Source organism: Staphylococcus sp. HMSC069E10 (genome assembly GCF_001809205.1).
GTDB lineage: Bacteria > Bacillota > Bacilli > Staphylococcales > Staphylococcaceae > Staphylococcus > Staphylococcus hominis.
The window spans coordinates 1-57,671 of record NZ_KV796495.1 but is presented as its reverse complement, the minus strand read 5'-3'; the positions used below and the strand labels follow the sequence as shown (position 1 = coordinate 57,671).

The 57,671-nt window shown below is 32.0% G+C and carries 53 protein-coding genes, 1 tRNA gene, 1 other RNA gene, 1 pseudogene and 1 riboswitch; of the genes and pseudogenes, 40 read left to right on the top strand and 16 right to left on the bottom strand.

Annotation, left to right across the window (positions count from 1 at the left end):
* Positions 1 to 13 precede the first annotated feature (13 nt).
* The 4 genes from HMPREF2561_RS09580 to ychF all read left to right on the top strand — a co-directional run bounded on the left by HMPREF2561_RS09580 (position 14) and on the right by ychF (position 3,180).
* Positions 14 to 838, top strand: coding sequence for a ParB/RepB/Spo0J family partition protein (locus HMPREF2561_RS09580; protein ID WP_017175669.1), 825 nt, complete (start codon positions 14 to 16; stop codon positions 836 to 838).
* Between the two features lie 130 nt (positions 839 to 968).
* Entirely contained in the window at positions 969 to 1,847 is an 879-nt protein-coding gene (locus HMPREF2561_RS09575; protein ID WP_017175670.1) for a mechanosensitive ion channel family protein, read from the top strand.
* A 20-nt stretch (positions 1,848 to 1,867) separates the two neighbouring features.
* The gene (locus tag HMPREF2561_RS09570; RefSeq protein WP_002448008.1) at positions 1,868 to 2,071 is read left to right on the top strand and encodes a DUF951 domain-containing protein; all 204 of its coding nucleotides are present in this window, start codon (positions 1,868 to 1,870) and stop codon (positions 2,069 to 2,071) included.
* A gap of 11 nt (positions 2,072 to 2,082) precedes the next feature.
* Positions 2,083 to 3,180 carry a redox-regulated ATPase YchF gene (ychF, locus tag HMPREF2561_RS09565; protein ID WP_019834710.1) on the top strand — a complete coding sequence of 366 codons (1,098 nt, stop codon included), beginning with the start codon at positions 2,083 to 2,085 and terminating at the stop codon, positions 3,178 to 3,180.
* A gap of 69 nt (positions 3,181 to 3,249) precedes the next feature.
* Here ychF and HMPREF2561_RS09560 read toward each other — a convergent pair whose 3' ends face one another.
* The gene (locus HMPREF2561_RS09560; protein WP_019834711.1) at positions 3,250 to 3,441 is read right to left on the bottom strand and encodes a hypothetical protein; all 192 of its coding nucleotides are present in this window, start codon (positions 3,439 to 3,441) and stop codon (positions 3,250 to 3,252) included.
* 247 nt (positions 3,442 to 3,688) lie between these two features.
* Here HMPREF2561_RS09560 and rpsF point away from each other — a divergent pair, with 247 nt between their 5' ends.
* The 4 genes from rpsF to HMPREF2561_RS09540 all read left to right on the top strand — a co-directional run bounded on the left by rpsF (position 3,689) and on the right by HMPREF2561_RS09540 (position 5,933).
* Complete coding sequence (gene rpsF / locus HMPREF2561_RS09555) at positions 3,689 to 3,985, top strand: 30S ribosomal protein S6 (protein ID WP_002447961.1); 297 nt, start codon at positions 3,689 to 3,691, stop codon at positions 3,983 to 3,985.
* 21 nt (positions 3,986 to 4,006) lie between these two features.
* A complete protein-coding gene (gene ssb, locus HMPREF2561_RS09550) occupies positions 4,007 to 4,522 on the top strand; it encodes a single-stranded DNA-binding protein (RefSeq protein WP_048762494.1) in 516 nt (171 codons plus the stop codon).
* Between the two features lie 41 nt (positions 4,523 to 4,563).
* The gene (gene rpsR, locus HMPREF2561_RS09545; protein ID WP_002447994.1) at positions 4,564 to 4,806 is read left to right on the top strand and encodes a 30S ribosomal protein S18; all 243 of its coding nucleotides are present in this window, start codon (positions 4,564 to 4,566) and stop codon (positions 4,804 to 4,806) included.
* Positions 4,807 to 4,988: 182 nt separating this feature from the next.
* Positions 4,989 to 5,933, top strand: a complete 945-nt coding sequence (locus HMPREF2561_RS09540) for a hypothetical protein (RefSeq protein WP_048762530.1) — start codon at positions 4,989 to 4,991, stop codon at positions 5,931 to 5,933.
* 58 nt (positions 5,934 to 5,991) lie between these two features.
* Here HMPREF2561_RS09540 and HMPREF2561_RS09535 read toward each other — a convergent pair whose 3' ends face one another.
* Positions 5,992 to 6,249: a helix-turn-helix domain-containing protein gene (locus HMPREF2561_RS09535; RefSeq protein ID WP_048762493.1), complete on the bottom strand. Its 258-nt coding sequence runs from the start codon at positions 6,247 to 6,249 to the stop codon at positions 5,992 to 5,994.
* Between the two features lie 319 nt (positions 6,250 to 6,568).
* Here HMPREF2561_RS09535 and HMPREF2561_RS09530 point away from each other — a divergent pair, with 319 nt between their 5' ends.
* Positions 6,569 to 6,817, top strand: a complete 249-nt coding sequence (locus HMPREF2561_RS09530) for a GlsB/YeaQ/YmgE family stress response membrane protein (RefSeq protein ID WP_002447983.1) — start codon at positions 6,569 to 6,571, stop codon at positions 6,815 to 6,817.
* Between the two features lie 277 nt (positions 6,818 to 7,094).
* The gene (locus HMPREF2561_RS09525) at positions 7,095 to 7,673 is read left to right on the top strand and encodes a histidine phosphatase family protein (RefSeq protein ID WP_017175677.1); all 579 of its coding nucleotides are present in this window, start codon (positions 7,095 to 7,097) and stop codon (positions 7,671 to 7,673) included.
* A gap of 96 nt (positions 7,674 to 7,769) precedes the next feature.
* Here HMPREF2561_RS09525 and HMPREF2561_RS09520 read toward each other — a convergent pair whose 3' ends face one another.
* From HMPREF2561_RS09520 to HMPREF2561_RS09505, 4 genes are all read right to left on the bottom strand, one after another.
* Positions 7,770 to 8,399 carry an NDxxF motif lipoprotein gene (locus HMPREF2561_RS09520; protein WP_049382443.1) on the bottom strand — a complete coding sequence of 210 codons (630 nt, stop codon included), beginning with the start codon at positions 8,397 to 8,399 and terminating at the stop codon, positions 7,770 to 7,772.
* Between the two features lie 248 nt (positions 8,400 to 8,647).
* Positions 8,648 to 10,171: an alkyl hydroperoxide reductase subunit F gene (ahpF, locus tag HMPREF2561_RS09515; protein ID WP_069723850.1), complete on the bottom strand. Its 1,524-nt coding sequence runs from the start codon at positions 10,169 to 10,171 to the stop codon at positions 8,648 to 8,650.
* A gap of 14 nt (positions 10,172 to 10,185) precedes the next feature.
* Positions 10,186 to 10,755: an alkyl hydroperoxide reductase subunit C gene (ahpC, locus tag HMPREF2561_RS09510; RefSeq protein WP_002447989.1), complete on the bottom strand. Its 570-nt coding sequence runs from the start codon at positions 10,753 to 10,755 to the stop codon at positions 10,186 to 10,188.
* 402 nt (positions 10,756 to 11,157) lie between these two features.
* Positions 11,158 to 11,937 (bottom strand): 2-keto-4-pentenoate hydratase, encoded by a 780-nt coding sequence (locus tag HMPREF2561_RS09505; RefSeq protein ID WP_017175680.1) that lies wholly within the window; start codon positions 11,935 to 11,937, stop codon positions 11,158 to 11,160.
* Between the two features lie 155 nt (positions 11,938 to 12,092).
* Between HMPREF2561_RS09505 and HMPREF2561_RS09500 the strand changes: the two genes are divergently transcribed.
* Positions 12,093 to 12,848, top strand: coding sequence for an NADPH-dependent oxidoreductase (locus tag HMPREF2561_RS09500; RefSeq protein ID WP_069723849.1), 756 nt, complete (start codon positions 12,093 to 12,095; stop codon positions 12,846 to 12,848).
* Between the two features lie 56 nt (positions 12,849 to 12,904).
* Here the strand turns inward: HMPREF2561_RS09500 and HMPREF2561_RS09495 are convergent, their stop codons facing one another.
* From HMPREF2561_RS09495 to HMPREF2561_RS09480, 4 genes and pseudogenes are all read right to left on the bottom strand, one after another.
* A complete protein-coding gene (locus HMPREF2561_RS09495; protein WP_049419744.1) occupies positions 12,905 to 14,296 on the bottom strand; it encodes an L-cystine transporter in 1,392 nt (463 codons plus the stop codon).
* 356 nt (positions 14,297 to 14,652) lie between these two features.
* Positions 14,653 to 15,151, bottom strand: a pseudogene (locus HMPREF2561_RS09490) (DNA-binding protein); the annotation flags it as partial.
* A 128-nt stretch (positions 15,152 to 15,279) separates the two neighbouring features.
* Positions 15,280 to 15,939: a hypothetical protein gene (locus tag HMPREF2561_RS09485; RefSeq protein WP_019834714.1), complete on the bottom strand. Its 660-nt coding sequence runs from the start codon at positions 15,937 to 15,939 to the stop codon at positions 15,280 to 15,282.
* A gap of 215 nt (positions 15,940 to 16,154) precedes the next feature.
* The gene (locus HMPREF2561_RS09480) at positions 16,155 to 16,562 is read right to left on the bottom strand and encodes a YflT domain-containing protein (RefSeq protein WP_069723788.1); all 408 of its coding nucleotides are present in this window, start codon (positions 16,560 to 16,562) and stop codon (positions 16,155 to 16,157) included.
* 213 nt (positions 16,563 to 16,775) lie between these two features.
* Positions 16,776 to 16,878, top strand: a riboswitch (purine riboswitch).
* Between the two features lie 207 nt (positions 16,879 to 17,085).
* Here HMPREF2561_RS09480 and xpt point away from each other — a divergent pair.
* From xpt to guaA, 4 genes are all read left to right on the top strand, one after another.
* Positions 17,086 to 17,667 carry a xanthine phosphoribosyltransferase gene (gene xpt / locus HMPREF2561_RS09475; RefSeq protein ID WP_069723789.1) on the top strand — a complete coding sequence of 194 codons (582 nt, stop codon included), beginning with the start codon at positions 17,086 to 17,088 and terminating at the stop codon, positions 17,665 to 17,667.
* Positions 17,664 to 18,932 (top strand): xanthine permease PbuX, encoded by a 1,269-nt coding sequence (gene pbuX, locus HMPREF2561_RS09470; protein ID WP_069723790.1) that lies wholly within the window; start codon positions 17,664 to 17,666, stop codon positions 18,930 to 18,932. Before xpt ends, pbuX begins: the two co-directional genes overlap by 4 nt.
* 38 nt (positions 18,933 to 18,970) lie before the next feature.
* Entirely contained in the window at positions 18,971 to 20,437 is a 1,467-nt protein-coding gene (gene guaB / locus HMPREF2561_RS09465; RefSeq protein WP_048681372.1) for an IMP dehydrogenase, read from the top strand.
* Between the two features lie 146 nt (positions 20,438 to 20,583).
* Positions 20,584 to 22,125 (top strand): glutamine-hydrolyzing GMP synthase, encoded by a 1,542-nt coding sequence (gene guaA / locus HMPREF2561_RS09460; RefSeq protein WP_017175183.1) that lies wholly within the window; start codon positions 20,584 to 20,586, stop codon positions 22,123 to 22,125.
* A gap of 100 nt (positions 22,126 to 22,225) precedes the next feature.
* Here the strand turns inward: guaA and HMPREF2561_RS09455 are convergent, their stop codons facing one another.
* Positions 22,226 to 22,753 (bottom strand): phosphatase PAP2 family protein, encoded by a 528-nt coding sequence (locus HMPREF2561_RS09455; RefSeq protein WP_228451900.1) that lies wholly within the window; start codon positions 22,751 to 22,753, stop codon positions 22,226 to 22,228.
* Positions 22,754 to 23,541: 788 nt separating this feature from the next.
* Here HMPREF2561_RS09455 and HMPREF2561_RS09450 point away from each other — a divergent pair.
* From HMPREF2561_RS09450 to HMPREF2561_RS09420, 7 genes are all read left to right on the top strand, one after another.
* The gene (locus tag HMPREF2561_RS09450) at positions 23,542 to 25,041 is read left to right on the top strand and encodes an NADH dehydrogenase subunit 5 (RefSeq protein WP_069723791.1); all 1,500 of its coding nucleotides are present in this window, start codon (positions 23,542 to 23,544) and stop codon (positions 25,039 to 25,041) included.
* 15 nt (positions 25,042 to 25,056) lie between these two features.
* Entirely contained in the window at positions 25,057 to 27,618 is a 2,562-nt protein-coding gene (locus tag HMPREF2561_RS09445; RefSeq protein WP_017175186.1) for a DUF2309 domain-containing protein, read from the top strand.
* Positions 27,619 to 27,686: 68 nt separating this feature from the next.
* A complete protein-coding gene (locus HMPREF2561_RS09440) occupies positions 27,687 to 28,049 on the top strand; it encodes a Na-translocating system protein MpsC family protein (RefSeq protein ID WP_002447992.1) in 363 nt (120 codons plus the stop codon).
* Positions 28,050 to 28,412: 363 nt separating this feature from the next.
* On the top strand, positions 28,413 to 29,084 hold the full coding sequence (locus tag HMPREF2561_RS09435; RefSeq protein WP_017175187.1) for a phosphatase PAP2 family protein: 672 nt from the start codon (positions 28,413 to 28,415) through the stop codon (positions 29,082 to 29,084).
* 44 nt (positions 29,085 to 29,128) lie between these two features.
* Positions 29,129 to 29,860 carry an alpha/beta hydrolase gene (locus HMPREF2561_RS09430; RefSeq protein ID WP_017175188.1) on the top strand — a complete coding sequence of 244 codons (732 nt, stop codon included), beginning with the start codon at positions 29,129 to 29,131 and terminating at the stop codon, positions 29,858 to 29,860.
* Between the two features lie 12 nt (positions 29,861 to 29,872).
* On the top strand, positions 29,873 to 30,121 hold the full coding sequence (locus tag HMPREF2561_RS09425; protein WP_017175189.1) for a hypothetical protein: 249 nt from the start codon (positions 29,873 to 29,875) through the stop codon (positions 30,119 to 30,121).
* 163 nt (positions 30,122 to 30,284) lie between these two features.
* On the top strand, positions 30,285 to 31,613 hold the full coding sequence (locus HMPREF2561_RS09420) for a sodium-dependent transporter (protein WP_070468714.1): 1,329 nt from the start codon (positions 30,285 to 30,287) through the stop codon (positions 31,611 to 31,613).
* A gap of 74 nt (positions 31,614 to 31,687) precedes the next feature.
* On the opposite strand, the gene HMPREF2561_RS09415 is transcribed toward HMPREF2561_RS09420, so the two are convergent.
* A complete protein-coding gene (locus tag HMPREF2561_RS09415; protein WP_017175191.1) occupies positions 31,688 to 32,218 on the bottom strand; it encodes a pentapeptide repeat-containing protein in 531 nt (176 codons plus the stop codon).
* Between the two features lie 255 nt (positions 32,219 to 32,473).
* Between HMPREF2561_RS09415 and HMPREF2561_RS09410 the strand changes: the two genes are divergently transcribed.
* From HMPREF2561_RS09410 to HMPREF2561_RS09385, 6 genes are all read left to right on the top strand, one after another.
* A complete protein-coding gene (locus HMPREF2561_RS09410; RefSeq protein ID WP_017175192.1) occupies positions 32,474 to 33,370 on the top strand; it encodes a PLP-dependent cysteine synthase family protein in 897 nt (298 codons plus the stop codon).
* A gap of 2 nt (positions 33,371 to 33,372) precedes the next feature.
* Entirely contained in the window at positions 33,373 to 34,521 is a 1,149-nt protein-coding gene (locus HMPREF2561_RS09405) for a bifunctional cystathionine gamma-lyase/homocysteine desulfhydrase (RefSeq protein ID WP_017175193.1), read from the top strand.
* A gap of 219 nt (positions 34,522 to 34,740) precedes the next feature.
* A complete protein-coding gene (locus tag HMPREF2561_RS09400; RefSeq protein ID WP_002447973.1) occupies positions 34,741 to 35,763 on the top strand; it encodes a methionine ABC transporter ATP-binding protein in 1,023 nt (340 codons plus the stop codon).
* Positions 35,764 to 36,423 carry a methionine ABC transporter permease gene (locus HMPREF2561_RS09395; RefSeq protein ID WP_017175194.1) on the top strand — a complete coding sequence of 220 codons (660 nt, stop codon included), beginning with the start codon at positions 35,764 to 35,766 and terminating at the stop codon, positions 36,421 to 36,423.
* A 41-nt stretch (positions 36,424 to 36,464) separates the two neighbouring features.
* A complete protein-coding gene (gene gmpC, locus HMPREF2561_RS09390; protein ID WP_002448016.1) occupies positions 36,465 to 37,307 on the top strand; it encodes a dipeptide ABC transporter glycylmethionine-binding lipoprotein in 843 nt (280 codons plus the stop codon).
* 476 nt (positions 37,308 to 37,783) lie between these two features.
* Entirely contained in the window at positions 37,784 to 38,773 is a 990-nt protein-coding gene (locus HMPREF2561_RS09385) for a LysM peptidoglycan-binding domain-containing protein (protein WP_017175195.1), read from the top strand.
* 229 nt (positions 38,774 to 39,002) lie between these two features.
* Here HMPREF2561_RS09385 and HMPREF2561_RS09380 read toward each other — a convergent pair whose 3' ends face one another.
* Entirely contained in the window at positions 39,003 to 39,281 is a 279-nt protein-coding gene (locus HMPREF2561_RS09380; protein ID WP_048762529.1) for a hypothetical protein, read from the bottom strand.
* Positions 39,282 to 39,431: 150 nt separating this feature from the next.
* On the opposite strand from HMPREF2561_RS09380, the gene HMPREF2561_RS09375 reads away from it, so the two are divergent.
* Positions 39,432 to 39,815 (top strand): NUDIX hydrolase, encoded by a 384-nt coding sequence (locus HMPREF2561_RS09375; protein ID WP_017175197.1) that lies wholly within the window; start codon positions 39,432 to 39,434, stop codon positions 39,813 to 39,815.
* 66 nt (positions 39,816 to 39,881) lie between these two features.
* On the opposite strand, the gene HMPREF2561_RS09370 is transcribed toward HMPREF2561_RS09375, so the two are convergent.
* From HMPREF2561_RS09370 to gltC, 3 genes are all read right to left on the bottom strand, one after another.
* The gene (locus tag HMPREF2561_RS09370; RefSeq protein WP_061544603.1) at positions 39,882 to 40,688 is read right to left on the bottom strand and encodes a YibE/F family protein; all 807 of its coding nucleotides are present in this window, start codon (positions 40,686 to 40,688) and stop codon (positions 39,882 to 39,884) included.
* The gene (locus HMPREF2561_RS09365) at positions 40,685 to 41,806 is read right to left on the bottom strand and encodes a YibE/F family protein (protein WP_069723793.1); all 1,122 of its coding nucleotides are present in this window, start codon (positions 41,804 to 41,806) and stop codon (positions 40,685 to 40,687) included. Before HMPREF2561_RS09365 ends, HMPREF2561_RS09370 begins: the two co-directional genes overlap by 4 nt.
* 116 nt (positions 41,807 to 41,922) lie before the next feature.
* Positions 41,923 to 42,819 carry a glutamate biosynthesis transcriptional regulator GltC gene (gltC, locus tag HMPREF2561_RS09360; RefSeq protein ID WP_017175200.1) on the bottom strand — a complete coding sequence of 299 codons (897 nt, stop codon included), beginning with the start codon at positions 42,817 to 42,819 and terminating at the stop codon, positions 41,923 to 41,925.
* Between the two features lie 150 nt (positions 42,820 to 42,969).
* Between gltC and gltB the strand changes: the two genes are divergently transcribed.
* The 11 genes from gltB (at position 42,970) to recR (ending at position 57,225) form a co-directional block, all read left to right on the top strand.
* On the top strand, positions 42,970 to 47,478 hold the full coding sequence (gene gltB / locus HMPREF2561_RS09355) for a glutamate synthase large subunit (RefSeq protein WP_070468712.1): 4,509 nt from the start codon (positions 42,970 to 42,972) through the stop codon (positions 47,476 to 47,478).
* Between the two features lie 18 nt (positions 47,479 to 47,496).
* Positions 47,497 to 48,960 (top strand): glutamate synthase subunit beta, encoded by a 1,464-nt coding sequence (locus tag HMPREF2561_RS09350; RefSeq protein WP_049382436.1) that lies wholly within the window; start codon positions 47,497 to 47,499, stop codon positions 48,958 to 48,960.
* A 58-nt stretch (positions 48,961 to 49,018) separates the two neighbouring features.
* Positions 49,019 to 49,111: transfer RNA gene (locus HMPREF2561_RS09345), tRNA-Ser, on the top strand.
* A gap of 176 nt (positions 49,112 to 49,287) precedes the next feature.
* Entirely contained in the window at positions 49,288 to 50,730 is a 1,443-nt protein-coding gene (gene treP / locus HMPREF2561_RS09340; protein ID WP_017175203.1) for a PTS system trehalose-specific EIIBC component, read from the top strand.
* Positions 50,731 to 50,808: 78 nt separating this feature from the next.
* Positions 50,809 to 52,446 carry an alpha,alpha-phosphotrehalase gene (gene treC, locus HMPREF2561_RS09335; RefSeq protein WP_017175204.1) on the top strand — a complete coding sequence of 546 codons (1,638 nt, stop codon included), beginning with the start codon at positions 50,809 to 50,811 and terminating at the stop codon, positions 52,444 to 52,446.
* A 22-nt stretch (positions 52,447 to 52,468) separates the two neighbouring features.
* Complete coding sequence (treR, locus tag HMPREF2561_RS09330) at positions 52,469 to 53,194, top strand: trehalose operon repressor (RefSeq protein WP_017175205.1); 726 nt, start codon at positions 52,469 to 52,471, stop codon at positions 53,192 to 53,194.
* A 96-nt stretch (positions 53,195 to 53,290) separates the two neighbouring features.
* Positions 53,291 to 53,560, top strand: an RNA gene (gene ffs, locus HMPREF2561_RS09325) — signal recognition particle sRNA large type.
* Positions 53,561 to 53,876: 316 nt separating this feature from the next.
* On the top strand, positions 53,877 to 54,395 hold the full coding sequence (locus tag HMPREF2561_RS09320; RefSeq protein ID WP_049415045.1) for a GNAT family N-acetyltransferase: 519 nt from the start codon (positions 53,877 to 53,879) through the stop codon (positions 54,393 to 54,395).
* 72 nt (positions 54,396 to 54,467) lie between these two features.
* On the top strand, positions 54,468 to 56,177 hold the full coding sequence (gene dnaX, locus HMPREF2561_RS09315) for a DNA polymerase III subunit gamma/tau (RefSeq protein ID WP_017175207.1): 1,710 nt from the start codon (positions 54,468 to 54,470) through the stop codon (positions 56,175 to 56,177).
* Between the two features lie 126 nt (positions 56,178 to 56,303).
* Positions 56,304 to 56,621, top strand: a complete 318-nt coding sequence (locus HMPREF2561_RS09310; RefSeq protein ID WP_002447964.1) for a YbaB/EbfC family nucleoid-associated protein — start codon at positions 56,304 to 56,306, stop codon at positions 56,619 to 56,621.
* Positions 56,622 to 56,628: 7 nt separating this feature from the next.
* The gene (gene recR, locus HMPREF2561_RS09305) at positions 56,629 to 57,225 is read left to right on the top strand and encodes a recombination mediator RecR (protein ID WP_002447967.1); all 597 of its coding nucleotides are present in this window, start codon (positions 56,629 to 56,631) and stop codon (positions 57,223 to 57,225) included.
* The last annotated feature ends 446 nt before the right edge of the window (positions 57,226 to 57,671 follow it).

The window sequence follows — 57,671 nt, the reverse complement described above, 5'->3', positions numbered from 1 at the left end:
GGGAGGACTATGAGTGGACCATATTGAAGATCAACGTATTCAATTAAATAATGATGAACACGTACAACATATTAAAATTTCAAGTATTAAAGTTAATCCCTATCAACCTAGAAAAACATTTGATGAGGAGAAACTTCAAGATTTAGCAGATTCTATAACAACTCATGGTATACTTCAACCTATTGTTTTAAGAAAAACGATCAATGGATATTATATCGTTGTAGGAGAACGACGTTTTCGAGCTTCTAAATTAGCTGGGTTAGAGGAAGTTCCTGCAATTGTAAAATCCCTTTCTGATTCTGACATGATGGAATTAGCCATTATAGAAAACTTACAAAGAGAAGATTTGAATGCAATTGAAGAAGCTGAAAGTTATCAACGATTAATGAACGATCTTGGTTTGACACAACAAAAAGTTGCTGAAAGGTTAGGAAAATCACGTCCTTACATTGCTAATATGCTAAGATTACTAAATTTACCCTCTGATATTGCTAAGCTTGTAAGAGAGCATCGCATGTCAGGTGCCCATGGACGTACTTTACTTGCATTAAAAGATGTAAATACGATGAAACGTATAGGTAAACAAGCAATCAAAGAGGGGTGGAGTGTACGTTATTTAGAGAAAGTTGTTTCTGAAATTCAAGACGGTGGGCAGTCTAAAAAAGAAAAATTAAATACTCCAAGTAAACCCAAATTCATACAGAAACAAGAACGTGCGCTTAAGGAAAAATTTGGAACTCATATAGATATATCTGTATCTAAAAATGTTGGGAAAATTGTGTTTGAGTTTAAATCCGAGGCTGAGTTTAGACGTATTATAGATAAACTTAATAAATAGTATCCTATTAATAAAATAAAAAAGAAAATGATAAATCAAAAGACTGATACAATTTTAGAAAAAATTTTGTATAATAAATAAATTGGAATATAAATTTAAGGTGGACTAAATAGAAAAGGAGGGGGCTATTATGAATCAATTGAAGAACGTGTTAACATCGCTATTTCAACCATTAACAGAACCCGAAGTATATACAAATTTAGCAACTAAATTAGCAATGGTTATTATTTATATTTTAGTAGGCTTAATTGTAATTGGAATTATTAATAAAGCGATAGAAGAAGCATTTAAATTTCAAAATAAAAGTAATAGAGGAAATAAAAAACGCTCTAAAACGCTCGTGTCCCTTATCAAAAATGTTGTAAGATACATTGTGTGGTTTATCGTGCTCACAACAGTATTAAGTAAATTTGGAATTAGCGTAAACGGAATTATCGCCAGCGCTGGTGTTGTAGGTATCGCTGTTGGTTTTGGAGCCCAGACTATAGTCAAAGATATTATTACTGGATTTTTCATTATTTTTGAAAATCAGTTTGATGTAGGTGATTATGTTAAAATTAATAGCGGTGGTACTACAGTTGCTGAAGGAACAGTAAAATCTATAGGATTGAGATCAACGCGTATTAATACCATCACTGGGGAGTTAACTATTTTACCAAATGGTAGTATGGGTGAGATTACTAACTATTCTATTACTAATGGTACGTCAATTGTAGAAATTCCAGTCTCAGTTGATGAAAATTTAGATAAAGTTGAAAAGAAATTAAATAAATTATTTACAGCAATGCGTAGTAAATACTACTTATTCATTACTGATCCAGTTGTTTTAGGAATTGATGGGTTAGATGAAACAAAAGTTATCATAAGAATATCAGCAGAAACTATTCCTGGAGAAGGTGCTTCAGGTTCTAGAATTTTACGCAAAGAAATTCAAAAAATGTTTGTACAAGAAGGTATTAAATTGCCACAACCCATGTACGTAAGAAATACCGATAAACAAGACGCTTAATAAATGTTGGGGGTAATGTTGTGACACCAAAATATGGTATAAATGATATAGTAGAAATGAAAAAACAACATGCTTGTGGAACAAATCGATTTAAAATTATTCGCATGGGTGCAGATATACGAATTAAATGTGAAAATTGTCAAAGAAGTATTATGATTCCACGACAAGTGTTTGATAAAAAAATAAAAAAAATATTAGTATCTCATCAAGATACAGAAAGTTAGGAGAATGATTCATGGCTTTAACAGCAGGTATCGTAGGTTTGCCTAATGTTGGTAAATCTACTCTATTTAATGCAATTACAAAAGCAGGTGCGCTCGCTGCGAACTATCCCTTCGCTACGATTGACCCGAATGTCGGGATTGTAGAAGTACCAGATACACGTTTGAATAAATTAACAGAAATGGTAGAACCTAAGAAAACGATTCCTACCACTTTCGAATTCACAGATATTGCAGGTATTGTTAAAGGTGCTTCAAAAGGTGAAGGTTTAGGAAATAAATTCTTATCACATATTCGTGAAGTAGACGCTATTTGTCAGGTAGTACGTGCTTTCGATGATGAAAATGTGACACACGTCGCTGGCCGTGTAAATCCATTAGATGATATTGAAGTCATTAATATGGAACTTGTTTTAGCTGATTTAGAATCAGTAGAGAAACGTTTGCCTCGAATTGAAAAAATGGCACGTCAAAAAGATAAAACAGCCGAAATGGAGTTCCGCATTTTATCTAGAATAAAAGAAGCGTTAGAAGAAGGAAATCCAGTTCGTAGTTTAGATTTTAACGAAGAAGATCAAAAATATGTAAATCAAGCTCAATTATTAACATCTAAAAAAATGTTATATATTGCAAACGTTGGCGAAGATGAAATTGGTGACGATGAAAATGATAAAGTGAAAACCATTCGTGAGTACGCAGCAAAAGAAGATTCTGAAGTTATCGTCATTAGCGCAAAAATCGAGGAAGAAATTGCAACACTTGATGATGAAGATAAAGAAATGTTTTTAGAAGACTTAGGTATTGAAGAACCAGGCCTCGATCGTCTTATCAGAACAACATATGATTTGTTAGGATTATCTACTTACTTTACAGCAGGTGTTCAAGAAGTACGTGCTTGGACATTTAGACAAGGGATGACGGCACCACAATGTGCAGGTATCATTCATACAGACTTCGAACGTGGTTTCATTCGTGCCGAAGTAACAAGTTATGACGACTATGTTGAGCATGGTGGTGAGCAAGGTGCGAAAGAAGCAGGTAAACAACGTTTAGAAGGTAAAGATTATATTATGCAAGACGGAGATATTGTTCACTTCCGATTTAATGTATAGGAATATAAAAAAGCGCGACATCTATTTATTATAGACGTCGCGCTTTAGTTATATCATTATGGTTATATCTTAAAAAAACGGTATAACTTTACTTGCTTTAACAATATCTTTGGTGCTAAAAAACTGTTTACCTTCTCCAGTATAAGCTGGCTCAAGAATCATATTGGCTTTTGCACAGTATAGCCACTCTGGAGTGATACCGCAATTTAAGATTTCTTGAAACTCTTGAAAACCTTTATTCCAATCTAAATCTAATTGCATAGTTACACCTCAAGGATATTATAGAATATCAGTTCTCTTTTGAAAAGATATGTTTAAAGTTTGAATATAAATTTATAGGCCAATACGATAAATCTTATCCACTTTCAGACAAAATATTTCAAATAATATTTATTGTAAAAAGTAATCACCTATGCTATAATTCTTGATTGTGAGTAATGAAAATTATTCCTTGCCTATTGATAGGATTCGATAGGCCGCATAGACCACAAGGAGGTGCAATTATAAAATGAGAACATATGAAATTATGTATGTCGTACGTCCTAACATTGAAGAAGATGCTAAAAAAGCAGTTGTTGAACGCTTTAACGGTATCTTAGCTTCAGAAGGATCAGAAGTTTTAGAAGAAAAAGACTGGGGTAAACGCCGTCTTGCTTACGAAATTGAAGATTTCAAAGAAGGCTTCTACTTCATCGTACGCATTAAAACAGATAATAACAGAGCTACAGACGAATTCCAACGTTTAGCTAAAATCAATGACGATATTATCCGTTATATCGTTATCCGTGAAGACCAAGATAAGTAATAATTAAATGGGGGCGTTGAAATGATAAATCGAGTTGTATTAGTAGGTCGTTTAACTAAGGATCCAGAATACAGAAGTACTCCCTCAGGCGTAAGTGTAGCGACATTTACTCTAGCAGTTAACCGTACTTTCACGAATGCTCAAGGGGAACGCGAAGCTGACTTTATTAACGTTGTTGTATTTAGAAGACAAGCAGAAAACGTAAATAACTATCTTTCAAAAGGTAGTTTAGCTGGCGTTGATGGTCGCATACAATCACGCAGTTATGAAAATCAAGAAGGTCGTCGTATATTTGTCACTGAAGTTGTAGCGGATAGTGTTCAATTCCTTGAACCTAAAAATGCACAAGGTGGACAACGTAATCAAGGAAATAATGATTTCCAAGATTATGGCCAAGGATTTGGTGGTTCACAATCAGGACAAAATACATCTTATAATAATAATAACAATCGTGCATCAAACAATAATCAATCAGATAACCCATTTGCAAATGCGAATGGTCCAATTGATATTAGTGATGATGACTTACCATTCTAACGAAAGAATGAGATTAAAAATATAAAAGGAGGTAATTAACCATGGCAGGTGGACCAAGAAGAGGCGGACGTCGTCGTAAAAAAGTATGCTATTTCACAGCAAATGGTATTACACATATTGATTATAAAGACACTGAATTATTAAAACGTTTTATCTCAGAACGCGGTAAAATTTTACCACGTCGTGTAACTGGTACTTCAGCTAAATATCAACGTATGTTGACTACAGCTATTAAACGTGCTCGTCATATGGCTTTATTACCATATGTTAAAGACGAAAACTAATATATAATTAGTGTTAAACCCCGTAAGCTCAAGGCTTGCGGGGTTATTTTTATGTCGAGTAATAAAAAATAGATAGATTATACATATTAAGTTGATTTTAAAATGTATTGGGTAATATCTTTAAGGGATGCAATATAAAATGTTATCATTAAAAGAGATATACATAAGGAGTTTTGATGATAATGAGAGGAAAATATTTATTAGCAGGTATTGTTGCATCTACTTTACTTTTGGGTGCTTGTGATTTAAATATTCATTTACCAGGCGGAAATAATGATAGTTCAGAGGATAAACAAAAAACTGAGAAGAGTGATAATAAAAACAAAACGCCTAATAATTCAAATAAAAATAATAATACTAATAATGAGAAGAATATAGATTCATCAGATACACAACAAAATGATAATGATGAAAATACTAATTATAATCAAACTGAAGATATTCAACCAAATGATAATAATAGTATTCAGTCATCCGAACAGAATACTCAAAACCAATCTGAAAACGGAATCAATGGAAATAATGAAACGACTACAAATGAAAGTCATTCAACTAGTGACAATCAATCAAACGATTCTTCGAATAAAGAACTTACACCTCAGCAAGCAGAGGATGTTGTCTATGATTGGTATAAAAATCAAGGATTTGGACATCGTTTAAGAAATGAATTTAATTACAATCCTAGTAAAAGTACTGACGATATGTATTATATAGATTATGCAGCAAGTGACGCTTATGGTACTGGTACACCTTATGTAGCTATTGTAGATAAACATACAGGTAGTATTGTTGATAATTATAATAATATGACAGATGAAGAAAAAGCTAAAAGAAAACAAATGAATGAAAGTAAATTAGAACAAAGTAACCGACAACGAAATAATGATGTACAAAATAATGAAACAAAGAATAATAATGAAACGCAACATACATCATCTAATGAAGAAAATCAAAATAGCGCGCAATCTGAAACTCAAAATGATGTCCAGACATCGAATCAATCCGAGAACAATCATTCAACTTCAACAGACGCTTCTACACAAACTAAAGAAGAACCCACAACTTCTCAAATGGATCGTAATGAACAAGCACAACCAAATCATCAAAGTACAAATACCGAAGAATAAAAACAAAGGAACAAGACATTATATTCAACATGAATATGTTTTGTTCCTTTAAAGTTGTTTATAGTCGAATATCAACATCATCAAATTGTTGTTGATATTCTTTATATTTACTTTCAACTAGAACTTGATAAGATGTATTGAAATAATCTGCCAGAATCATTGCATCTTTGAACTTTGGTTCATGTTGATGATTTTCCCATTCGTATAATTGATGTGGTTCGTAATGTGTGCCATACTTTTTGTTTAGGATTTCAGTTAATTCATTAATTTCAAGATGTCTTTTTTTTCTTAAGTTATACAGTGCATGTGAACCCATAATACATAACCTCCTAAGTATCAATTTTGTATATAAAAAAATTTTATTATATGAAAATTTATTAAGTCTTTTATATATTTTATTATAATATGCTTGTTCATAATGTTTAGCAAGTATTTTATATAAAAATAGTTGCTATTTTTAGGAGCCTTATATTTTTAATCATTAATTGAATAAATACTAATAAAATATGTGGGTGTTATTATTTAGTTGTTTTTGTTATAAAAAATAAATTATTTTAATAATGATGTTTATAAAATTGAAATAGGTGGTATGAATAAGAAGTAAATAAAATAAAACTATAAGGAGTAATCTAACTATGGGCTTTATTATTATGATAATAGTTGGTGGATTAATCGGTTGGATTGCTGGCATGATCATGGGTAAAGATATCCCTGGTGGTATCTTAGGTAATATCATTGCTGGTTTAATCGGTTCATTCATCGGAAGTAAATTGTTAGGTACTTGGGGTCCTGTTTGGGGCGGAGTACCAATCTTCCCAGCATTAATCGGTGCAATTATTCTTATTTTTATTGTTTCTTTAATTTTAAAAGCAATCAAAAAATAAGTATAGTATTTAAAGAGGACTACGTTATGTAGTGCTCTTTTTTTATTTATTAAACTAAAAAAAGAGGATGACGTCGGGTTAAGACGTCATCCAGGAGTATTATGTTCATGAATATAAAAGACTTGTAGTTATTAAATAACTACAAGTTAATAGTATCATGCAATATAAATATTGACAATCATAAAAACTTATATTATTTAAAAATATATAATTTGTATTATTAGTAGACTTCATTCAATTATTATTTAATATAATAAATTGAAATAGGAGGTAAAACATGAATTTATATCTTATTCGACATGGTGAATCACAGTCTAATTACGATAATAAGTACAATCGAGCATATTATTGTGGTCAGTTAGACGTTCCTTTAACTGAAAGGGGCATTGAAAGTGCAAAAAACTTAAAGACGTATTTTTATAATATAAAAATTGATGATGTGTATGTATCTGATTTAACAAGAACAAAAGAAACATATCAATATATCTTCCCTTACGATATCCCAACTACAGTTACCTCATTATTACGTGAACGTTCATTGGGTCTATTTGAAGGTCAATTTAAGGATAAACTTATGAAAAATAATAAGTATCATCGCTATTTTCATGATTCAAATTATAAAGATTTTCGACATAGCTTTATTCAAAAAGCGCCTGAGGGGGAAAGTTATAATGATGTTTATCATAGAGTGAAACAGTTTTTCGAAACGATCCATATTCAAGATAATCACACGATAGTCATTATTGCACATCAAGTTGTGATACGTTGTATTATGGTTTACTTTGGCTATATAAATAAAGAAGAAGCATTAACTAAAGTAATTGAAAATTGTAAGCCATATCTTATTGAGTTATAAAAAAATCTGAGACATCATTCATCGTCTCAGATTTTTTATATATTAGACGTCACCATTAATGGATTGAATAACATATTCAAACGGATACTACCTATTCTATTTATCAAAAACATCTGTTTTGATATCTTTCTTATTTAAGAAAGATTTGATTTTATTTTGTTGGTTTCCATTTACATCTCCAGCATAATGAGTAGGAACATCTACAACGTTAATTGTATTTTGAGGTTGGTAATTCAGTTGTTCGATACTTTCATCAACATTTGCAATTGTACTATTCAAAGCATGAAAGTATTTAATAATACGATTTACATGATCTTTATAGCCGTCTGGCAATGTGTTATTTTCAACATATTTTTTAAAGTGTAAGTCATTTTTAACAGCAATATTAGATAAATTACTAAGTTTTGTAGCTTGTTTATCAGTGATTTTTGTTTGTCCTGAACTTTGACGGTCGATTTGACTTTGCATTATATATTTATTATCTAAAATATCACTATTAACATCTAGATATTTTTTGATTGCTTGGTTCATTTCATCTTCAGTAAGCTTTTGATGTGATTTATTCGATGTAAAAATATCATTTTCAGTTAAGTTTTTAGCATGTTTCGGTGCATTAACACCGTTACTTTGATTATGATTGTCTTCGTTATTATCATTATTAGGTGCACAAGCACTTAATATTAATAACAATGCTAAAAAATTACTAATAATCATACTCTTTTTCATAGATTTCAATAATCTCCTTTATTAGTAAACGTTTCTATTTAAGCATAATAATAGAGTATCATTTATAGAAACAGAATTGAATGTTTAAGACTTAAAATTAATATAAATCTATGAACAAATTGTGGCAATATCAGTAAAAAAATAAATTAAAAAAGCAGAGCCATTAATAAAATGACTCTGCTTAAAATGAAGATATTTGATAGGTTAAGTTCTAAGTCTTACTTTCATGTAGAAAGTTAAACTGTAAATTAATTTCTAATAATATAATCAAATGCACTCAATGCTGCGTTAGCACCTGAACCCATTGATATAATGATTTGTTTATATTTTTGGTCAGTAACGTCACCAGCAGCAAAAATACCAGGAACGTTTGTGTTATTTTCACGATCCACAACGACTTCTCCACGGCTATTTAACTCTACTGCGTCACCAATCCATTTTGTATTTGGCACAAGGCCAATTTGTACAAAGATACCATCTAAGCTTAATTCTTTCATTTCACCAGATGACATATCTTCATAGCTTAAACCAGTAACATGATCTTCGCCTAGAACTTCGGCAGTTCTAGCATTTGTGTGAATATCAACATTAGGGAAAGAACGTAAACGTTCTTGTAACACTGTATCCGCTTTTAGTTCTGGAGCGAATTCAAATAGCGTCACATGTTTAACTATTCCTGCTAAATCGATAGCTGCTTCAACACCAGAGTTACCACCACCAATAACTGCAACGTTTTTATTTTCAAATAAAGGTCCGTCACAGTGAGGGCAGAAGGCAACACCTTTATTGATTAAGCGATCTTCACCAGGAATATTTAATTTACGCCAGCTTGCACCAGTTGAAATAATAGCAGTTTTACTTTCAAGAACTGCATCATTTTCTAAAGTTACTCGGATAGCTTTATCAGTTTTTTCAATTTTAGTTGCACGAATACCAGTCATAGCATCAATATCATACTCTTCGATATGTGCAGCTAAATTAGAAGAGAATTCTGATCCAGTGGTTTGTTTAACAGTAATAAAGTTTTCAATACCAGCTGTATCGTTAACTTGACCACCAATTCTATCTGCAACAATACCAGTGCGTAAACCTTTACGCGCAGTATAAATTGCAGCACTACCACTTGCTGGCCCACCACCGATGATTAATACATCGTATGGATCTTTATCTTCGTATTCTGAAGCATCTTGTGTACTGCCAAGTTTAGATAAAATATCAGAAATTGTCATACGACCATTACCGAATTCTTCACCATCTAAAAATACAGCAGGGACTGCCATGATATCCTTAGATTCTTCACGGAATACAGCACCATCAATCATTGTATGAGTGATATTTGGATTAATTACACTCATTAAGTTTAATGCTTGAACTACATCTGGACATTTTTGACAAGTTAAACTTACATAAGTTTCAAAATTGTAGTTACCTTCAAGACCTTTAATTTGATCAATGATTGATTGTTTTTCTTTAGGCGCACGACCACTTACTTGTAAAATGGCAAGCACAAGTGAATTAAACTCATGACCTAAAGGAATACCAGCAAATGTGATACCAGTATCTTCTTCAGGTTTACTTACTTGAAAACTTGGTGTGCGTTTTAATTCTTTTTCAACGATTGTAATATGATGTGTCATCTCAGCGATTTCATCTAATAAATCTTTTAATTCTTTAGATTTATCATCAGAGCCGATACTTGCTCTAAATTCTACATCGCCTTCCATAAGTTGTAATAATTGTTGTAATTGTTGTTTTAAATCAGCATTAAGCATACTTAAATGCCTCCTTAAATTTTACCTACTAAGTCTAATCCTGGTTGTAATGATTCAGAACCTTCTTCCCATTTTGCTGGGCAAACTTCACCTGGATGTTGACGTACGTATTGTGCAGCTTTGATTTTATTTACTAATGTACTTGCATCACGGCCAATACCATCTGCATTAATTTCTGCTGCTTGAACTACACCATCAGGGTCAACGATAAATGTACCACGTTGTGCCAAACCTGCTTCTTCATCTAATACATCGAAGTTACGAGTGATGATTTGAGAAGGGTCACCAATCATAGTGTATTGGATTTTGCTGATTGCGTCTGAATGGTCGTGCCAAGCTTTGTGTACGAAATGAGTATCAGTTGAAACTGAGAATACATTAACACCTAGATCTTGTAATTGGCTATATTGGTTTTGTAAATCTTCTAATTCAGTTGGACATACGAAAGAGAAGTCAGCTGGATAGAAGCAAACAACGCTCCAAGAACCTTTTAAATCATCTTGGCTTACTTCTTTGAATTCATCATTTTTAGGATCATATGCTTGAGCTGTGAAAGGTAAGATTTCTTTATTAATTAAAGACATAACTTAAATTCCTCCTGATTTATCGAATATTAATTAGAACTACATAATAATTATTGCTTATTTATAATAATTCTAATCTCTTGATTAATATTATTACATGTAGATTTTATTTCGTCAACATAATATACTTAAAAGTAAGAAAAACATTATAAAGCACTGATATAATAAGGTTTATATAAAAAATATTAACTTTTTTAAGATATTGTGAGGTTTATTTTTCCTAATTAAAAAATGTAAATTGTAAATACAAATACATCTTTTCGCTTAAATCTATTCTCAACTAAAGGAAAGTATTTGATAATGGAAATCAAAAATAATAGATGAAAACTCTCTTCAAGTTACGCTATGAAACATATAAATCTGAAGAGAGTATCAAGTATTTTCAATATTATTTTATTAAAATCAGTCTTTGACTTCTACTTTTACACTTCCTACTTTCTCGTATTCAGCAATATAAATACCTTTTTCTAAATGTAGTGGTGAAATAAATGTACCTGAAGAAATAAATTGACCTTTTTCTAAACGTTTTCCATGTGAATGTAATTTTTTATTTAACCATTTTATAGATTCAATAGGATTTCCTAGTACGTCACTAGAATGTCCTGTTTCAATTTCTTGATCGTTTTTAAATAACTTTAAGTTAATATCAGCAAACGATTTGTAATCAAGAGGTGTTACTCTTTTTCCAACCACAATTAAACCTGTTGCAGTATTATCTGAAATTAAATCTGATAAAGCAAAGTTAGGGAACCAATCTTTATAACGTGCGTCAGGAATTTCAATACCTGGAGCTACTTTTACACTTTCTAAGATGGTTTGAACATCTGCATTCTCTGGTAAATCTGCAGTTAATTCAAAGATAAGTTCAGGTTCAAGTAATGGATCAAATAATGTTGATAATGAGATGGAGTTACCACCTTCGACTACTTGAGTAGATAAAATAGTACCGTACGCAGGCTCATTTGTATTGGCAATGGCTTGAGTGGCGGCACTTGTCATACTTACTTTGTAACCTTTAATTTCTGATTTTTGCTTATTTTTTAATTGATTAATGAGATCATCTTGTGTGTGATAGGCTTCTAACTCATTTAGTTCAAAAGAGGAACTGATAAAATCAATCGGTTTTTTTGATGTAAAAGCTTGATATAAGGCTGTTGAAACTTCTTTGTTAGCGTGAGTCATAGTATCTCTCCTTTGATATCTGAAAATTGTCATTATTATGATAACTTTAATTAGTTTAGCATGCAAATCTTAATTTAAAATAAAGGGCAATTTGGAAGAAAAATAAAATATAAATTGTTAACATATATTCAGTAATTAAAAAAGGAGTGGACTTAATGTCAGATTATGTTTACAAATTAGCTAAAAAACATCATTCAGTTCGAAAATTTAAAGATCAACCTTTAAGTGAAGACGTTGTTAGAAAGTTAATTGAAGCTGGGCAAAGTGCTTCAACATCTAGTTATTTACAAACATATTCAATTATTGGAGTAGAAGACCCAGAAATTAAAGCAGAACTCAAAGAAGTATCAGGTCAACATTATGTGGTAGATAATGGCTATTTATTTGTATTTGTTTTAGATTATTATCGTCATAGTCTTATTAATGAAGATGTAGAACAACACATGGAGACGTCATTTGAGTCAGCTGAGGGCTTGTTAGTTGGTGCCATTGATGTTGCATTAGTATCAGAAAATATTGCTTTAGCAGCTGAAGATATGGGCTATGGCATTGTATACTTAGGTTCGCTTCGCAATGATGTCGGACGTGTACGTGAGATTTTAGACTTACCTGAATATGCCTTCCCTCTATTTGGTATGGCTGTAGGGGAGCCAGCTGAGGATGAAAATGGATCACCAAAACCACGTTTACCTTTTGAACATGTCTTCCATAAAAATGTCTATAATAGTAATAATGCACAACAAAAAGAAACATTAAACGCTTATGATCAATTGGTTAGTAAATATTATCAAGACCGTACAAATGGTGTGAGAAATGAAACCTGGTCTCAACAAGTTGCTGGATTTTTAAGTGGAAAAGCACGATTAGATATGTTAGAGCAATTAAATAAATCTGGATTAATGAAAAGATAAAATAAAACCGAAAAAAGAGAGGCAGAATTTGTTCGAAATTCTGCCTCTCTTGTTATTTATGATTCTGTGGATAATTCTCCATAATGATTAGAATTAAATTTTTCTTTATCTAAGTTACCTGTTAAACGTGCTGTACCAGTACCTGCTAATATAGAATCATTGACATTTAGAGCAGTACGACCCATATCAATAATTGGTTCGATAGAAATTAATACACCCGCTAATGCAACTGGTAAGTTTAAAGTTGATAATACAAGAATTGAAGCGAAAGTTGCACCGCCACCAACGCCAGCTACACCAAATGAACTAATAACTACAACAGCAATTAGTGTAAGAATGAATGGTATATCTATGTCAACATGAGCAACAGGAGCAACCATAATAGCAAGCATTGCTGGATAAATACCAGCACATCCATTTTGGCCAATAGACAAGCCGAATGAAGCTGAGAAGTTTGCAATACCTTCAGGTACTCCTAAACGTTGCGTTTGAGTTTGCACATTTAAAGGAAGCGCTCCTGCACTTGAACGTGATGTAAATGCAAAAATCAGTACTTCAAGTGTTTTTTTGACATAACGAATAGGGTTGATTCCCATAATCGCTAAAATAATTAAATGAATAACATACATTGTAAGTAAAGCTGCATAAGATGCAATCATGAATTTACCTAATGTCCAAATTGCTGCAAAATCACTTGTAGCAATTGTAGAAGCCATAATTGCGATAATTCCATAAGGAGTTAATCTTAAAACAAAGGTAACAATTGACATGATGAGAGCATAAACAGCATCAATACCACGTTTTAATAAGCTACCATTATCAGGTTGTTTACGTGCAACACGTAAGTATGCAAATCCTACAAAAATGGCAAATATTACTACTGCAATAGTTGAAGTTGTTCTCTGACCAGTAAAATCTAAGAACGGATTGTTTGGTAATAATTCAAGAATTTGTTGTGGTAGTGTATTCGCTGTAAGTTGCTTCGCCTCACTACTAATTTCATTTCCTCGTGCATATTCTGCACTACCTAAATCGATACTTGAAGCATCAAGGCCAAATACAATGGCATAAAAAATACCTACAACGGCTGCAATAGCGACAGTACCAATTAAAAACATAAAAATATAAGAACCTATCTTAGCAAATTTATCGCCAATTTGTATCTTACTAAATGCTGAAACAATAGAAATAAAAATAAGAGGCATAACAATCATTTGTAATAATGTCACATAGCCATCTCCAACGATGCTAAACCAATCAGTTGTAGTTTCAAGCACTTTAGAATTAACACCATAAATAAGGTGTAAAATAATACCATATACAATTCCTAATCCTAGAGCGGTAAAGACTCGTTTAGGGAATGATACATGTTTTTTAGCCATAATGAATAAGCCGATAATGAAAATCAACATTATGACAATATTAATAATTGAAAATAATGTTCCCATATAATGATTCTCCTTTTATTAGTTAAATCCGACACATTTCATAAGAATAGTATTAAATATATAATAATTCAATACTTTAAATAACATAAATTACTAAATATTTTTACAAATTAATTATAAATAGACATTAAATGAGTATTAAAACAAAAAAACAGGATCGAAATCTTTTTAATTTCAATCCTGTTTTAGTAAATAGCACTATATACAATTGTTACATTAAAGATTAAATAGTCTAGCTAAGAATCCTTTTTTCTCATTTGAAGATGAAACATAAGTTTGATGTTCTTTTAAATTATCAATCGCTTGTTGATTGTTATCATTAATTTCTTTAACTAAATTATTTTTAGTATAATCAGATTGTTCTTTTTGAGCAGTTTGAATGGCTTGTTGTGATGTTTGGATGGCAGCTAATGACTCATTATTTGCTTTCAATTTTTCAGTAATTTGACTTTGTAATTCTTTAAGTTCATTTTGCTGTTGATGAACTTGAGTAATCATCTGACCTAACATTTGACGTTCTTCACGCATTTTTTGTATTTCCGTACGTAAGTCTTCTACCAATTGTGTGACGCCTTGATCAGCTGGTAACTGTTGTTGGTCTTCTTTAACGATAACTTGTAAAAAATCTTTTTCTTTTTCTAATTCTTCGAAAGCTAAATCATAGCTATTTGTTTGTTTTACCTTTTCTGCAATATCTTGGAAAAGTTCAATATCTTCTTCTTTAAAGTCTGTAGCCTCACGACCACGATATTCAGTCTTACTAAGTTGATATCCTCGTTCTTCTAAATGTTGGACGATTTTGCGGACTTGTTTTTCACTTAGTTTGACACGTTGAGCGAATTCTTTAGTTAACATAATTTGAAGTCCTTTCGTATCTATAGAATATTGTTCATTTACACTGACGTTTGTCTTCGGTTAGTGACACGTCAGTCTAACCTCGCATATTAGTTTAACCTTTTATATCGCGCTTTTCAAGTGTTCTATCAAGGTAAACGTAAATTCATCTTTTCTAAAAGGGGGTATATAATATCTCTAGAAATTCCATTCGCAAATACATATTTGAGAATATAATTAGATTTCACACTAGCAGGATAGATGTCTTTTGTAAGTTCAATGTTAGATTTAATAAATAAGTCAGTACGTATAGGTGTTTCTTCAAACGTATAGTTAGGATGCAAATAATCAATGTCATATTGTTGTTCAAAGTCATTTTCTAATAAGGTATGATGACGTCGTTTAATTAATTGATTATCTAATATACTATTATCAAGTTTCGGGACTTCAATCATTAAAAAGTTAATATCTCTAGCATGTACTTTATTAGATAATATATTTAGGTGAGTTTCAACTTCATTTAAAGTTTGAGATATGATTTCATCATAGTTTGAATCAACTACAGCTAATAAGTGGACTAAAAAGGCTGAATTTGTTGTTGCCTCGTAGTGCGCTGTAGCCAAACTGATTATATTTTCTTTCTCAATACCAACAATAAAAACATAATCATTTTCTGTTTTATTATTCTGTAAGGACCGTTTTGTGATAATGCTGTCTTCAAAAAAATCAACATCTAATTGTTTATTATAAAACTCGACGGCTTTTTGATAATAAGCGTCTTCTAAAGAATGAATAGTGTGAAATTTCATAGCGATCTCCCCGCATCATATTTTTTTAAGTATAGCACATTTGTAAAGTAGCACATCATAATACAAAATATATTAAAAAACTTCTTTCAAAGTTATAAATGATTCACACTTTACTTTGAAAGAAGCATATATTAATTTTTGACTGTTAATTTGTAAGAAATTATATTCATTTAACAATCGACATGAATAAATACAATGAATGGTTAAACTTATTTTTAAGATTTTGGACCCTTAGACTCATTAGCGTAATGAGTGATATCAACTTCTTCATAAGCTGCGTTGTTTTTTTCAACTTCATTATGTGAAGAAGCGTCTTTTCTAGCGATTACTAAAAATTTGCCATCAAGCATATCTTTTTTATATTGTTCTGCTTGGTTATCAGATAGTTTGAAATTATTCAATACAGCTTCTTCACCATCTTCACCGGTTAATAAGCGTGACATGTGATCACTGAATGAACCACTTGTTGCTATAAGTGTTACTTGAGAATTATGTAAATCATCTAAATGTAATTTAGATTTACTGATAACAAATATCTCATTTTCTGAATATCCTTCTGCTTTTTTCTTTTCAATCACATTGTAAATTTGATTTTCATTATCTATAACTGTAATATCTGGCATATTCATCGTCCTCCATCATTTCATGCTACTTTTAAATATTTATACCCTAATGAATAGATATAAAACGTTTCTATATAATTATATAATTAAACATATGTGTTTTACAAATACAGTTTTTTTATATGATATTAAACGCTTACATTTATAAGTAGTGTGATTACAAGGATAAACTCTCCATCAGTTATTGAAAATAAGCTTAAAATTTGCTATTATCATTAAATAATTTATATTGCTCATATAATCTGAAGAATATGGCTTTAGAAGTTTCTACCGTGTTGCCATAAACAACGCGACTATGAGTTCAAGTACAAAGGTAAGGAAGTTAATGAGAAGTTTGAGGATTGGCTAAGATGTCTTGTACTATATTATCATTTGTATAATGTAAAGTATTGTTTATCATCTATAAATCTAAATTATTTACTTCTAAGTTACAAATGAATGTGTATCGTACTTGTTCACTTATAGATCCTGAAACTAGATAAAAGTTTCGGGTTTTTTTATATAAAGTTTAGGAGGTTTTGAAGTGGAAGCGCTCGAACAAAAAGTCAAGGAAGATGGCGTAGTCATTGATGAAAAAATATTAAAAGTTGATGGATTTTTAAATCATCAAATTGATGCCAAATTAATGTATGAAGTGGGTCAAACATTTTATAAACAATTTAAGGATAAAGGGATTACGAAAATTTTAACTATTGAGGCTTCCGGTATTGCTCCTGCAATCATGGCTGCATTACATTTCGATGTGCCATGCTTATTTGCGAAAAAAGCAAAGCCAAGTACTTTAAAAGATGGATTTTACAGTACTGATATCCATTCATTTACTAAAAATAAAACAAGTACAGTGATTGTATCAGAAGAATTTTTAGGGTCTGAAGATAAAGTATTAATTATTGATGATTTCTTAGCAAATGGTGATGCTTCACTTGGATTGTACGACATTGCACAACAAGCTAAAGCAGAAACAGTAGGCATAGGAATTGTTGTAGAAAAAAGTTTCCAAGATGGACGACAAAGATTGGAAGAGGTTGGTTTAACTGTTTCTTCATTATGTAAAGTTGCTTCCTTAACAGGGAATAAAGTGACTTTACTAGGTGAAGATGAATGAAAAATTTAATTTTAAGTGTACAACATTTATTATCAATGTATGCAGGTGCTATTTTAGTACCTATCATTGTAGGAACAAGTTTAAAATTCTCACCTGAAGAGATTGCTTATTTAATTACAGTAGATATTTTTATGTGTGGAGTAGCTACATTTTTACAAGCAAATAAGATTACTGGTACAGGGCTACCTATTGTTTTAGGATGTACATTTACTGCTGTAGCACCTATGATTTTAATTGGACAGACTAAAGGTTTAGACGTGTTATATGGATCATTGTTCCTATCAGGTATCTTAGTTGTGATCATTGCTCCATTCTTTTCTTATTTAGTTAAATTTTTCCCACCTGTTGTTACAGGTAGTGTAGTTACAATTATCGGAATTAACTTAATGCCCGTTGCTATGAATTATCTTGCTGGTGGTCAAGGCGCTAAAGATTATGGTAACCCTAAAAATCTAATTTTAGGTGGAGTGACACTTATTGTTATCTTACTATTACAACGATTTACAACGGGATTCTTAAAATCTATTGCAATTTTGATTGGTTTAGTTATAGGCACTATATTGGCTAGTATCTTTGGATTAGTTAATATTAGCCAAGTTGGTGACGCACATTGGCTCGGTATTCCACGACCATTCCGTTTCTCAGGATTTGGCTTTGATTTCGGTGCAACATTAGTGTTTACAATTGTAGCAATTGTAAGTCTGATTGAATCAACTGGTGTATATCATGCATTAAGTGAAATCACTGGTCGTAAACTAGAACGTAAAGATTTTCGTAAAGGTTACACTGCGGAAGGTCTAGCCATCATTTTAGGATCAATCTTTAATTCTTTCCCTTATACAGCTTATTCGCAAAATGTAGGACTTGTTTCACTTTCTGGAGCTAAGAAAAATAAAGTCATATACGGAATGGTAGTCTTACTTTTAATAAGTGGTTGTATACCTAAACTAGGTGCTCTGGCTAATATTATTCCTTTACCTGTATTAGGCGGTGCAATGATTGCTATGTTTGGTATGGTAATGGCTTATGGGGTAAGTATTTTAGGAAATATTGATTTCAAAAATCAAAATAATTTATTAATTATTGCTGTATCAGTCGGACTTGGTACAGGAATTAGTGCTGTACCTCAAGCATTTAAAGCTTTAGGAGAACAGTTCGCTTGGTTAACTCAAAATGGTATTGTTTTAGGAGCAATCTCTGCTATTATTCTTAATTTCTTTTTTAACGGTATAAAGTATAAACAAAACGACGAAAATGTGAAATAATAAGATTAACTATATAAAAAATGGAGGCTGTGTTATAAATGTGGGAAAATAAGTTTGCTAAAGAATCATTAACTTTTGACGATGTTTTGTTAATTCCAGCTGCATCAGACGTATTACCAAGTGATGTTGATTTAAGCGTAGAATTATCAGATAAAATTAAATTAAATATTCCAGTTATTTCTGCTGGTATGGATACAGTAACTGAATCTAAAATGGCTATTGCTATGGCACGTCAAGGTGGTTTAGGTGTCATCCATAAAAACATGGGCATTGAAGAGCAAGCTGATGAAGTACAAAAAGTAAAACGTTCAGAAAATGGTGTTATTACGAATCCATTCTTCTTAACACCAGATGAAAGTGTTTATGAAGCAGAAGCATTAATGGGTAAATATCGTATTTCAGGTGTGCCTATTGTAAAAGATGAAGAATCAAGAACACTCGTTGGTATTATTACAAACCGTGACTTACGTTTTATTGAAGATTTCTCAATTAAAATTTCAGATGTGATGACTAAAGAAAATTTAATTACAGCTCCAGTTGGTACAACATTAGATGAAGCAGAAGCAATCCTTCAAAAGCATAAAATTGAAAAATTACCATTAGTAGAAAATGGTCGTTTAGAAGGTCTCATCACAATTAAAGATATAGAAAAAGTACTTGAATTCCCTCATGCAGCGAAAGATGAGCATGGTCGTTTACTTGCAGCAGCAGCTATCGGTACATCTAAAGATACTGAAATTCGTGCACAAAAACTTGTAGAAGCAGGAGTAGATGCGTTAATTATTGATACAGCGCATGGACATTCTAAAGGTGTGATTGAGCAAGTCAAAAAAATGAAAGATAAATATCCTGACCTTACAATTATTGCAGGAAATGTTGCAACTGCTGAAGCGACACGCGCTTTATTTGAAGCAGGTGCAGACGTGGTTAAAGTAGGTATTGGACCAGGATCAATCTGTACAACACGTGTCGTTGCAGGTGTAGGTGTACCACAAATTACTGCAGTATATGACTGTGCTACTGAAGCACGTAAACATGGTAAAGCGATTATTGCTGACGGTGGTATTAAATTCTCTGGTGATATTATTAAAGCATTAGCGGCTGGTGGTCATGCTGTTATGTTAGGTAGCTTATTAGCTGGTACTGAAGAAAGCCCAGGCGCTACTGAAGTCTTCCAAGGTAGACAATATAAAGTATATCGTGGAATGGGTTCTCTTGGAGCCATGGAAAAAGGGTCAAATGATCGTTACTTCCAAGAAGATAAATCTCCTAGAAAATTTGTTCCAGAAGGTATTGAAGGTCGCACAGCTTATAAAGGACCATTACAAGATACCATTTATCAACTTATGGGTGGAGTAAGAGCTGGTATGGGTTATACTGGTTCACCAAACTTAAAAGTATTGCGTGAAGAAGCACAATTCACACGTATGGGCCCTGCAGGTTTAGCGGAAAGTCATCCACATAACATACAAATTACTAAAGAATCACCAAACTATTCATTTTAATGTAAGGTGAGCAAGAAGCGATTAAATTAAGAAAGTACGCTTTTCTATAAATTGTTTATAGAGGTTGAAATTATTTATTGTCTTTATAAATATGAAAAGCGTCTTTCTATTGTTTACATAAATTAATTTAAAGGAGATTTACTATTATGGAAATGGCTAAAGAACAAGAGTTAATTCTTGTCTTAGATTTCGGTAGTCAATATAACCAGTTAATTACACGTCGTATTCGTGAAATGGGCGTTTACAGTGAATTACACGATCATGAAATTTCTATAGATGAAATTAAACGTATGAATCCTAAAGGTATTATTCTTTCAGGAGGTCCAAATTCTGTTTATGAAGAAGGTTCATTTACGATTGATCCTGAAATTTATAATTTAGGTATTCCAGTGTTAGGTATTTGTTACGGTATGCAACTTACAACCAAACTATTAGGCGGTAAAGTTGAACGTGCAAATGAACGTGAATATGGTAAAGCAATTATTAAAGCAAAATCTGATGAGTTATTCTTTGGTTTACCAGAAGAACAAACAGTGTGGATGAGTCATTCAGATAAAGTCATTGAAATTCCTGAAGGTTTTGAAGTTATTGCTGATAGCCCAAGTACAAATTATGCTGCTATCGAAGATAAAAAACGTCGTATTTATGGTGTGCAATTCCACCCAGAAGTACGTCATACAGAATACGGTAATGATTTACTAAGAAATTTTGTCCGTCGTGTATGTAATTGTACAGGTGAATGGACAATGGAAAACTTCATTGAAATTGAAATCGAAAAAATTCGTGAACGTGTAGGCAATCGTAAAGTATTATGTGCCATGAGCGGTGGTGTAGATTCATCAGTTGTTGCAGTATTATTGCATAAGGCCATTGGTGATCAATTAACATGTATTTTTGTAGACCATGGTTTACTTCGTAAAGGCGAAGGCGATATGGTAATGGAACAATTCGGTGAAGGCTTTGATATGAATATTATTCGTGTAAATGCCAAAGAACGTTTTATGGAAAAACTAAAAGGCGTTTCTGATCCAGAAAAAAAACGTAAAATCATTGGTAATGAATTTGTATATGTGTTTGATGATGAAGCGGCTAAATTAACAGATGTTGATTTCTTAGCACAAGGTACACTTTACACAGATGTGATTGAATCAGGTACAAAAACAGCGCAAACAATTAAATCTCACCATAATGTAGGTGGATTACCTGAAGACATGGAATTTGAATTGATTGAACCTATTAATACATTATTTAAAGATGAAGTTCGTGCCTTAGGTATTGAATTAGGTATCCCTGAACATTTAGTATGGAGACAACCATTCCCAGGTCCTGGTTTAGGTATTCGTGTGTTAGGTGAAATTACGGAAGATAAATTAGAAATCGTTCGTGAATCTGATGCGATTTTACGTGAAGTGATTCGAGAAGAAGGTCTTGAAAGAGAGATTTGGCAATACTTCACAGTACTACCAGGTATTCAATCTGTAGGTGTTATGGGTGATTATCGTACGTATGATCATACAGTAGGTATTCGTGCTGTAACATCAATTGATGGTATGACAAGTGATTTTGCACGTATCGATTGGGAAGTATTACAAAAAATTTCTAGTCGTATAGTTAATGAAGTAGACCATGTAAACCGTGTCGTCTATGACATTACTTCTAAGCCACCAAGCACTATAGAATGGGAGTAGCCCATTAAAAAAAGCGAGCATTTTCGTGAGAAATGCTCGCTTTTTTTTATTAAATTCAATAATTTGGACGTTTATGCTAATTTCTTTTTGATTGAAATGATTATCGTCTTTGTTGTAATGATGTTCTATGGTGTACTTTTTGAAGAATATATTGATACACCATCAATGATATGAATAACCATGAAAAACTAAAAAATATGCCGCCAACTACGTCAGTGAGATAGTGAGCATGGAAGTATAATCTTGAAAATAAAATACCTAACCATACTACAATTAACACCGTATTTATTATGCGTTTTACCCAGATAGTTCCTAATTTAGGGATAAGTACAAAAATAAGAGCAAAAATAACAATCGTACTTGTTAAAGCATGTCCGCTTGGGAATGAAAATCCTGCATCAATTGTTAAGTGATCATAAGGTCTTGAATGATGAATGATGTCTTTTAACGCAATACCTATGATACCTGCTGAAGCTACTGTTGTCGGTAACCATATTGCTAATAAGAAGCGTCGCTTAATTAAAACAATAGTTGCGATGATAAGGGTCAGGGTAATAAAGGTTGCAATATCACCGTATGATGCTAGAAACGTCATAAAGTCATTGAACCAATTACCTTTGAAATTCATTTTTGGTTCGCCAAATGTGTTTAAGAACCAATAGAATGATTGTAAATCTAATATATGTGTCCATAACGACTTAGTAAAAACCGAAAAAATAGTTATTAAAAAAATGAGACTACTTATTATAAATGAAATGGTTAATGTATATTGTTTATTTTGCATCAGTACTATACCTTTCTTTATTTTAATCTAGTTTAACTTGTTAAAGCGCTAAAGTTATCGATACAAAGAATGATTTAATATTAAAATAAATTTAAAGACAAAAAAGCTAAGGTAATCACAAAAATATGATAGTCATCCTTCATTATTCAAAAAAAGCAAATAAAATATAAAAAAACTTTACAAAAAAATTAAGCGTTTTCACAGAATTGTTACATGAATATTGAACAAAATATGTTATTTTATAAGTAATGAAGTAAATTCATTTTATCCGTGAGAGTTTGGGACATACTTTATCGTCTCAAACTCTTTTTATATATTAGAAATTTGACTTTTAGTTGATATTTTCATATATTGTATTTAATATGCATTAAATTATACATAGGTTTATATCAAGCAATGAGGCAAAAAGTATCATTTACTTTATTGTTTAATTGAAGGGTAAAACTAATGTACTTAAATCTAAATTATAGGTTGCTTAAAGAGCATTAATAAATATATTGAATGAGCATAAAAGAAGCCTACAATAGATAGTCGTCCTTTTTAATGGGATAAAACTAAACTATTGTAGGTGTTTTATTATATTATAAGCAATAGTTATATATAGGTTACAGTTTAAAAGTGGAGGAATGATAATGTTAAGTATGAGTAGTTTACTTATATTATTTTTTATAACGCTTATTATGGCAGCGTTAAGTGGGTTGATTGTTTTAATCCCCTCAGTTCCAGTTAAATACATAAGATTTCACTTAGCTTTACTTCTATTGCCAGTTATTGTAGGTATTGTAGGGTTAGTGACTATAAATGAAAGAGAAGTTATTGGCATATTTGCCTTAGATAAACTTGCTTGGTTAGTAGGTGCTTTTGTTTTAGCGTTAGGTTTTATTATTCAAAAGTTTTCAACGCGTTATTTATTAGGAGATCACAATTATCGTAAGTATTTTCCTTTATATACATTTATAACTATTTTTGCTTCACTAGGATGGTTAAGCAATGACTTACGTTTAATGACTTTATGCTGGGGATTAACGTTATTTTGTTTAACGCAACTAATTAGATTGAATAAAACTTGGAAAGTTCCAGCGGAGGCAGCAAAAGTTTCTGCACGTTCCTTTATTATTGGATGGTTAGCGCTATTAATTGCGGTTATTTTGCTATACATAGGAACAGGAGAATGGACAATCGATCCTTCTCAAAATTATGACTATGCTCTAAATCATGGTCTAAAATTAGTTATTGATTTATTGCTTGTTGTTGCTGTTATTATTCCAGCTGCGCAATATCCATTTCAGAGTTGGTTAATTGAATCAGTTGTTGCGCCTACACCTGTATCAGCTATTATGCATGCCGGTATAGTTAATGCGGGGGGCATTATTTTAACGCGTTTTTCACCGATATTTGATAATTCTATTGCTCTTACAATATTATTAATTATTTCTAGTATTTCAGTATTGATTGGTTCGGGCATTAGTTTAGTACATGTTGATTATAAACGACAACTTGTTGGATCAACGATGAGTCAAATGGGTTTTATGCTCGTTCAATGTGCAATGGGTGTTTATTCAGCTGCGATTATCCATTTAATATTGCATGGTATATTTAAAGCTACATTATTCTTACAATCAGGCTCAGTTGTCAGACGATTTAATATACCAACTCCACCTAATATTAAGAAATCATATGGATGGATAATACTTGGAAGAGCTCTTGCATTGATTATTGCAATTGTATTTTTTATGACAAGTGACCATAGTCCATATATTTTGATTAGTGCATTTATCTTAGCTTGGTCTATCTCTGTATCATGGAATCAACTTGTAGCATTAAATAAAGGAGTAATGGGACGCTTTATAGGTATTACAATGATTGTAGTTGTTGCAATGGTTTATATTGTGACTCATCAAGTATTTGTTAATATACTCCATCATGTATATATGGCTCCTGCCCATCCACCGTTAATTAGTATTATCATTAGTATTGCAATTTTAGTGCTAGGTAGTATTTTTAGTATTTGGGTCGCTCGCCATCGTACATCTACAGCCTTTGCTAAAGTTTACTTATGGTTAATTAAAATTGGAGAAGCTAAATTTAAATCTGTAGAAAGCCATCCAAATTATTTAAAGAAATATTTATAAGAGGTGAACATTTACATGACTATTAATATAGAAGACGTTGTTCAATCTGCACGTCGTGTGATTACGCCACTTTCACCAATTTCAATCTTTGCAGCACGTAATCCATGGGAAGAACTTGAGTATCAAACCTTTGATCAAGTTGCACAATGGTTTAAACATGTGCGTGATATTGATTTATATCCAAGCCATGCTTCTGTAATGACAGCGCTTGAAAATGGTGAGATTGATAAACATATCGTTGAAGAAGAAGTACAACAAGCTATTCAATCTTATAAGACGGATATTCCTAAGACTCATGTGGATACGTACTGCAAAAATGCTATGAATATTAAAGATATTCCGAGAGATTTAATTACTAAAGAAGCCTATCTGAAATTAGAAGTCTCAAAACTCAAAAAAGTATTCGAAAATGAGTCATTCGCTTATGCACGTTCAAAAAGTGCAAATGCATTTAATGCTAAAGGCGAATCTTTAATGGATGAGTTAAATACTCATATTATTAAATGGTCAAAATTATATTTAGATACTTTCCAATCAAGTTGGACAATGCCTAAACGCGAAGAAGGGTTCTATGTAGCCTGGTTACATTTAGCGAAATATGATCCAATGTTGACTAAAACTCAACGTAAAATGATTAAGATGTTGCCACACAACTATGAAGACGCATTAATCATGGCACTTAATCATCTAGATATTGCTGAAGATGAATATGAATTTTATTTAACTGGACATCTTTTATCGTTACCAGGTTGGGCAGGTATGATGTATTATCGTGCTGAAAAACATGAACATGAAAAAGACTTATTAACTCAATATCTTGCAATACGCCTTACAATGGAATGTATTCTATTAGATACTGAAAAAATGAGCCGTCCGGCAGTCTTAAATGTTGAAAAAAGAATAAAAGAACTTGTGAGTAAATGGTTATATTATGGTGAAATGACGATTGATGAATGGGCTGAGATGTCTATTGAGGGTCAAATTGAACACTTGAAGTTTGCTCATGATTTTAATCCATTATACTTCAAGAAATTATGGTTAGAGGCTTGGGAAGAAACTCACGAACGCAAACTTGTTGAGATGATTTACGATAAATCGGTCAAGCGTGACAAACAACCTACAAAAGTACAACTTGCATTTTGTATCGATGTACGTTCTGAACCATTTCGTCGTCATTTAGAAAATCAAGGGCCATTTGAAACTATAGGAATTGCAGGTTTCTTTGGTTTACCTATACGAAAAAAAGCATTAGATGAACAGTTTAGTCATGATTCTTTACCAGTGATGGTACCTCCTGCATATACTATTAAAGAATATGCAGAGCGACATGCATTAAATACGTATAATCAACAGCAACATTCCATTACATCCATGTTTTATACTTTTAAATTAATGAAGAATAATGTGCTACCTAGTTTATTATTGCCAGAATTAAGTGGGCCATTTTTAAGTTTAAATACACTTGCAAGTACATTAATGCCAAAGAAAACAGGCGTATTTATTCGTAAATTGACTAAAAATTGGTTAAAAAAACCGAATGCTAAGCTAACGATTGATAGAGATCATCATGTACATAGTGATTTGCCTGTTGGATTTACTGAAGAAGAACAAATTGCTTTTACGAAACAAGCGTTACAATTAATGGATTTAACTACAAATTTTGCGCCATTAGTAGTACTTGGAGGGCATGGAAGCGAAACAAACAATAATCCCTACCATGCATCATTAGAATGTGGTGCTTGTGGAGGAGCTTCAAGTGGATTTAATGCGAAATTACTTGCCATGATGTGCAATTTACCTTTAGTACGTCAAGGGTTAGCCGCTGAAGGCATTCATATTCCGGATGAGACAGTATTTGTTGCTGCAGAACATAAAACATCAATTGATGAATTAGAATGGATTTACGTTCCCTCATTAACATCAGAAGCAAAGAAAGCATTTGATATTTTAGAAGAAGCCATGCCACGTGTAAGTTATCATGCAAATTTAGAACGTCTTGCTCAATTACCTCGTTTAAGCGATAGAGAATTGAAACATCCAATTGCGGAAGCACATCGCTTTGCAAATGATTGGAGCGAAATCCGTCCAGAATGGGGCTTAGCACGTAATGCAGAATTTATTATTGGGCAACGAAGTATTACAGAAGGTAGTAATTTAGAAGGACGTGCATTTTTACATAATTATGATTATGCGAAAGATCCTGATGGTCAATTACTAAATACAATTATTTCTGGTCCAGCACTCGTTGCACAGTGGATTAACCTACAGTATTATGCCTCTACAGTGGCACCACATTTTTATGGTAGCGGTAATAAAACAACACAATCTGTCACTTCTGGTGTTGGCGTTATGCAAGGGAATTCAAGTGATTTATTAGCTGGATTGCCATGGCAGTCTGTGATGGCAGGGGACAATAAAATTTATCATGCTCCAATTCGATTATTAGTCGTGATTCAAGCACCAGATCGTTATATACAACGTTTACTTAATGATAATATTAAGTTTAAACAAAAAGTCGATCATCAATGGGTACGTCTTGCAAGTATTGATGAAAAGGGTAGTTTTAAAGATTGGTAAGCTATTCGATTTTAATTTAAAAAATGATACACTAATGTTAATTAAACATTAGGAGATTTGTTATAGCAATGACGAAATCGAAAGGTATGTATGAAGCAGAAATTAGTAAAGCAATTACGCAATGGGAAAAAGATTTTCTTGGACGTGGTTCGTTGTCAGTAAAGACAGATATTCTACGAGATATGATTATCGTCAACTTACAAGGTATTTTGACGCCTGCGGAGTATCGTGTATGTGAAACTCAAGAGGGATTACTTAACATTAAACGTACACGCTCAGAACTGGTGGAATCTGGACAAGATGATTTAATGCAACTTGTTTTCAAAATCACAGGTACTGAAGTTAAAAGCTTCCATAGTGATTTAAGTACAATTACTGGTGAACGTATTATTGTTTTTAAATTAGATAAGAACCTTGAAAAATCACTTTAAAATAAAATGTTATAAGTACGAGAAGAGATTAGGAAATGTTATATAAAAAATAATTCCTAATCTCTTTTTTTACAAGCGAATTTTTATCATTTATTGTAAAATCTAACTAACATTAAAAGAGAGATAGAGATGCGAACGAATCAATTCAATCAGAACCTCTTACTCATTATCATTTGTCCGACTATTCTGATGCTAGAGGTATAAAAGGGCAATACGATCAATGAGTTAAGTTAAGTAGTCAACATATTGATGAATGAATTGTGTGATACATCTTCAAACTTTAATGAATATGAAGAACGGATATATTATTTGAAAGAGTTTTCATAAAATATTAGTATCAAATGTAGTAAAGGAAAAACAAATATGAAAAATAAATTAGAAGTATCGCCAACTAAAACTATTTCTATGTTTGTTGTTGGATTAATTATTTTTATAATAACGGCAATGAATGTCATTTATCATACCACACTAATGCAAAAATTAGATTTAAACTCATTACATGAGTTGACCAACTATTTTGGTAAACCTAGAAGACACTATGACGGTACAATTTGGCATAAAATGATGACGTTTTGTGCTAATTTTGGAGAAGTAAAATCCATTCTCTACATAACGTTATTTTTAGCACTTATCTTAATTTTTAAAAATTATAAACTTTCATTGTGGTTATTAGTTACGATTTATACAGGAACTTATGTTAATTTTTTAATTAAACAAATAATAGCTCGTCCTCGTCCGTATAACCATCTTTTAGTAGACCATGGATATTCATTTCCAAGTGGTCATTCAAATGCCAGTACATTATTTGCTTTAGCTATACTCTTAGTTGTTATTCCACTTATTAAAAACAAAGCGATACGATATAGTATTGCTATAGTTGTCGTTATATTTTGGATAGGCGTATTAAGTTGTAGGTTATATTTCCACGCTCACTATCTAACTGATGTCATTGGTGGTTTTTCGTTAGGAATGATTTGGGTTGCTTTATTTTCAATGACGTTACCACTCTTTAATATTAAATTAAGAAAGAAGTAAAGCTTAAGTTTCATAACATAAGTATTTTAAAAGGGGAGAATACTATGAAAATCAAATCACCACATCCGATTTATTTAGAAGGTTCAAGAAAAGAAGCGATATTATTACTTCACTCATTTACAGGAACTGTTCGTGATGTAAAACCATTAGCTAAGGCGCTTAATGAAGAAAACTTCACATGCTTTGCACCAAATTATCAGGGACATGGCTTACCTTTAGACCAATTTACTCAATTTACGATTCAGGATTGGTGGAATGATGTATTAGAAGGGTATCAATTTTTAAAAAATAAAGGGTTTGACACTATTTTTGTAACGGGGATCTCACTAGGGGGACTATTTACATTAAAGTTAGCTGAGTTATTTGATGTTTCTAAAATAGCAGTGATGTCTGCACCAAGTGAAAAAGAAGAAAAAAGTATTGCGTGGCGTATGGAACGTTATGGTCAGCGCATGAATCAATTATTGAAATTTGATGAAACTACTTCACAACAACAACTTGGAACAATTCAAGACTATCAACCACATATCGCAGAATTTAAAGCATTTATTGAGATAATTTCTAATGAATTAGAACGTATACATGTTCCCGCTCGTATTTTGTATGGTGGTAATGATGATGCCTTTTATCAAAATAGTGCCCATTATATTTTTAATCATATTGATAGTAATAACAAAGATTTAACATGTCATCCGTTAAGTCGTCATTTAATGACTTATGGAGATGGACATGAAGACGTTATCACTCAAGTTGTAACTTTTTTTAAATCTGAATAAAGGAGTAATAAGATGAAACGTACATTCTTACTTATATATACAACGGTTTCTGGAACTACTTATAAAGAATTTAAAACGTTCCAAGATGGTCCAGACTATGACACATGCATACAGCGTATTATTGATGAATTTGATGAATTGGCCTATTTATTTCTAAAAGATGACTCACAAGTTCATTACATTAATGTTGATCATATCGAAAGTTTGAATATTCAAGAAGTAGATGAAGGTCAATCCATAATATATGATTTTGAAAAATAAATGTAACAGTAAGTTTAAACGATAAGAATAGTTGAGAGATGTCATTTACATCTATTCTTATCTTTTTAATACTCATTTATATGCATATTGCACTATTTAGTCAGACATGTTAGAGTAGAACTTAATCGCACACATGCTTTAACGCGTTAAAGGGAGATAGAAAATGAGTAATCAATCACAATGGAAAACATCAACCGGATTTATTCTAGCAAGTGCTGGTTCTGCTATAGGATTAGGCGCAATGTGGAAGTTTCCATATATGGCTGGTATTTATGGTGGTGGCGCTTTTTTATTTTTATTTTTAATCTTTACTATTTTTGTAGGATTACCGTTACTGATTATGGAATTTACGGTAGGAATAATGGGGCGCACTTATACGACTCGAATTTATAGTAAATTAACAGGAAAAAAATGGTTAAATATTATTGGGTGGAATGGAAATTTAGCTGTTTTTATTTTATTCGGCTTTTATAGTGTTATCGGTGGCTGGATTGTTATATATATTGGGAATGTGTTTTTACAATTATTATCTGTTGAACATACGTCATTAACTCAAATTAAATTTGAAAAAATAATTAGTAACCCGTGGTTAATTGTGTTGGGACAGGGTATTTTTATTCTTTTAACAATGATTATCGTTATGCTAGGTGTAGAAAAAGGTTTAGAGAAAGCTTCTAAAATGATGATGCCCTTATTATTTGTTTTTCTAATTATTGTTGTTGCTAAATCATTGACATTAGACGGAGCATTAGAGGGCGTTCGCTATATATTACAACCGAGAATAGAAGATATTTCAGTTAAGGGTGTCTTATTTGCATTAGGTCAATCGTTCTTTACACTATCCTTAGGCACGACAGGTATGATTACATATGCGAGTTATGCGCCTAAGGAAATGACGATTAAATCTTCCGCCATTTCAATTGTTATTATGAATATTTTAGTTTCTGTATTAGCAGGACTTGCAATATTCCCAGCTTTAAAAACATTTGGTTATGCACCTCAAGAAGGACCAGGACTCTTATTTAAAGTGTTACCGTTAGTATTTAATCAAATGGGCTTTGGTATTGTATTTTATTTAATTTTCTTAATTCTATTTTTATTTGCGGCATTAACGTCTTCTATTTCTTTATTGGAATTAAATGTCTCAAATTTCACTAAAAATGATAATACTAAACGAAAAGCTATATCAGTTATTGCAAGTATATTAGTATTTATTATTAGTATCCCAGCAACACTATCATTTAGCAGTTTAAGTGGAATTAAGTTTGGAGCGGGTACAATTTTTGATAATATGGATTTTATCGTATCGAATATCTTGATGCCATTAGGAGCATTAGGAACGACATTAGTTGTAGGTCAATTATTAGATAAACAAGCATTAAAAGAGAGCTTTGGGAAAGATAAATTTAAACTTTTTGTTCCATGGTATATTTTAATTAAATATATGATGCCCATTATTATTATATTAGTTTTTATTGTTCAATTATTTTAACATTAACAAAAATAAACAGAGTCTAGAATACAAATCGTTGTTCTAGACTCTGTTTAGCATAAAGATAATTTGAATTACATATTTTCAAACGTAACATCTTGTTTATGTAATTCTTTTAATATTTTTTCAGGAATTGAAGAATTATTAATAGTGACATGTTTAAATATACAATCTTTTATTTTTACATTTTCAAAATGACACAAATCCATAGTGACATTTTCAAAAATCACTTTTTTAAACGTGACGTTATCAAATTTTACATTACGTATATTGCTATTTTTAAAAATAGAATGTTCAATCGTTAATGTATTAAAATGATTTTCATCAAATGAGGTAACAGTTAAATTTGATTTACTAATCAGCGTCTTGAAAAAATTTACATTTTCAAAGATACTTTTATCAAAATTACAATTGATCATTTTTGAATTTGAAATAGTGCTTACATTCCTAAAAATACCTTCGCTAAAATCACAATGTTTAAAGTGACTTTTATTTACTTCAATTTCGTCGTACATTGAGTTTCTAAATGTACTATTTTTATAATTTAAATTTTTATAATCATCCTTAGTAAAGACGGATAAAGATAAGTCTGCTTTAGATGTCATCATCGATTCTCCTTTGTACGTTGATTCATCGTAAAATTTAATTCATTTCCAGTAGTTCACTTTTATCATAATATGAGTACTTAAACGCAATAACTAATTACATTTTACATAAAGAATCTAGCTTTTTGCAATAAGATATAAGTTAGCGTATAATTCGTAGCGGTTGAGTAAGAATTAAAATTAAATATTGGAAATGAATATGATTATAGAAAGTAGGTATGTTCAGACATTACATGAGTGTATTGAACGAAAGATATGATTACTTATGATTTAATAGGACAAACGCCACTAGTATTATTAGAAAGTTTTAGCGATGAACATGTACAAATTTATGCGAAGTTAGAACAATTTAATCCTGGTGGAAGTATTAAAGATCGACTAGGGAAATATCTTGTAGAAACTGCGCTAAAAGAAAAACGTATTGTAAAAGGAGATACCATCGTTGAAGCTACAGCTGGTAATACAGGAATTGGATTAGCAATGGCCGCTAATCGTTATCATTTAAAGTGTGTGATTTTTGCCCCAGAAGGATTTTCAGAAGAAAAAATTTCAATTATGCGAGTATTGGGTGCTGAAATCAAACGAACACCTAAAAATAAGGGAATGATTGGTGCACAAAAAGAAGCGCGTCATTATGCTGACAAATACGATGCAGTATATATGAACCAGTTTGAAACTGAACATAATCCAGAAGCCTATACGCATACACTTGGAAAAGAAATTACAGAGGCATTACCACACATTGATTATTTTGTAGCTGGTGCTGGATCTGGAGGAACGTTTACCGGTGTAGCTAAACATTTACAACAATTTAATGTTAAAAATATTATTGTTGAACCTGAAGGCTCAGTCTTGAATGGTGGCAAAGCACATGCTCATGATATTGAAGGTATTGGCTCTGAAAAATGGCCGGTATTTTTAGAAAAATCTATCGTTGATGATATTATTACAGTTAGTGATAATCAAGGATTTGAAAATGTAAAACGATTAGCTAAACAAGAAGGACTACTTGTTGGTAGCTCATCTGGTGCAGCATTACAAGGTGCTTTAGATATTAAACGTCGTATTGATAAAGGTATTATTGTAACAATTTTTCCAGATGGCAGTGATCGTTATATGTCAAAAAAAATATTTGAATACAAAGGAGAATAATAATGAAGAAAAAAACACAAATGATTCATGGTGGACATACGACGGATGATTTTACTGGAGCAGTAACGACACCAATTTATCAAACAAGTACTTATTTGCAAGATGATATTGGTGATTTAAGACAGGGTTATGAATATTCACGTACTGCAAACCCAACACGTGCTTCTATTGAAAGCGTCATTGCGAATTTAGAAAATGGTAAACATGGATTTGCATTTGGTTCAGGTATGGCTGCGATTAGCGCTGTTATAATGTTATTAGATAAAGGTGATCATTTAATTTTAAATTCTGATGTGTATGGTGGAACTTATCGTGCTTTAACAAAAGTCTTTACACGATTTGGTATTGATGTTGATTTCGTTGATACTACAAATATTGAAAACGTAAAAGATTATATTAAACCAGAAACAAAAATGTTATATATCGAAACGCCGTCTAATCCTTTATTACGTGTGACAGATATTCGACGTGCAGCAGAAATTGCGAAAGAAAATCAACTCATTTCTGTAGTCGATAACACATTTATGACACCGTACTATCAAAATCCGTTAGATTTTGGAATCGATATTGTATTACATTCAGCAACAAAATATATTGGTGGACACAGTGATGTTGTTGCAGGTTTAGTCGCTACATCTAATGATGAATTAGGTGAACGCTTAGCATTTATTTCTAACTCTACAGGTGGTGTATTAGGACCACAAGATAGTTATTTATTAATTCGAGGAATTAAAACACTGGGGTTACGTATGGAACAAATCAATCGTAACGTAGAAGGTATTGTGAAAATGTTACAAGAACATCCATCAGTACAACAAGTGTTCCATCCTAGTATTGAAAGTCATCTTAATCATGATATTCATATCGCTCAAGCAAGTGGTCATACTGGCGTTGTTGCATTTGAAGTCAAAGATACAGAAGCAGCTAAACAATTAATTCGTGAAACACACTATTTCACCCTTGCTGAAAGCTTAGGTGCGGTGGAAAGCTTAATTTCTGTACCTGCTTTGATGACACATGCATCTATTCCAGCAGATGTGCGTGCTAAAGAAGGAATTACAGATGGTTTAGTTCGATTATCAATCGGTATTGAAGACACTGAAGATTTAGTACAAGATTTAAAACAAGCCATAGATACGCTAAATAAATAGAATATAGTGAAAGTATTAATGCAAGAGTGCAATAGAAATTGAAACGATATTTATTGTACTCTTGTATTTTTATTATGATATTTGGAACTAAAAGAGTAATTCAATACTAAAAATATCTGAAATTTTCAATTTTTTAAAAAACTATATTGACGCATCCTTAACTTTTGCCTATACTTCATATCATACGAATTTAATCAGAATTAGATAAGGGTGAACATAGTGATTGAATTTCAGGGTGTAAATAAAGTATTTCGAAAGAAACGAGAAACCATCCACGCTTTAAAAGATGTTTCTTTTAAAATTGATGCGCGTGATGTGTTTGGTGTGATTGGTTATAGTGGTGCTGGTAAAAGTACACTAGTACGTTTAGTTAACCAATTAGAACAAGCTACAGAGGGCCATGTTATTGTAGATGGACATGATATTAATACATATAGTGAAAAAGAACTTCGCAACGTAAAAAAAGATATAGGAATGATTTTCCAACATTTTAATCTTTTAAATTCTAAAACCGTTTTTAAAAATGTAGCAATGCCATTGATACTGAGTCACAAAAGTAATTCTGAGATTAAAGAGAAAGTTGAAGAAATGCTAGAGTTTGTGGGACTTGCAGATAAGAAAAATCAATTTCCAGATGAGCTTTCCGGAGGACAAAAACAACGTGTTGCAATTGCAAGAGCACTTGTAACAAATCCTAAAATATTATTGTGCGATGAAGCGACAAGTGCATTAGACCCTGCGACAACAAGTTCTATTCTTCAATTACTTAAAAATGTGAATGAAACATTTGGGGTTACGATTATGATGATTACTCACGAAATGAGCGTGATTCAAAAAATCTGTAATCGTGTAGCTGTAATGGAACACGGGGAAGTTGTAGAAATTGGTACAGTAAAAGATGTGTTTAGTCATCCGAAAACGAAAACAGCACAAAATTTTGTATCAACAGTTATTAGTACAGAGCCTTCTAAAGCATTACGTGCCTCATTTGAAAGAGCAGATAATCATTATACAGATTACAGACTTTTCTTAGATAAAAAGCAAATTGATTATCCATTAATGAACGAGTTAATAAACCAATATGGTTTTAATGTAAATATTCTATTCTCGTCTATGTCAGATATTCAAGATGAAACGATTTGTTATTTATGGTTACGCTTTGAACACGATGCACAATTTAGTCGTGACACGGTAGAATCATATTTTAATGAGCGACATATTCATTATGAGGAGGTGCGTTAAATGTTTGGTTCAAGCATAGAGTCATCTCAATTAATGCAAGCATTGTATGAAACACTTTATATGGTAACAGTATCATTAATTATTGGTGCATTGATTGGTATCCCATTAGGTATTTTACTTGTAGTCACTCGAAAACATGGAATCTGGCCTAATGTCGTTATTCACCAAATTCTTAATCCAATTATTAATATTTTAAGATCTATTCCATTCATCATTTTATTAATCGCAATTGTACCTTTTACTAAATTAGTTGCAGGTACGTCAATCGGTACGACAGCTGCAATTGTTCCACTTACAGTATATGTAGCACCATATATTGCGCGTTTAGTAGAAAATTCACTTTTAGAAGTAGATGATGGCATTATTGAAGCAGCAAAAGCTATGGGAGCATCACCACTTCAAATTATTCGTCATTTTTTATTGCCTGAAGCATTAGGTTCACTTGTACTAGCTATTACTACAGCGATTATTGGTTTAATTGGTAGTACAGCTATGGCCGGTGCTGTAGGTGGCGGTGGTATTGGAGATTTAGCGCTTGTTTATGGTTACCAACGCTTTGATACATTGGTCATTATTATTACAGTTGTCGTTCTAGTTATTATCGTACAAATTATTCAGTCATTAGGTAACTTTATTTCTAGAATAATTCGCAGAAATTAGTTATTTAAATAAATTATTTTAATATTGGGAGGCAGTTTTTAATGAAGAGAATAATCGGTTTATTATTAGCATCTATTATTGTCCTTGCGGCATGTTCAGGCGGAGGAAATAGTAAGAAAGTAACAGTTGGCGTAGCATCAAATGATACTGCTGCTTGGGAAAAAGTAAAAGAATTAGCAAAAAAAGATGATATTGATTTAGAAATTAAGCACTTTTCAGATTATAACGTACCTAATAAAGCATTAAGTGATGGAGATATCGATATGAATGCATTCCAACACTTTGCTTTCTTAAATGAATATAAAAAAGCACATAAAGATGCAAAAATTGAAGCAATTAGTACAACCGTATTAGCACCTTTAGGCATCTATTCTAAAAAAGTAAAAGATATTAAAGATGTTAAAGATGGCGCGCAAGTGATGATTCCAAATGATGTTTCTAACCAAGCGCGTGCTTTAAAATTATTAGAATCAGCAGGACTTATTAAATTAAAAGATAACTTTGGTTTAAGTGGTACAACAAAAGATATTAAAGATAACCCTAAACATTTAAAAATTAAAGAAGTAGATGCTCAACAAACTGCACGTGCATTAGATGATGTTGATATTTCAGTTATCAACAATGGTGTAGCAACGAAAGCAGGCTTAGATGCTAAGAAAGATCCAATTTATTTAGAAAGTTCTACTTCAGATGCAGTTAAACCATACATTAATTTAATTGCCGTTAACTCAAAAGATAAAGATAATAAAACATACAAAAAAATTGTAGATCTATATCATAGTAAAGAAGCACAAGAAGCATTGAAAAAAGACACTAAAGATGGCGAAAAAGCAGTCGATTTATCTCAAAAAGAAATTAAAGACATTGAAGATAGCTTAAAATAGTAAGTTAAAAATTGTAGAATATCAATCGTTGTTTAGTCGTTTAGCATGTATCGTAGGTTAATGAATTAAAAATACACATATATCAAGCTTTTTTCGACTCTTGGAGTGGGACAGCTAATTCAAACATGAATTCTGTCTCGCTCTTTTTTTATATCATTTTCAATAGTATCATAAATTTTTGATTAAATATAATCACATTAAAAAAATCCTTATTTGCGTTATGCAATAATTAGACTAAAGAAATTGATTTTTATAAAGTTTTAAATTTATAAGTATCGTACTAAAATTTCATCATTATGTAATCAAATTGAAATGGAATATTATGATGAAATATATTAATTTATATAAGTAGACTACTTGAGTAGAAAAAATTAAAGTTAAAGCACTAGAATTAACGTAATAAAACTAAGCGTTAATACAACAATTGTCATGAGGACATGTCAAAGATAAGCATAAAATTAAGGAGGCGCTTATTTATGAATAAAAAAGTTCTTGCAACAGCAATTATTGGAACTGGGGCATTTAGTACAATATTTGCACATCAAGCAGAAGCAGCAACAACTCACACCGTAAAAAGTGGAGAATCATTATGGTCTATTTCAAATCGCTATGGTATAACAATAGCTAAATTAAAATCATTAAATGGTTTGACATCAAATCTTATTTTTCCAAATCAAGTATTAACTGTTTCAGGCTCTAGTTCATCCCATTCTTATAGTAATAACTCAAGCAGTACATATACAGTAAAAAGTGGAGATAGTTTATCATCAATTGCTAGTCGCTATGGTACAACGTACCGCCATATTATGGAATTAAATGGACTTCATAGCTTTTTAATTTTTCCAGGTCAAACATTAAAAGTTTCAGGGACAGCACGTTCAAGTAGCCACACACAAAGTAGCTCAAATTCATCTAGTTCTTCAAGCTACTATACTGTGCGTTACGGTGATTCATTATCGGGCATCGCTTGGAAATATAATACGACATATCAAAATATTATGCGTTTAAATGGGTTAAATAATTTCTTTATTTACCCAGGTCAAACATTACGCGTAAGCGGCACAGCATCATCAAGTAGTAATACAAATAGTACAAGTTCATCATCAAATTATTATTATCATACACCGATTTTTAATCATAGAAATTTATATGATTGGGGTCAATGTACATGGCATGTCTTTAATCGTCGTGCTCAAATCGGTAAAGGTATTAGTACATATTGGTGGAATGCAAATAACTGGGATAATGCAGCTGAAAGAGATGGCTATAGAATTGATTATCATCCTACTGTAGGATCAATTGCTCAATCAGATGCTGGCTACTATGGTCATGTTGCATTTGTAGAACGCGTCAATAGTAATGGAAGTATTTTAGTATCTGAAATGAACTTTAGTGCAGGTCCAGGAATTTTAACATATCGTACAATTCCAGCCTATCAAGTTAGACAATATAAATTTATTCATTAGTAAAAAAATGAAGGAAATGGGACAGAATTCATTTTGAATCCGTCGTCCTACCTTGGCAACGTATCCCTAATTTGCGTTGGACATAGACTTTCTTATTGAAAGTCTTTATGTTGGGAATCCGGGACTAGAATTGAAAAAAGCTTGATACAAGCGTATTTTTACTTCAGTCATCGACTGCCAATATATTAAAAATGCCTAAGACAATTCATTATGTCTTAGGCTCGTTTTTTTATTCGAAATGATAATCTTCTTTCACTTTTCTAAAGCTTGAAGCTAAGCGTGTCACATTAACAATAAATGAGATAAATGATGTGAATTTACGGAATTTACGTGGTGATCTCATAGAAACTATAAAATCGAACACAGTACCCGCTGTGCTAAGTGCTAGTGATAGATAAACTAAATTTTTATTTTTTGCACTATATTTAAGTCCATTATATCCATCCACAATAAATCCTGCTGTACTTACTAAACTAGATAAGCGTGAAAGTTTTGATTGTTTTGCCATCATACAAGACCTCCATAAAAATAAAAAACAAATCTGAATGTTATACCACTCATTAAGAATTTGTCCCAATGTTTGTTTTAATGTATGTTAATATCATACTAAATTAAATTATTTTTTTGAAGTGAGAATATTTTAATAAGGATGAATAGAATGATTAAATGTGTATGTTTAGTGGAAGAAACAGAGGACCAAATTTTACTGGTACAAGTGCGTCACAGAGAAAAATATTATTTTCCTGGTGGGAAAATTGATGAAGGTGAAACGCTCTTAGAAGCTATTCAAAGAGAAATTGAAGAAGAACTACAACTTCATTTTTCTCAAGATGATTTTACATATATTGGAAAAGTGATTGGTGAAGCCTATCCTCAACCAAATACTTTGACCGAATTAAATGGATTTAAGGTTAATCGAAGTATTAATTGGAATGAAGTTCAAATTGATAATGAAGTTACTGATATTCGTTGGTTCAATAAATTTGATACACAATATATCGCACCAGCTGTAATTAAGTGGATTGAAACATTTTCAACATAAGTATTGAATAAATAAAACAGTGACATTTGATGCTTTCAATCATTAAATGCCACTGTTTGGTCTTTACTATTTTATATCTTCGTTTAAGGATGAAGTAGTAATGTGGTGATCTGTTTGTTTAAGTTGATGATATTTAATCAACCGAGCACTAACCCAAGCCGTGATAGGAATACTTAACGCGACTGCAATGCCACCTAATAAGATTGAGATAAACTCTTGAGCAAAAATTTTAGAATTTAAAATATGCCCAAATGAATAATGAAGTTGAAAAAACCAAAAGAATAATGTTAATTGTCCACCAAAATAAGCTAAATAAATTGTATTAGCGGAAGTAGCAAGAATTTCTCTGCCCACACGCATACCAGATTGAAATAATTCTTTACGAGAAAGATTAGGATTGGTTTCATTCAACTCATACATTGGTGAACTTATTGTAATCGTTAAATCTATTACAGCAGCGATGACAGCCAACATAATAGTAAAAACAGAGAATTGTAGCATATTTATATCAATATTCATTGAAAATATATAGGTTTCATCTTGTTGTTCTGTAGCAAAACCTTGTAGATGACCAAATTTTACAGATAAATAGACGCCTATGATAAGAAGGACGGTTGTTACTATAGTTCCGATAAATGCGGCTTGTGTTTTAATATTGTAACTATTTAAAATAAAGAGGTTACAAGCAGCAATTACAAGACAAAAGATAAAGGCTACAAGATAGATTGGCATGCCAAACAGAATGAAAACAATACTAATAATAAGAATAATAAAATTTAAAAATAAAGTGAGATAGGAGATGAGTCCTTTTTTACCGCCAAGCAAAATCATTAAAATAAAAAGTAATAGTGCGAGTAAAAAAATTGTAGTCATCGGCTTACTCCTTTCCACTTAAATATAGTGACCATAAGTCCTATGGTTATAGGAATGGTCAATACAATACCGATACCACCAGTCAGTGCACGTGTAATTTCTAGAGACCAGTTCATAGATATAGTGTAAGTAAATGTATTCGCATTTTTTAAGTAAATTAATACCATAGCTAGACTACCTGATAAATATGAAAATAATAAGATATTGGTCATGGTACCCATAATATCTTGGCCAATATGACGTCCAGCTAAAACCCAACGAGCCATTGAAATGTGAGGCGTACGCTGGAGAATTTCGTACATTCCACTAGAAATTGTAATGGCTACATCCATCACCGCTCCTAATGTTCCTATAAGAACAGAAGACATAAAGACATCTTTTGGAGGTAGCGTTAAAAAACTCATTGTTTCATATTTGATGCCATTACCACCTGTAAACTGAATTAATAATTCAGTAATCCCTACACATAAAAACGTTCCAGATAAAGTAGCAACTATCGTAACCCAAGTTCGTTTTTGCCACCCAGTTACTAATACTAATGTAAGAATAGTTGATAAAATAATGGCTATACTCATTAATAAAAATAAATTTGTACCTGAAAAAGTATTATGAATGCCTATGGAAACAATAATAAACGCAGTGTTAAATAGTAGAGATAGAATTGATTGTAACCCTACATTTTTGCCTACAATTAAAAGTGTCACGATAAATATGCCTACAATCGCCACAGTAAGGCCATCGCGTTTTTTTTCTAGAATGGTAGCGTCAGATGGACCTTTTTGTATATGTAATAATACTTTTTCGTTTTTAGCAAATTGCTCTGAATCTGCTTGAGATGTTACAAAATGATTATTAACAGTTGTGATCTCGTTTTTATACTTACCGTTTAGAATGCGTATAGTTAATCGTTGATTATATTTTGTGTCAGTATTATGATGCTCGTCTGTGACTTTTTGACCATGACTTGTTTCGATATTTGTGATTTTACCAATAGGTATTTGATAAAATGAAGCATTAAAAAATGTAAAAATAAATAATCCAATCATTATGAAAGTAACAATAATAATTAGACGATGAGTGTTTTTAATTTTAGAAACATGAAGTGTCTTTATATTCATTAAACCTAAACCTCTTTTTAATTATATAATTTACCCCTTTATTGCAATAAAGTAAATATATGCGTGTTCAAAATGATATTCAATCACATGTTATGTGTTAGTGTTCGTTACAAGACCTAGTGATATGTTGAAACTTTATTTAGCAATGTTTGAATGAGATGAAATAGATTAAAGATATCTACTTTTTTATTGTCTTTTTTAAATACCACACAAAATGAACGTTTTAATTCTGTATGTGATAAAGAGATATCCTCTAATTGTTCAGATGAATGATCCAACGATATATAATCAGGTAAGAGTAGATGGCCACGACGTTGTTTTAATAGATACTGACCAAGAGACTTTGTACCTAGTGTATATATAGGTACTTTAATTACAGATTCTAATCGTTTTTTAATAGAATCAGGAAAATCGTGAAGTGTATATAAAGGATTTTTTTCAAATTGTTTAAGTTGTGTTAAGGGCGGATTAAATGATAAGGCAATAGCATCGTCTTTAGGTACGTATAAATGATATGTTTCTTCATATAAAGACGTAATTGAAAGAGTTGAGTTTGCTTGTAGTTCAGGTGTATTCTCAACAATAGCTATATCAATTTTTCCTGAATTTAAATAGTCTACTATCTGAGTATGATTCATTAAACTAGGTATAATGTGACTATCATATTCTCTTTCAAACGTTTGAATAATAGGTGTAATCATATGAGAAGCATAACTTTCTTCAAAACCTAAATTGATATGATGAGCGTTTTTAAGTTGTTCTTGTTGAAAAAGTGCAACTGTTTCATCAAGTTGTTCTAGTATGTGAGTTGCTTGTGTTAGTAACGCTTTACCGTGCGAAGTAAGATATATATTGCGACCTTGTCTATCAAATAATGGGACTTGTAATTCTTTTTCAAGTAAATTGATTTGGCGACTAATTGCAGATTGAGCAATATTAAGTTCCAATGCAGCCTCAGAAATATGTTCACGGCGAGCCACTTCAACAAAGTATCGTAATTGTTTAATTTCCATATTTTACCTCCTTAATCTAAGTATATCGTAAATATTCTAATTATTAGAATGATATCATCTATTTAATATATTGTTCAGATAAATATTTTACATTATATTAATTGTTATTAACAGTAAATTTTCTGAAAATTCTCAAAAGGAGTGGGCATCGTGTTTAAAGATAGACTAAAAAGAGGATTATATGATTACCGTGAGGAACATGATGCATGTGGAATCGGTTTTTATGCCAATATGGATAATTTAAGATCTCACGATATTATTGAAAAGTCATTAGAAATGTTGCGTAGATTAGACCATCGAGGCGGTATTGGAGCTGATGGTATTACTGGTGATGGCGCAGGAATTATGACAGAAATTCCCTTCGAATTTTTTAAAAAACATACTCATTTCGACTTACCTAATGAAGGTGAATATGCGATAGGTCTTTTTTTCTCTAATCAAAAAGTTTCAGGTACACAGCATGAAACTGTATTTAACCAATACTTTAACGATGAAGGATTGAAAGTAATTGGTTATAGAGATGTACCTGTAGATACACAAGCATTAGCAGAACATGTTGCTTCTACAATGCCTTATGTACAACAAGTGTTTGTAGATTTAAACCAACATGAAACGCCTGTTAAACAGCTTTATTTAGCACGTAAACAAATTGAACAATATGCAGAACGCGAACATTTAGATTTATATTTTACAAGTTTATCTCATAAAACGATTGTCTATAAAGGTTGGTTACGTTCAGATCAAATCAAGACGTTATACCTAGACTTAAACAATGAGGATTATCAATCAAAATTAGGACTTGTTCATTCTAGATTTAGTACGAATACATTCCCTAGTTGGAAACGTGCACATCCTAACCGACTTCTTATGCATAACGGAGAAATTAATACGATTAAAGGTAATGTTAACTGGATGCGTGCTCGTCAACGTCAACTTATTAATACTTTATTTGGTAATGAAAGTGAAAAAATTCAAAATATTGTTGATGAAGACGGAAGCGACTCAGCTATTGTAGATAACGCGTTGGAGTTTTTAAGTTTAGCAATGGAGCCTGAAGAAGCGGCGATGTTACTTATACCAGAGCCATGGTTATATAATAAATCCAATGATGAACATGTACGTGCATTTTATGAATTTTATAGCTATTTAATGGAACCTTGGGATGGCCCAACAATGATTTCATTCTGTAATGGCGATAAAATTGGCGCATTAACGGATCGAAATGGATTACGACCAGGACGCTATACAATCACTAAAGATAATTTTATTGTTTTCTCATCTGAAGTGGGTGTGATTGATGTTCCAGAAGAAAACGTTGCTTTTAAAGGACAATTGAATCCTGGGAAATTATTGCTCGTTGATTTTAACTCTAATAAAGTCATCGAAAATAACGAACTTAAAACTCATATTGCACATAAATATCCTTATAAAGATTGGATTGATCAATACAAGATTGATTTAGAATTAGACGAAGTTCAATATCAACGTCAATTATTAGATGAAGCAACACTGTTTAAAGTACAAAAGCAGTTTGGCTACACTAAGGAAGATATTCATAAATATATGACAGATCTTTTGATAGGAAAAAAAGATCCTATTGGTGCCATGGGGTATGATGCGCCGCTCGCAGTACTAAATGAACGACCAGAATCATTATTTAACTATTTTAAACAACTGTTTGCTCAAGTAACGAATCCACCTATCGATGCTTATCGTGAAAAGATTGTAACAAGTGAGTTATCTTATCTAGGTAGTGAAGGAAATTTACTTCATCCAGAACCGAATGTCTTAAATCGTATACAGCTTACTAAACCGGTTCTTACATTAAATCAATTAGATAAAATTGAACAAAGTAAGTTTAACGTGAAACATTTATCGACCCTGTATCAAGACATTTCACTCGAAGAAGCTTTAAATCATATAGGAGAAGAAGCGATTCAAGCTACAAAAGAAGGTTACACAATTTTAGTGTTAGATGATAGCGCACTTATCAATACAACTCAATCGTTGCATTATGCTATGCCGATGTTATTAGCTGTAAGTCATATTCATCAATTACTTATTAAAGAAGATTTACGTATGAGTACAAGTATTGTTGCTTTATCAGGTGAAACACGTGAAGTGCATCATGTTGCTTGTTTACTTGGATATGGTGCTAATGCAGTCGTTCCCTACTTAGCACAACAAACGATTGCTCATTTAACTGATAGTCATCATCTTGAAGGTTCGATTTCTGAAAATGTTGAAACATATACAAATGTTTTATCAGAAGGCGTTATTAAAGTTATGGCTAAAATGGGTATTTCTACCGTTCAAAGTTATCAAGGCGCACAAATATTTGAAGCAGTAGGCTTATCTCAAAATGTGATTGACACTTACTTTACAGGAACACAATCTAAATTATCAGGATTAAGTATTGAACAAATTGATGAAGAAAATAGAAAACGTCAAAGTAATGAAGAAGAATATCTAGCTTCTGGTAGTAACTTCCAATGGCGTCAACAAGGACAACATCATGTATTTAATCCAACCACGATTCATTTATTACAACATGCCTGTCGTGAAAATGATTACGAGCAATTTAAAACATTTACTAATGCTGTGCATGAAAATAGACACGACCATTTACGTGATTTACTAGAATTTAAATCTCAATCATCAATTCCTATTGAGCAAGTAGAATCTGTAGAATCGATTGTAAAACGTTTTAACACAGGTGCTATGAGCTATGGTTCTATTTCTGAGGAAGCACATCAAACTTTAGCAAAAGCGATGAATAAATTAGGAGGAAAAAGCAATAGCGGTGAAGGAGGAGAAAATCCTAAACGATATGTCATTCAAGAAGATGGCAGTTATTTATCAAGTGCGATTAAACAAGTTGCATCAGGACGATTTGGTGTAACTAGTGAGTATTTACAACACGCTAAAGAATTACAAATTAAAGTAGCTCAGGGTGCAAAACCTGGTGAAGGTGGACAACTTCCTGGCACTAAAGTATATCCATGGATTGCTGAAACACGTGGATCTACACCAGGTATTGGGCTTATTTCTCCACCACCACACCATGATATTTATTCAATTGAAGATTTAGCGCAATTGATTCACGATTTGAAAAATGCAAATAAAGATGCTGATATTGCTGTTAAACTTGTATCTAAAACAGGTATAGGAACGATCGCTTCAGGGGTAGCTAAAGCATTTGCAGATAAAATTGTAGTCAGTGGTTATGACGGTGGTACGGGTGCATCTCCTAAAACAAGTATTCAACATGCCGGATTACCATGGGAGCTTGGTTTAGCAGAAACACATCAAACATTAAAGTTAAATGATTTACGTAGCCGTGTACGTTTAGAAACAGACGGTAAGTTATTAACAGGTAGAGATGTAGCATTAGCGTGTGCATTAGGAGCAGAAGAATTTGGTTTTGCAACTGCACCTCTTGTTGTTCTCGGATGTATTATGATGAGAGTGTGTCATAATGATACTTGTCCAGTAGGAATAGCAACGCAAAATAGAGATTTACGTGCGCTTTATAGAGGTAAAGCGGATCATGTTGTCAATTTTATGTATTTCGTCGCTGAAGAATTAAGAGAAGTTCTCGCGGAACTTGGCTTGAAAACAGTCGAAGAACTAGTAGGACGTACTGACTTATTACAACGTTCTCGTCATATTAATCCTAAATCTAAAGCTGCATCACTTGATATTGAGAAATTACTTCATGCAGTTGATGGACCGAACACAAAAGAAATAGCTCAAAATCATCATTTAGATATTGGGTTCGATTTAAATTATTTATATAAAGAGGCAAAACAAAGTATTGAAAATGGTGAAACATTTAAAGGACAATATACAATTAATAATACTCAACGAAATGTTGGTGTAATTACGGGTAGTTATATTACGAAGCAATATGGTAGTAAAGGTTTACCTGAAGAAACGATTATTGCAGAAACGATGGGCCATGCTGGGCAAAGTTTAGGTGCATTTGCTCCTAAAGGACTATTAATACATCATACTGGAGATGCTAATGACTATGTAGGAAAAGGGTTATCTGGTGGAACAGTTGTTGTGAAAGCACCAAAGCATGCTCGTGAAAATGAAATTATTGCAGGTAATGTATGCTTCTATGGAGCCTCTAGTGGTAAAGCCTATATTAATGGTAGTGCTGGAGAACGTTTCTGTATTCGTAATAGTGGTGTTGATGTAGTTGTTGAAGGAATTGGAGATCATGGTTTGGAATATATGACAGGTGGACATGTTGTTATACTTGGTGATGTTGGCAAAAACTTTGGCCAAGGTATGAGTGGTGGAGTATGTTATATCTTCCCAAGTGATATCGAAGCATTTAAAAAAGCGAACCAACTTCCAACATTAGCATTTAAACGCGTGCAACATGATGAAGAAAAGCAGTTACTTAAATCAATGTTAGAAGAACATTATCGTTATACAGAAAGTACAAAAGCTAAAGATATCTTAAATCAATTTGAGAATGTCACTGAACATGTCATAAAAGTAATTCCAAAAGATTATGAATTAATGATGCAAAAAATCGAGTTACAACATCGTCATTTATCAGAAGATAACGAAGCAAAATTAGCTGCATTTTATGATCATCGCACATCGATTGAAAAAGACTTGCAACCAGCTGTGATTTATTAAAGAAAGGAAGGAAAAGTTATGGGTGAGTTTAAAGGGTTTATGAAATATGAGAAACAATCATTAGCAGAATTGTCACTCATTGAACGTTTAGAAGGACACGAAGCGTTCCAACAACGATTTTCTAGAGAAGAAGCCTCTATTCAAGGGGCAAGATGTATGGATTGTGGAACGCCATTTTGTCAAACTGGACTTCCTTTCGGACGAGAAACAATTGGTTGTCCAATAGGAAATTATATACCTGAATGGAATGATTTAGTTTATCATCAAGACTTTAAAGAAGCATACGAACGTCTAAGTGAGACGAATAATTTTCCTGAATTTACAGGACGTATTTGTCCTGCACCATGCGAGCAATCATGTGTTATGAAAATTAATCGTGATTCTGTAGCAATTAAAGGTATCGAACGCACGATTATTGATGAAGCTTATGACAATGGATGGGTAAAACCAAAATATCCAAAAGAACACAAAAATCAGAGCGTGGCAATTGTTGGAAGCGGTCCTGCGGGATTAGCAGCTGCGGAAGAATTAAATCATTTAGGCTATCAAGTTACTGTCTTTGAAAGAGCAGCTGAGCCAGGTGGTTTATTAATGTATGGTATTCCAAATATGAAGTTAGACAAAACTGTGGTTCGACGTAGAATTGAAATCATGCGTGAGGCAGGTATTACTTTCAAGACAAATACTAATATCGGTGTAGATATAACACGTGATGAATTAGAAGAACAATTTGATGCGATTATATTATGTACTGGTGCTCAAAAAGCACGTGACTTGCCTTTAGAAGGTAGAATGGGACAAGGTATTCATTTTGCTATGGATTACCTTACCGAGCAAATGCAAGTTCTAAATGGTGAGATTGAAGAAGCTTCAATTACGGCTAAAGATAAAAATGTAATTGTTATAGGAGCAGGGGATACTGGAGCAGACTGCGTAGCAACTGCTTTACGCGAAAATTGTAAATCTATTGTACAGTTTAACAAGTATACAAAAGCACCAGAAGAAATTACATTTGAAAGTAACACGTCTTGGCCTTTAGCATTACCTGTATTTAAAATGGATTATGCTCATAAAGAATATGAAGCACGATTTGGAAGAGAGCCTCGTGCATATGGCGTTCAAACTATGCGATATGATGTAGATACGATGGGTAATATTCGCGGTGTTTATACCCAAATTTTAGAAGAAACACCTGAAGGTATGGTAGTGGTTGATGGTACAGAAAGACACTGGCCAGCAGATTTAGTATTATTATCAATCGGATTTGAAGGAACTGAAACAACAGTACCACGATCATTTGATATTAAAACTAAACAAAATAAAATTGTAGCAAATGAGCAGGATTATCGTACAAATCAAGAAAAAGTATTTGCTGCAGGAGATGCACGTCGTGGACAAAGTTTAGTCGTGTGGGCAATTAAAGAAGGACGAGCTGTAGCTAAATCAGTAGATCAATATCTCAAACAAAAAGTTTTAGCATAATAACATAAAAATATTGACTTCCAATGAATAATATTATATGATGGTTATTGTGTTCAGTGGAGGAATACCCAAGTCCGGCTGAAGGGATCGGTCTTGAAAACCGACAGGGCCTTAACGGGCCGCGGGGGTTCGAATCCCTCTTCCTCCGCCATTATCATTAAAATCCAAGACTAATCAATATAAAGAAGATAAGCACTCAGTAACTTACTGAGTGCTTATTTTTATGTACTAAATTTTTAAAAAATCAAATCATTTAATGAAAGCCTTTACATAACTTGTCTAGACAAGTTATACTTTGTTTAAGTTAGAAACAAAGGAGTGGACATCGTGGGCGTAAAAAGAAAAGATGTACAAGATATTGTTCAAGCAATAGGTGGAAAAGAAAACGTAGATACTGCTACTCATTGTGTAACGCGATTACGATTAGTTTTGAAAGATGATAATAAAGTAGATAAGGAAGCTTTATCTAATAATACGCTTGTTAAAGGCCAATTTAAAGCTGACAATCAATATCAAATTGTTATTGGTCCTGGTACAGTAGATGAAGTGTATAAACAGTTTGTAAATGAAACCGGTGTAGAAACTGCATCTAAAGATGAAGCAAAAACTGCCGCTGCAAAAAAAGGCAATCCATTACAACGATTAGTAAAATTATTAGGAGATATTTTTATTCCAATTTTGCCAGCACTAGTAACAGCTGGTTTACTTATGGGGATTAATAATCTTTTAACTATGGAAAATTTATTTGGTCCTAAGGCCTTAGTGGAACAACATCATCAATTAGGTGATATTTCTAATATTATTAACGTCATAGCTAGTACAGCATTTATCTTTTTACCAGCTTTAATTGGTTGGAGTAGTATGAAAGTCTTTGGAGGTAGTCCAATTTTAGGATTAGTGTTGGGATTGATATTAATGCATCCTCAACTCGTTTCACAATATGATATAGCTAAGGGTCATATTCCTACATGGAATTTATTTGGTTTAGAAATTAAACAATTAAACTACCAAGGGCAAGTCCTTCCGGTACTTATTGCGGCTTATGTACTTTCTTTAATTGAAAAAGCACTTAATAAAGTCGTGCATGATTCAATTAAGATGCTTGTAGTAGGGCCTGTAGCATTATTAATTACAGGATTCCTATCATTTATTATTATTGGGCCTATAGCATTAGGTATCGGAACAGCGATTACAGGTGCTATACAATTTATTTTTGAACATGCGGGTTGGTTAGGTGGCGCAATTTATGGTTTCTTCTATGCACCACTTGTTATTACTGGGTTACACCATATGTTCTTAGCAGTGGATTTTCAATTGATGGGCAGTTCTTTAAAGGGAACTTATTTATGGCCAATTGTAGCCATTTCTAATATTTGTCAAGGATCAGCTGCATTTGGTGCATGGTTAATTTATAAACGTCGAAAAATGGCAAAAGAAGAAGGATTAGCATTAACATCTGGCGTTTCTGCTTTCTTAGGTGTCACTGAACCAGCTATGTTTGGAGTGAATTTACCTTTAAAAGTACCGTTTTTTGCTGCTATTTGTACATCGGGTGTTTTAGGAGCAGTCATTGGAGCAAATCGAGTACTTGGTAATGTAGGGGTAGGAGGCGTTCCAGCTTTTATTTCAATCCAAAGTAAATATTGGTATATTTATATACTTGTTATCCTATTAGCAATGATTTTGCCAGCAGTATTAACGGTGATTTTTTCTAAATTCACTAAAATTAAAGCTAAAGAAATGGTAGAAAATCCCAATGATATAAAATGAGGGTTATGAACTTTCATTATAAGATGTGAATAATTAATTATTTTGAAAAATATATTTTTAGATAAAGGTGGTATTAATATGATTCAAAACGATTGGCGAAAATCAGTAGTGTATCAAATTTACCCTAAATCTTTTAATGATACGACTGGAGACGGCAAAGGAGATTTGAATGGTATTATTGAAAAATTAGATTACATAAAGTATTTAGGCGTGGACTATATTTGGCTTACACCTATTTATGAATCTCCAATGAATGATAATGGTTACGATATCAGCGATTATTTTAAAATTAATGAAGAGTTTGGAACATTAGATGATTTTAAAAAATTGATTTATGAAGCACATCGTCGAGACTTAAAAGTTATGCTAGACATTGTAATTAATCATACTTCTACGGAACATCATTGGTTTAAGGAAGCAATTCATTCAAAAGATAATCCTTATCGAGATTTTTATTTTTTCAAATCATCAGCAGATGGACCACCAACAAATTGGCAATCTAAATTTGGTGGAAATGCTTGGGAATATGATGAGAAATCTGATGAATACTATCTACACTTATTTGATGTGACACAAGCTGATTTGAATTGGGATAATGAAAAAGTAAGACAAGCACTTTATGAAATGGTAAATTATTGGATTCAATTTGGCGTTGATGGTTTCCGTTTTGATGTAATAAACCTTATTTCTAAAGATGAATTTAAAAATTCAGAAGCCATCGGAAAAGAATTTTACACTGATGGCCCCCGCGTTCACCAATATTTACATGAACTCAACCGTCATACTTTTGGAAATAGAAATATGATGACAGTAGGTGAGATGTCTTCAACAACGATTGACAATTGTATTAAATATACACGTCCTGAGCGTCAAGAATTGAATAGTGTATTTAATTTTCATCATTTAAAAGTGGATTATAAAGATGGTGAAAAGTGGACAAATGAAAAATATGATTTTCTTAAATTGAAGAAAATTTTAATGGAATGGCAAGTAGGTATCCATAATGGTGGTGGATGGAATGCTATTTTTTGGTGTAATCATGACCAACCAAGAGTAGTATCACGATTTGGCGATGACACAAATGAATTGAATCGTCAAGCAAGCGCAAAAATGTTAGCTATTGTGTTGCATATGTTACAAGGGACACCCTATATTTATCAAGGTGAAGAAATTGGCATGACTGACCCTCATTATACATCAATACAAAAATATAGAGATGTAGAATCTCTTAATGCGTATACACATCTAAAAGAAGAAGGGATACCAGAAGAAGAAATTTTGACCATTTTATCCCAAAAATCGCGTGATAATTCGCGTACTCCTATACAATGGAATCAAAATGAAAATGCAGGATTTACATCTGGTACGCCATGGATAGATTTACCTAAGAATATAGATACGATTAATGTTGAAGATGCTATAAGTAATAAAGATTCAGTTTTACATGTATATCGTCAACTTATTAAGTTACGTCATCATCATGATATTATTACTTATGGAGATATTGAACCATTGTATATGGATCATCCACAATTGTTTATTTATCGTCGCAACTATAAAAATGATTCTTGGTTAATTATTGCTAACTTTTCAAATGAAGCTGTTAGGATTCCAGATGATCTTGATATAGTAGGAGATATTATTATTCAGAGTGGTACAATTTTTGATAATAAGATTTCATCATATGGTGCGATAGTAATTAGTAAGTCATATTAAGTGATAGGGTGAAAAAATAAAAATGGTTCAACAAAAATTTGCAGTAATTTATGAAAAGTTAAAAAAAGATATTTCTGAGGGAATATACTTATACGGTGAACAACTACCGTCAGAACGTGAACTTGTAGAAACATATCACTCATCTCGAGAAACGGTAAGAAAAGCACTTGAATTACTTGCAAATGATGGGATGATTCAAAAAATTAAAGGAAAAGGATCGATTGTTATTCAACAAGATATCACTGAATTTCCTTTTTCAGATTTAATTAGCTTTAAAGAAGTTAAAGAAAAGTTAAACTTAAATCATGAAACATATGTCCTTGTAAATGAAATAATAAAGGCGTCTGATGTTCCTTTAGTGAAAGAACAATTGGGTCTAAGAAATAACGACTTATTATGTCATGTAGTAAGAAGTAGAAGTGTAAATGGAAAAGTTAAAATATTAGATGAAGATTATTTTCTAACATCATTAGTTCCTAAAATATCTAATGAAATAGCTAGAAAGTCTATTTATGATTATTTAGAAAAAGAACTTCATTTAGATATTAGCTATTCTAATAAATCAATTACATTTGAACCATTTAAGGATTTTGAATATCAAGTGTTTGGTAAAGTGCACCATCCATATACAGCGACAGTAAGAAGTACCGTTTTTCTTAAAGATACGACGCGATTTCAATATAATGTTTCAAAGCATCTAGCGACAGAGTTTAAGTTTAATGAATTTTCTCGTCGACAAAATAAATAGTAATATTTTTGAATTGGTTTTTAACTTGAATGATTTATAAATAAATATACTATTTTACTTGCAACGTTAATACGTTTTATAGTATTATAAAACTTACCGTGCTAGGTGGGGAGGTAGCGGTTCCCTGTACTCGAAATCCGCTTTATGCGAGACTTAAATCCTTCGTTGAGGGTGTACTTTTGTGAAGTCTGCCCGAAGCACGAGGTGTTTGAAGATTTCGGTCCTATGCAATATGAACCCATGAATCATGTCAGGTCCTGACGGAAGCAGCATTAAGTGGACACTCATATGTGCCGTAGGGTAGCCGAGATTTAGCTATCGACTTCGGTAACGTTTATGATGTACACTCGATTCGAAGGTGCACGGTTATTTAATTTAAAATTAATCATTTCTATAAATAGATATACTTTACGAGTGACTTTAATTTAAAGTCACTCCTTTTTTATATAAACTATAGAAGAACTTAGAATACAGATAAAGATTCTTAAATCATTTAAATAAGTTGTCATCGAACAACTATAAACATCATACTTATATACAGATATTCAAAATAGGCATGTTGAGAAAAACAAACACCCTAAATTATTTTTATAATGAGGGTTATGGATGTATACATTGATACATTTACTCAATTTATTTAATAGAAATATGATTAGGAACATGTTAATTATAGGGGGAAGTTATGCAAGTTTATTTAAGTACTTTAACTGAAATGGATTATATCGAGACTTTAGAAAAACTTGAAAAACATTATACTAATAACAAAGGTTTAGATGGTAAATCACATAGTAAAATAATTTCTAATTTAAGAAAACAACCTACATATAATTATAAATTAGAAGTTATTGCGAAAAAAGAAGATGGGGACATTATAGGGCACATCATGCTAAATGAAGTGAATCTCATTGATAATGAAGATACATTTAAAGTATTACAATTATCTTCTTTGATTGTAGCAACATCTTATCGAAACCAAGGTATAGGAAAAGCTTTAGTGCAAGCTGTAGAAGAGCGTGCGAAAGCTCATCATTATACTGCTATTATTGTAGATGATTGTCCTGAGTATTTTACAGCGTTAGGTTATGCATCAGCGGCACAACATCATATTATATCGAAAAATGATGATAAGTCTCTTTATGTGAAATTCTTGTGGGATCAATTAAGTGAATATCCACATGGGAAACTACAACCAATATCATAGAAGTATAAAAAATTAATATATCAAAGATATTGCATGATATAATTGATAAGTAATTGTATTGGAGGTGCGACTGTGAATTATCAAGCTTTATATCGAATGTTTAGACCTCAAAGTTTTAATGATGTTGTAGGTCAAGAACATGTCACTAAAACATTGAGAAATGCTATTTCAAAAGGAAAGCAATCTCATGCATATATTTTTAGTGGCCCAAGAGGAACTGGTAAAACAAGTATAGCTAAAGTGTTTGCTAAAGCTATTAACTGTTTAAATCCCCATGATGGTGAACCTTGTAATGAGTGTGCAGTATGTAAAGGCATTACACAAGGAACAAATGGTGACGTTATTGAAATTGATGCTGCTAGTAATAACGGTGTTGATGAAATTAGAAATATTAGAGATAAAGTTAAATACGCACCTAGTGAATCAAAATATAAGGTTTATATTATAGATGAAGTTCATATGCTTACAACAGGTGCTTTTAATGCTTTATTAAAAACATTAGAAGAACCTCCAGCACACGCTATTTTTATTTTAGCAACAACAGAACCGCATAAAATACCACCTACGATTATTTCACGTGCACAACGTTTTGATTTTAAAGCGATTAGTACCGAACAAATTGTCGAACGATTACGTTTTGTTGCACAAGAACAATCACTAGATTATGAGGAAGCGGCATTAGAATTTATTGCTAAAGCATCAGAAGGTGGTATGCGTGATGCATTAAGCATTATGGACCAAGCAATTGCTTTTGGAGATGAGCATCTTACCTTACAAGATGTATTAGACGTAACGGGTAGTGTAGATGAAGCATCGCTTAATGAATTATTTAACGATATCGTTAATGGAAATGTAAAAGAAGCATTTTCTCGTTATCATCACTTTGTATCTGAAGGTAAAGAAGTAAATAGACTTATTAATGATATGATTTATTTCGTAAGAGATACGATTATGAATAAAACAATCAATGAACAAACAAGTTACGATGCCTTAACTCAATTTGATTTAGAAACGTTATATCATATGATAGATATTATAAATGATACGCTCGTTTCTATTAGATTTAGTGTGAATCAGAATGTACACTTTGAAGTGTTATTAGTTAAATTAGCTGAAATGGTGAAAACAAATCCTACGAAAGTAGAAAATGTAGCAACAACGCCTGTTGCTACAGAACCTAATAATGAAGTGTTATTACAAAGAATGGAACAACTTGAAAATGAGTTAAAAACTTTAAAAGCACAAGGTATTTCACAGAGTAATAAAAAGCACACACAAACAAACACACATTCTAGAAATAAACGTCAAAGTAAAGCGGCATTTTCTATGACGCAGATAGCTAAAGTGTTAGATGAAGCAAATAAAGAAGATATTCAACTACTTAAAGAACATTGGCAAGAAGTAATTGATTATGCTAAAAGTAATGATAAAAAATCTTTAGTCAGCTTATTGCAAAACTCAATTCCAGTAGCAGCAAGTAGAAAACGTGTATTAATTCAATTTGATGAAGAAATACATTGTGAAATTGTTAATAAAGATGAAGAAAAAAGGAAAAACATTGAAAACGTCGTTTGTAATATCATTGATAAAAACGTTGAAGTAGTAGGTGTCCCTTCAGATCAATGGATGAGAGTGAGAAGCGAGTATATTAATCATAGAAAACAAAATGATCATCATTCTTCTGAAAGTACAAAAGATAATACTAAAGAGGAAACGTCTGATATTGCTCAAAAAGCGAGAGATTTATTTGGTGAAGATACTGTGAATATTATAGATGAATAATAAAATATATCAGTTTGTTTATAAGGTAAGTTGAATGAGTCATACATGACAATAAATATAAACGTATGTATAATGAAATATAAATTATAATAAAATTAATGTGAAAATTTAAGGAGGAAATGAATGATGCGCGGTGGCGGAAATATGCAACAAATGATGAAGCAAATGCAAAAAATGCAAAAGAAAATGGCACAAGAACAAGAAAAACTTAAAGACGAACGTATTGTAGGAACAGCTGGTGGCGGTATGGTTGCCGTAACTGTAACTGGTCATAAAGAAGTTGTAGATGTAGAAATTAAAGAAGAAGCAGTAGATCCAGATGATATCGAAATGTTACAAGATTTAGTTTTAGCTGCAACAAATGAAGCAATGAATAAAGCAGATAATTTAACGCAAGAACGATTAGGTAAACATACTCAAGGCTTAAATATTCCAGGAATGTAGGTTAAGTATGCATTATCCTGAACCGATTTCAAAACTTATAGATAGTTTTATGAAACTGCCAGGCATTGGTCCCAAGACGGCTCAACGTCTGGCTTTTTATACATTAGACATGAAAGAAGACGATGTCGTAAAATTTGCTAAAGCCTTAGTAGATGTTAAGCGAGAACTTACCTATTGTAGTATTTGCGGTCATATTACTGAAAAAGATCCGTGTTACATTTGTGAAGATAAACAAAGGGATCGTTCAATTATTTGTGTGGTTGAAGATGATAAAGATGTTATTGCAATGGAAAAAATGAGAGAGTATAAAGGCCTTTATCATGTATTACATGGATCTATCTCTCCAATGGATGGTATAGGACCTGAAGATATCAATATACCCACACTTATTGATAGATTAAAAGATGAAGAAGTTAAAGAACTTATATTAGCTATGAATCCAAACTTAGAAGGTGAATCGACCGCCATGTATATTTCAAGACTTGTAAAACCTATTGGAATAAAAGTAACACGTCTTGCACAAGGATTATCAGTTGGTGGCGATTTAGAGTATGCTGATGAAGTAACGCTTTCTAAAGCAATTGCTGGTAGAACCGAAATGTAAATTTTTATGTGCTATTTATAGTAGATGAGTATTGAATAGCGAGGATATTCCGCCTTCAACAATACTAAATCACACTGTAAATAGCTTTTTTTAAAATTATTTTAAAAAATGTAAATTTTTAAAAGTTTGTTTTATGAGATAAAAGTAATGTAAAAAAAGTTATAAACTGAAAGAAAACAACTTTAATATTAACTATTAACAAATTATTTTATATAATGTTCGTGTTTTGTGGGTTAGTCTCTATCTTTCGCTCTTTGTAGTGTAATTTTTACCATTGTACATTTGGGAGAAACCCTGTATAGTATTTATTTGTTGAGCGAAACAAATCAACGAACATTAAACACACAAAAAAATTAATTTAAAAAAGTTGTTGACTTTCATATCGATAGCGAGTATAATTAATTCTTGTGTTGAAGAAATGAACATTGAAAACTGAATGACAATAT

What these genes read in the sequence shown, in the direction of transcription:
- HMPREF2561_RS09575 (WP_017175670.1), top strand. Translation starts at nt 969, where the DNA reads ATGAATCAATTGAAGAACGTGTTAACATCGCTATTTCAACCATTAACA.
- ychF (WP_019834710.1), top strand. Translation starts at nt 2,083, where the DNA reads ATGGCTTTAACAGCAGGTATCGTAGGTTTGCCTAATGTTGGTAAATCT.
- HMPREF2561_RS09560 (WP_019834711.1), bottom strand. Translation starts at nt 3,441, where the DNA reads ATGCAATTAGATTTAGATTGGAATAAAGGTTTTCAAGAGTTTCAAGAA.
- rpsF (WP_002447961.1), top strand. Translation starts at nt 3,689, where the DNA reads ATGAGAACATATGAAATTATGTATGTCGTACGTCCTAACATTGAAGAA.
- ssb (WP_048762494.1), top strand. Translation starts at nt 4,007, where the DNA reads ATGATAAATCGAGTTGTATTAGTAGGTCGTTTAACTAAGGATCCAGAA.
- rpsR (WP_002447994.1), top strand. Translation starts at nt 4,564, where the DNA reads ATGGCAGGTGGACCAAGAAGAGGCGGACGTCGTCGTAAAAAAGTATGC.
- HMPREF2561_RS09540 (WP_048762530.1), top strand. Translation starts at nt 4,989, where the DNA reads ATGAGAGGAAAATATTTATTAGCAGGTATTGTTGCATCTACTTTACTT.
- HMPREF2561_RS09535 (WP_048762493.1), bottom strand. Translation starts at nt 6,249, where the DNA reads ATGGGTTCACATGCACTGTATAACTTAAGAAAAAAAAGACATCTTGAA.
- HMPREF2561_RS09530 (WP_002447983.1), top strand. Translation starts at nt 6,569, where the DNA reads ATGGGCTTTATTATTATGATAATAGTTGGTGGATTAATCGGTTGGATT.
- HMPREF2561_RS09525 (WP_017175677.1), top strand. Translation starts at nt 7,095, where the DNA reads ATGAATTTATATCTTATTCGACATGGTGAATCACAGTCTAATTACGAT.
- HMPREF2561_RS09520 (WP_049382443.1), bottom strand. Translation starts at nt 8,399, where the DNA reads ATGAAAAAGAGTATGATTATTAGTAATTTTTTAGCATTGTTATTAATA.
- ahpF (WP_069723850.1), bottom strand. Translation starts at nt 10,171, where the DNA reads ATGCTTAATGCTGATTTAAAACAACAATTACAACAATTATTACAACTT.
- ahpC (WP_002447989.1), bottom strand. Translation starts at nt 10,755, where the DNA reads ATGTCTTTAATTAATAAAGAAATCTTACCTTTCACAGCTCAAGCATAT.
- HMPREF2561_RS09505 (WP_017175680.1), bottom strand. Translation starts at nt 11,937, where the DNA reads ATGACTCACGCTAACAAAGAAGTTTCAACAGCCTTATATCAAGCTTTT.
- HMPREF2561_RS09500 (WP_069723849.1), top strand. Translation starts at nt 12,093, where the DNA reads ATGTCAGATTATGTTTACAAATTAGCTAAAAAACATCATTCAGTTCGA.
- HMPREF2561_RS09495 (WP_049419744.1), bottom strand. Translation starts at nt 14,296, where the DNA reads ATGGGAACATTATTTTCAATTATTAATATTGTCATAATGTTGATTTTC.
- HMPREF2561_RS09485 (WP_019834714.1), bottom strand. Translation starts at nt 15,939, where the DNA reads ATGAAATTTCACACTATTCATTCTTTAGAAGACGCTTATTATCAAAAA.
- HMPREF2561_RS09480 (WP_069723788.1), bottom strand. Translation starts at nt 16,562, where the DNA reads ATGCCAGATATTACAGTTATAGATAATGAAAATCAAATTTACAATGTG.
- pbuX (WP_069723790.1), top strand. Translation starts at nt 17,664, where the DNA reads ATGAAAAATTTAATTTTAAGTGTACAACATTTATTATCAATGTATGCA.
- guaB (WP_048681372.1), top strand. Translation starts at nt 18,971, where the DNA reads ATGTGGGAAAATAAGTTTGCTAAAGAATCATTAACTTTTGACGATGTT.
- guaA (WP_017175183.1), top strand. Translation starts at nt 20,584, where the DNA reads ATGGAAATGGCTAAAGAACAAGAGTTAATTCTTGTCTTAGATTTCGGT.
- HMPREF2561_RS09455 (WP_228451900.1), bottom strand. Translation starts at nt 22,753, where the DNA reads ATGAATTTCAAAGGTAATTGGTTCAATGACTTTATGACGTTTCTAGCA.
- HMPREF2561_RS09450 (WP_069723791.1), top strand. Translation starts at nt 23,542, where the DNA reads ATGTTAAGTATGAGTAGTTTACTTATATTATTTTTTATAACGCTTATT.
- HMPREF2561_RS09445 (WP_017175186.1), top strand. Translation starts at nt 25,057, where the DNA reads ATGACTATTAATATAGAAGACGTTGTTCAATCTGCACGTCGTGTGATT.
- HMPREF2561_RS09440 (WP_002447992.1), top strand. Translation starts at nt 27,687, where the DNA reads ATGACGAAATCGAAAGGTATGTATGAAGCAGAAATTAGTAAAGCAATT.
- HMPREF2561_RS09435 (WP_017175187.1), top strand. Translation starts at nt 28,413, where the DNA reads ATGAAAAATAAATTAGAAGTATCGCCAACTAAAACTATTTCTATGTTT.
- HMPREF2561_RS09430 (WP_017175188.1), top strand. Translation starts at nt 29,129, where the DNA reads ATGAAAATCAAATCACCACATCCGATTTATTTAGAAGGTTCAAGAAAA.
- HMPREF2561_RS09425 (WP_017175189.1), top strand. Translation starts at nt 29,873, where the DNA reads ATGAAACGTACATTCTTACTTATATATACAACGGTTTCTGGAACTACT.
- HMPREF2561_RS09420 (WP_070468714.1), top strand. Translation starts at nt 30,285, where the DNA reads ATGAGTAATCAATCACAATGGAAAACATCAACCGGATTTATTCTAGCA.
- HMPREF2561_RS09415 (WP_017175191.1), bottom strand. Translation starts at nt 32,218, where the DNA reads ATGACATCTAAAGCAGACTTATCTTTATCCGTCTTTACTAAGGATGAT.
- HMPREF2561_RS09410 (WP_017175192.1), top strand. Translation starts at nt 32,474, where the DNA reads ATGATTACTTATGATTTAATAGGACAAACGCCACTAGTATTATTAGAA.
- HMPREF2561_RS09405 (WP_017175193.1), top strand. Translation starts at nt 33,373, where the DNA reads ATGAAGAAAAAAACACAAATGATTCATGGTGGACATACGACGGATGAT.
- HMPREF2561_RS09395 (WP_017175194.1), top strand. Translation starts at nt 35,764, where the DNA reads ATGTTTGGTTCAAGCATAGAGTCATCTCAATTAATGCAAGCATTGTAT.
- gmpC (WP_002448016.1), top strand. Translation starts at nt 36,465, where the DNA reads ATGAAGAGAATAATCGGTTTATTATTAGCATCTATTATTGTCCTTGCG.
- HMPREF2561_RS09385 (WP_017175195.1), top strand. Translation starts at nt 37,784, where the DNA reads ATGAATAAAAAAGTTCTTGCAACAGCAATTATTGGAACTGGGGCATTT.
- HMPREF2561_RS09380 (WP_048762529.1), bottom strand. Translation starts at nt 39,281, where the DNA reads ATGGCAAAACAATCAAAACTTTCACGCTTATCTAGTTTAGTAAGTACA.
- HMPREF2561_RS09375 (WP_017175197.1), top strand. Translation starts at nt 39,432, where the DNA reads ATGATTAAATGTGTATGTTTAGTGGAAGAAACAGAGGACCAAATTTTA.
- HMPREF2561_RS09370 (WP_061544603.1), bottom strand. Translation starts at nt 40,688, where the DNA reads ATGACTACAATTTTTTTACTCGCACTATTACTTTTTATTTTAATGATT.
- HMPREF2561_RS09365 (WP_069723793.1), bottom strand. Translation starts at nt 41,806, where the DNA reads ATGAATATAAAGACACTTCATGTTTCTAAAATTAAAAACACTCATCGT.
- gltC (WP_017175200.1), bottom strand. Translation starts at nt 42,819, where the DNA reads ATGGAAATTAAACAATTACGATACTTTGTTGAAGTGGCTCGCCGTGAA.
- HMPREF2561_RS09350 (WP_049382436.1), top strand. Translation starts at nt 47,497, where the DNA reads ATGGGTGAGTTTAAAGGGTTTATGAAATATGAGAAACAATCATTAGCA.
- treC (WP_017175204.1), top strand. Translation starts at nt 50,809, where the DNA reads ATGATTCAAAACGATTGGCGAAAATCAGTAGTGTATCAAATTTACCCT.
- treR (WP_017175205.1), top strand. Translation starts at nt 52,469, where the DNA reads ATGGTTCAACAAAAATTTGCAGTAATTTATGAAAAGTTAAAAAAAGAT.
- HMPREF2561_RS09320 (WP_049415045.1), top strand. Translation starts at nt 53,877, where the DNA reads ATGCAAGTTTATTTAAGTACTTTAACTGAAATGGATTATATCGAGACT.
- HMPREF2561_RS09310 (WP_002447964.1), top strand. Translation starts at nt 56,304, where the DNA reads ATGCGCGGTGGCGGAAATATGCAACAAATGATGAAGCAAATGCAAAAA.
- recR (WP_002447967.1), top strand. Translation starts at nt 56,629, where the DNA reads ATGCATTATCCTGAACCGATTTCAAAACTTATAGATAGTTTTATGAAA.